Source organism: Amycolatopsis sp. NPDC001319, assembly GCF_042896185.1.
In the GTDB taxonomy this organism is placed as follows: domain Bacteria; phylum Actinomycetota; class Actinomycetes; order Mycobacteriales; family Pseudonocardiaceae; genus Amycolatopsis.
This window is the reverse complement of sequence record NZ_JBIAWY010000003.1, coordinates 787,131-842,593: the sequence shown is the minus strand read 5'-3', so window position 1 is coordinate 842,593 and position 55,463 is coordinate 787,131. Positions and strand designations below refer to the sequence as shown.

General features: G+C 70.8%; 59 protein-coding genes (2 of these 59 cut by a window edge). 22 read left to right on the top strand and 37 right to left on the bottom strand.

The annotated features are described in order from the left end of the window. Both ACFY1H_RS14655 and ACFY1H_RS14650 read right to left on the bottom strand, forming a co-directional pair. On the bottom strand, positions 1-80 hold the start of the coding sequence (locus ACFY1H_RS14655) for an ATP-dependent helicase (protein WP_386946780.1). The gene continues 3,361 nt to the left of window position 1, outside the view; only the first 80 of its 3,441 coding nucleotides appear in the window; the start codon lies at positions 78-80; the stop codon falls past the left edge of the window. Next, positions 77-3,250, bottom strand: a complete 3,174-nt coding sequence (locus ACFY1H_RS14650; RefSeq protein ID WP_386946896.1) for an ATP-dependent helicase — start codon at positions 3,248-3,250, stop codon at positions 77-79. The genes ACFY1H_RS14655 and ACFY1H_RS14650 overlap by 4 nt, the downstream gene beginning before the upstream one ends. Before the next feature lie 139 nt (positions 3,251-3,389). Between ACFY1H_RS14650 and ACFY1H_RS14645 the strand changes: the two genes are divergently transcribed. Both ACFY1H_RS14645 and ACFY1H_RS14640 read left to right on the top strand, forming a co-directional pair. Next, positions 3,390-3,731, top strand: a complete 342-nt coding sequence (locus tag ACFY1H_RS14645; RefSeq protein ID WP_366575129.1) for an MGMT family protein — start codon at positions 3,390-3,392, stop codon at positions 3,729-3,731. A 14-nt stretch (positions 3,732-3,745) separates the two neighbouring features. Continuing rightward, complete coding sequence (locus ACFY1H_RS14640) at positions 3,746-4,567, top strand: siderophore-interacting protein (protein ID WP_386946778.1); 822 nt, start codon at positions 3,746-3,748, stop codon at positions 4,565-4,567. Positions 4,568-4,569: 2 nt separating this feature from the next. On the opposite strand, the gene ACFY1H_RS14635 is transcribed toward ACFY1H_RS14640, so the two are convergent. Genes ACFY1H_RS14635 through ACFY1H_RS14625 form a run of 3 tightly spaced genes read right to left on the bottom strand, consistent with a single transcriptional unit; the run spans position 4,570 to position 6,825 of the window. Next, positions 4,570-5,061: a DinB family protein gene (locus tag ACFY1H_RS14635; RefSeq protein WP_366575133.1), complete on the bottom strand. Its 492-nt coding sequence runs from the start codon at positions 5,059-5,061 to the stop codon at positions 4,570-4,572. Next, the gene (locus ACFY1H_RS14630) at positions 5,061-5,855 is read right to left on the bottom strand and encodes a uroporphyrinogen-III synthase (protein ID WP_366575134.1); all 795 of its coding nucleotides are present in this window, start codon (positions 5,853-5,855) and stop codon (positions 5,061-5,063) included. Before ACFY1H_RS14630 ends, ACFY1H_RS14635 begins: the two co-directional genes overlap by 1 nt. Then, positions 5,848-6,825, bottom strand: coding sequence for a helix-turn-helix transcriptional regulator (locus ACFY1H_RS14625; RefSeq protein ID WP_386946776.1), 978 nt, complete (start codon positions 6,823-6,825; stop codon positions 5,848-5,850). The genes ACFY1H_RS14630 and ACFY1H_RS14625 overlap by 8 nt, the downstream gene beginning before the upstream one ends. Positions 6,826-6,887: 62 nt before the next feature. Between ACFY1H_RS14625 and ACFY1H_RS14620 the strand changes: the two genes are divergently transcribed. Together ACFY1H_RS14620 and ACFY1H_RS14615 are read left to right on the top strand one after the other, a co-directional pair. Beyond that, positions 6,888-7,286: a DUF3224 domain-containing protein gene (locus tag ACFY1H_RS14620; RefSeq protein WP_354871478.1), complete on the top strand. Its 399-nt coding sequence runs from the start codon at positions 6,888-6,890 to the stop codon at positions 7,284-7,286. Positions 7,287-7,297: 11 nt separating this feature from the next. Then, positions 7,298-8,416 carry a DNA glycosylase AlkZ-like family protein gene (locus ACFY1H_RS14615; RefSeq protein WP_386946774.1) on the top strand — a complete coding sequence of 373 codons (1,119 nt, stop codon included), beginning with the start codon at positions 7,298-7,300 and terminating at the stop codon, positions 8,414-8,416. Here the strand turns inward: ACFY1H_RS14615 and ACFY1H_RS14610 are convergent. Then, positions 8,413-8,886, bottom strand: coding sequence for a MarR family transcriptional regulator (locus tag ACFY1H_RS14610; protein ID WP_366575143.1), 474 nt, complete (start codon positions 8,884-8,886; stop codon positions 8,413-8,415). The genes ACFY1H_RS14615 and ACFY1H_RS14610 overlap by 4 nt on opposite strands. Positions 8,887-8,998: 112 nt before the next feature. Here ACFY1H_RS14610 and ACFY1H_RS14605 point away from each other — a divergent pair, with 112 nt between their 5' ends. Continuing rightward, entirely contained in the window at positions 8,999-10,198 is a 1,200-nt protein-coding gene (locus ACFY1H_RS14605) for an FAD-dependent monooxygenase (RefSeq protein ID WP_386946772.1), read from the top strand. A 35-nt stretch (positions 10,199-10,233) separates the two neighbouring features. Here the strand turns inward: ACFY1H_RS14605 and ACFY1H_RS14600 are convergent, their stop codons facing one another. From ACFY1H_RS14600 to ACFY1H_RS14550, 11 genes are all read right to left on the bottom strand, one after another. Then, a complete protein-coding gene (locus ACFY1H_RS14600) occupies positions 10,234-11,070 on the bottom strand; it encodes a DUF3626 domain-containing protein (RefSeq protein ID WP_386946770.1) in 837 nt (278 codons plus the stop codon). A gap of 22 nt (positions 11,071-11,092) precedes the next feature. Next, entirely contained in the window at positions 11,093-12,196 is a 1,104-nt protein-coding gene (locus ACFY1H_RS14595; protein WP_386946768.1) for a uroporphyrinogen-III synthase, read from the bottom strand. Beyond that, positions 12,193-12,531 carry a nitrite reductase small subunit NirD gene (gene nirD / locus ACFY1H_RS14590; protein WP_386946766.1) on the bottom strand — a complete coding sequence of 113 codons (339 nt, stop codon included), beginning with the start codon at positions 12,529-12,531 and terminating at the stop codon, positions 12,193-12,195. The genes ACFY1H_RS14595 and nirD overlap by 4 nt, the downstream gene beginning before the upstream one ends. Continuing rightward, positions 12,528-15,047 (bottom strand): nitrite reductase large subunit NirB, encoded by a 2,520-nt coding sequence (gene nirB, locus ACFY1H_RS14585; RefSeq protein WP_366575152.1) that lies wholly within the window; start codon positions 15,045-15,047, stop codon positions 12,528-12,530. The genes nirD and nirB overlap by 4 nt, the downstream gene beginning before the upstream one ends. After that, positions 15,047-16,384 carry an MFS transporter gene (locus tag ACFY1H_RS14580; RefSeq protein ID WP_386946764.1) on the bottom strand — a complete coding sequence of 446 codons (1,338 nt, stop codon included), beginning with the start codon at positions 16,382-16,384 and terminating at the stop codon, positions 15,047-15,049. The genes nirB and ACFY1H_RS14580 overlap by 1 nt, the downstream gene beginning before the upstream one ends. A 32-nt stretch (positions 16,385-16,416) precedes the next feature. Next, positions 16,417-17,832: an FAD-dependent oxidoreductase gene (locus ACFY1H_RS14575; RefSeq protein ID WP_386946762.1), complete on the bottom strand. Its 1,416-nt coding sequence runs from the start codon at positions 17,830-17,832 to the stop codon at positions 16,417-16,419. Beyond that, entirely contained in the window at positions 17,829-19,883 is a 2,055-nt protein-coding gene (locus tag ACFY1H_RS14570) for a molybdopterin oxidoreductase family protein (RefSeq protein WP_386946760.1), read from the bottom strand. Before ACFY1H_RS14570 ends, ACFY1H_RS14575 begins: the two co-directional genes overlap by 4 nt. A gap of 118 nt (positions 19,884-20,001) precedes the next feature. Next, positions 20,002-20,799, bottom strand: a complete 798-nt coding sequence (locus ACFY1H_RS14565) for a TIGR02569 family protein (protein ID WP_366575160.1) — start codon at positions 20,797-20,799, stop codon at positions 20,002-20,004. Positions 20,800-20,952: 153 nt separating this feature from the next. Continuing rightward, positions 20,953-22,134, bottom strand: coding sequence for an adenylyltransferase/sulfurtransferase MoeZ (gene moeZ, locus ACFY1H_RS14560; RefSeq protein ID WP_386946758.1), 1,182 nt, complete (start codon positions 22,132-22,134; stop codon positions 20,953-20,955). 123 nt (positions 22,135-22,257) lie between these two features. Beyond that, positions 22,258-23,475, bottom strand: coding sequence for a DUF3152 domain-containing protein (locus tag ACFY1H_RS14555; protein ID WP_366575164.1), 1,218 nt, complete (start codon positions 23,473-23,475; stop codon positions 22,258-22,260). A gap of 80 nt (positions 23,476-23,555) precedes the next feature. Continuing rightward, positions 23,556-24,560, bottom strand: coding sequence for an alpha/beta fold hydrolase (locus ACFY1H_RS14550; protein WP_386946756.1), 1,005 nt, complete (start codon positions 24,558-24,560; stop codon positions 23,556-23,558). 105 nt (positions 24,561-24,665) lie between these two features. On the opposite strand from ACFY1H_RS14550, the gene ACFY1H_RS14545 reads away from it, so the two are divergent. Continuing rightward, a complete protein-coding gene (locus ACFY1H_RS14545; RefSeq protein ID WP_364059285.1) occupies positions 24,666-25,292 on the top strand; it encodes a TetR/AcrR family transcriptional regulator in 627 nt (208 codons plus the stop codon). Between the two features lie 5 nt (positions 25,293-25,297). After that, positions 25,298-25,981, top strand: coding sequence for an alpha/beta hydrolase (locus tag ACFY1H_RS14540; RefSeq protein ID WP_366575166.1), 684 nt, complete (start codon positions 25,298-25,300; stop codon positions 25,979-25,981). Here ACFY1H_RS14540 and ACFY1H_RS14535 read toward each other — a convergent pair. Further along, positions 25,962-26,879, bottom strand: a complete 918-nt coding sequence (locus tag ACFY1H_RS14535) for an alpha/beta hydrolase (RefSeq protein ID WP_366575168.1) — start codon at positions 26,877-26,879, stop codon at positions 25,962-25,964. The genes ACFY1H_RS14540 and ACFY1H_RS14535 overlap by 20 nt on opposite strands. Further along, the gene (locus tag ACFY1H_RS14530) at positions 26,876-27,784 is read right to left on the bottom strand and encodes a diiron oxygenase (protein WP_386946754.1); all 909 of its coding nucleotides are present in this window, start codon (positions 27,782-27,784) and stop codon (positions 26,876-26,878) included. The genes ACFY1H_RS14535 and ACFY1H_RS14530 overlap by 4 nt, the downstream gene beginning before the upstream one ends. A gap of 54 nt (positions 27,785-27,838) precedes the next feature. Between ACFY1H_RS14530 and ACFY1H_RS14525 the strand changes: the two genes are divergently transcribed. Beyond that, positions 27,839-28,624 carry a TetR/AcrR family transcriptional regulator gene (locus ACFY1H_RS14525; RefSeq protein WP_366575171.1) on the top strand — a complete coding sequence of 262 codons (786 nt, stop codon included), beginning with the start codon at positions 27,839-27,841 and terminating at the stop codon, positions 28,622-28,624. A gap of 38 nt (positions 28,625-28,662) precedes the next feature. Further along, positions 28,663-28,983, top strand: coding sequence for a DUF4873 domain-containing protein (locus ACFY1H_RS14520; RefSeq protein WP_366575173.1), 321 nt, complete (start codon positions 28,663-28,665; stop codon positions 28,981-28,983). A gap of 134 nt (positions 28,984-29,117) precedes the next feature. On the opposite strand, the gene ACFY1H_RS14515 is transcribed toward ACFY1H_RS14520, so the two are convergent. Further along, positions 29,118-29,348: a DUF3107 domain-containing protein gene (locus tag ACFY1H_RS14515; protein WP_220246448.1), complete on the bottom strand. Its 231-nt coding sequence runs from the start codon at positions 29,346-29,348 to the stop codon at positions 29,118-29,120. A gap of 97 nt (positions 29,349-29,445) precedes the next feature. Further along, complete coding sequence (locus ACFY1H_RS14510) at positions 29,446-30,099, bottom strand: ferritin-like fold-containing protein (RefSeq protein ID WP_366575175.1); 654 nt, start codon at positions 30,097-30,099, stop codon at positions 29,446-29,448. A gap of 292 nt (positions 30,100-30,391) precedes the next feature. On the opposite strand from ACFY1H_RS14510, the gene ACFY1H_RS14505 reads away from it, so the two are divergent. Then, entirely contained in the window at positions 30,392-32,173 is a 1,782-nt protein-coding gene (locus ACFY1H_RS14505) for a DEAD/DEAH box helicase (RefSeq protein WP_386946750.1), read from the top strand. A gap of 35 nt (positions 32,174-32,208) precedes the next feature. Continuing rightward, positions 32,209-33,588: a hypothetical protein gene (locus ACFY1H_RS14500; RefSeq protein ID WP_386946748.1), complete on the top strand. Its 1,380-nt coding sequence runs from the start codon at positions 32,209-32,211 to the stop codon at positions 33,586-33,588. Here ACFY1H_RS14500 and ACFY1H_RS14495 read toward each other — a convergent pair. The 4 genes from ACFY1H_RS14495 to ACFY1H_RS14480 all read right to left on the bottom strand — a co-directional run bounded on the left by ACFY1H_RS14495 (position 33,527) and on the right by ACFY1H_RS14480 (position 36,816). Beyond that, on the bottom strand, positions 33,527-34,312 hold the full coding sequence (locus ACFY1H_RS14495; protein WP_386946746.1) for a class I SAM-dependent methyltransferase: 786 nt from the start codon (positions 34,310-34,312) through the stop codon (positions 33,527-33,529). The two genes, ACFY1H_RS14500 and ACFY1H_RS14495, sit on opposite strands and share 62 nt — an antisense overlap. After that, a complete protein-coding gene (locus ACFY1H_RS14490; RefSeq protein ID WP_386946744.1) occupies positions 34,303-35,004 on the bottom strand; it encodes a hypothetical protein in 702 nt (233 codons plus the stop codon). Before ACFY1H_RS14490 ends, ACFY1H_RS14495 begins: the two co-directional genes overlap by 10 nt. 40 nt (positions 35,005-35,044) lie before the next feature. After that, complete coding sequence (locus tag ACFY1H_RS14485; protein ID WP_386946742.1) at positions 35,045-35,905, bottom strand: RecB family exonuclease; 861 nt, start codon at positions 35,903-35,905, stop codon at positions 35,045-35,047. 71 nt (positions 35,906-35,976) lie between these two features. After that, positions 35,977-36,816, bottom strand: a complete 840-nt coding sequence (locus ACFY1H_RS14480; RefSeq protein ID WP_386946740.1) for an NAD(P)H-binding protein — start codon at positions 36,814-36,816, stop codon at positions 35,977-35,979. 86 nt (positions 36,817-36,902) lie between these two features. Between ACFY1H_RS14480 and ACFY1H_RS14475 the strand changes: the two genes are divergently transcribed. Next, entirely contained in the window at positions 36,903-37,343 is a 441-nt protein-coding gene (locus tag ACFY1H_RS14475; RefSeq protein WP_366575189.1) for a MarR family transcriptional regulator, read from the top strand. Here ACFY1H_RS14475 and ACFY1H_RS14470 read toward each other — a convergent pair whose 3' ends face one another. Genes ACFY1H_RS14470 through ACFY1H_RS14455 form a run of 4 tightly spaced genes read right to left on the bottom strand, consistent with a single transcriptional unit; the run spans position 37,344 to position 39,647 of the window. Continuing rightward, positions 37,344-37,973, bottom strand: a complete 630-nt coding sequence (locus ACFY1H_RS14470; protein ID WP_364059240.1) for a MarC family protein — start codon at positions 37,971-37,973, stop codon at positions 37,344-37,346. 1 nt (position 37,974) lies between these two features. Then, on the bottom strand, positions 37,975-38,847 hold the full coding sequence (locus tag ACFY1H_RS14465) for a PHP domain-containing protein (protein ID WP_386946738.1): 873 nt from the start codon (positions 38,845-38,847) through the stop codon (positions 37,975-37,977). 55 nt (positions 38,848-38,902) lie between these two features. Beyond that, positions 38,903-39,463 (bottom strand): PH domain-containing protein, encoded by a 561-nt coding sequence (locus ACFY1H_RS14460; protein ID WP_220246440.1) that lies wholly within the window; start codon positions 39,461-39,463, stop codon positions 38,903-38,905. A 19-nt stretch (positions 39,464-39,482) separates the two neighbouring features. Continuing rightward, the gene (locus ACFY1H_RS14455) at positions 39,483-39,647 is read right to left on the bottom strand and encodes a hypothetical protein (RefSeq protein WP_285970301.1); all 165 of its coding nucleotides are present in this window, start codon (positions 39,645-39,647) and stop codon (positions 39,483-39,485) included. Between the two features lie 169 nt (positions 39,648-39,816). Between ACFY1H_RS14455 and ACFY1H_RS14450 the strand changes: the two genes are divergently transcribed. Beyond that, a complete protein-coding gene (locus tag ACFY1H_RS14450; protein WP_366575193.1) occupies positions 39,817-40,218 on the top strand; it encodes an NUDIX domain-containing protein in 402 nt (133 codons plus the stop codon). 243 nt (positions 40,219-40,461) lie between these two features. On the opposite strand, the gene ACFY1H_RS14445 is transcribed toward ACFY1H_RS14450, so the two are convergent. Then, a complete protein-coding gene (locus tag ACFY1H_RS14445) occupies positions 40,462-41,577 on the bottom strand; it encodes a DUF2332 domain-containing protein (protein ID WP_386946735.1) in 1,116 nt (371 codons plus the stop codon). A 347-nt stretch (positions 41,578-41,924) separates the two neighbouring features. On the opposite strand from ACFY1H_RS14445, the gene corA reads away from it, so the two are divergent. From corA to ACFY1H_RS14410, 7 genes are all read left to right on the top strand, one after another. Beyond that, on the top strand, positions 41,925-43,013 hold the full coding sequence (gene corA, locus ACFY1H_RS14440) for a magnesium/cobalt transporter CorA (RefSeq protein WP_366575197.1): 1,089 nt from the start codon (positions 41,925-41,927) through the stop codon (positions 43,011-43,013). A gap of 194 nt (positions 43,014-43,207) precedes the next feature. Further along, on the top strand, positions 43,208-43,861 hold the full coding sequence (locus ACFY1H_RS14435) for a metallophosphoesterase (protein ID WP_386946732.1): 654 nt from the start codon (positions 43,208-43,210) through the stop codon (positions 43,859-43,861). Then, entirely contained in the window at positions 43,858-44,700 is an 843-nt protein-coding gene (locus tag ACFY1H_RS14430) for a chromosome partitioning protein ParB (RefSeq protein ID WP_366575201.1), read from the top strand. Before ACFY1H_RS14435 ends, ACFY1H_RS14430 begins: the two co-directional genes overlap by 4 nt. Positions 44,701-44,771: 71 nt before the next feature. Then, positions 44,772-45,122: a ClpX C4-type zinc finger protein gene (locus ACFY1H_RS14425; protein WP_386946730.1), complete on the top strand. Its 351-nt coding sequence runs from the start codon at positions 44,772-44,774 to the stop codon at positions 45,120-45,122. A 110-nt stretch (positions 45,123-45,232) separates the two neighbouring features. Further along, positions 45,233-45,634, top strand: coding sequence for a metalloregulator ArsR/SmtB family transcription factor (locus ACFY1H_RS14420; protein ID WP_366575203.1), 402 nt, complete (start codon positions 45,233-45,235; stop codon positions 45,632-45,634). Next, positions 45,634-46,125 carry an SRPBCC domain-containing protein gene (locus ACFY1H_RS14415; RefSeq protein ID WP_366575205.1) on the top strand — a complete coding sequence of 164 codons (492 nt, stop codon included), beginning with the start codon at positions 45,634-45,636 and terminating at the stop codon, positions 46,123-46,125. The genes ACFY1H_RS14420 and ACFY1H_RS14415 overlap by 1 nt, the downstream gene beginning before the upstream one ends. A 1-nt stretch (position 46,126) precedes the next feature. Next, positions 46,127-46,687, top strand: coding sequence for a dihydrofolate reductase family protein (locus tag ACFY1H_RS14410; protein WP_366575207.1), 561 nt, complete (start codon positions 46,127-46,129; stop codon positions 46,685-46,687). A gap of 37 nt (positions 46,688-46,724) precedes the next feature. On the opposite strand, the gene ACFY1H_RS14405 is transcribed toward ACFY1H_RS14410, so the two are convergent. After that, on the bottom strand, positions 46,725-47,894 hold the full coding sequence (locus ACFY1H_RS14405; protein ID WP_366575209.1) for an alpha/beta fold hydrolase: 1,170 nt from the start codon (positions 47,892-47,894) through the stop codon (positions 46,725-46,727). 103 nt (positions 47,895-47,997) lie between these two features. Then, a complete protein-coding gene (locus ACFY1H_RS14400; protein WP_386946727.1) occupies positions 47,998-49,503 on the bottom strand; it encodes an MFS transporter in 1,506 nt (501 codons plus the stop codon). A gap of 121 nt (positions 49,504-49,624) precedes the next feature. Between ACFY1H_RS14400 and ACFY1H_RS14395 the strand changes: the two genes are divergently transcribed. Beyond that, entirely contained in the window at positions 49,625-50,338 is a 714-nt protein-coding gene (locus tag ACFY1H_RS14395; protein WP_366575213.1) for a TetR/AcrR family transcriptional regulator, read from the top strand. Between the two features lie 86 nt (positions 50,339-50,424). Here ACFY1H_RS14395 and ACFY1H_RS14390 read toward each other — a convergent pair whose 3' ends face one another. Beyond that, positions 50,425-50,619, bottom strand: coding sequence for a PspC domain-containing protein (locus ACFY1H_RS14390; RefSeq protein ID WP_386946725.1), 195 nt, complete (start codon positions 50,617-50,619; stop codon positions 50,425-50,427). 226 nt (positions 50,620-50,845) lie between these two features. Between ACFY1H_RS14390 and ACFY1H_RS14385 the strand changes: the two genes are divergently transcribed. After that, a complete protein-coding gene (locus ACFY1H_RS14385; RefSeq protein ID WP_386946723.1) occupies positions 50,846-51,760 on the top strand; it encodes a hypothetical protein in 915 nt (304 codons plus the stop codon). Between the two features lie 55 nt (positions 51,761-51,815). Here ACFY1H_RS14385 and ACFY1H_RS14380 read toward each other — a convergent pair whose 3' ends face one another. The 4 genes from ACFY1H_RS14380 to ACFY1H_RS14365 form a co-directional block, all read right to left on the bottom strand. Next, the gene (locus tag ACFY1H_RS14380) at positions 51,816-52,997 is read right to left on the bottom strand and encodes a sn-glycerol-3-phosphate ABC transporter ATP-binding protein UgpC (protein WP_366575217.1); all 1,182 of its coding nucleotides are present in this window, start codon (positions 52,995-52,997) and stop codon (positions 51,816-51,818) included. Positions 52,998-53,000: 3 nt separating this feature from the next. Then, positions 53,001-53,843, bottom strand: coding sequence for a carbohydrate ABC transporter permease (locus ACFY1H_RS14375; protein ID WP_366575219.1), 843 nt, complete (start codon positions 53,841-53,843; stop codon positions 53,001-53,003). Beyond that, a complete protein-coding gene (locus ACFY1H_RS14370; protein WP_386946894.1) occupies positions 53,843-54,754 on the bottom strand; it encodes a carbohydrate ABC transporter permease in 912 nt (303 codons plus the stop codon). The genes ACFY1H_RS14375 and ACFY1H_RS14370 overlap by 1 nt, the downstream gene beginning before the upstream one ends. Before the next feature lie 74 nt (positions 54,755-54,828). Then, positions 54,829-55,463, bottom strand: the 3' end of a protein-coding gene (locus tag ACFY1H_RS14365; protein WP_366575222.1) for an ABC transporter substrate-binding protein. It continues 682 nt past the right edge of the window; the window shows 635 of its 1,317 coding nt (coding positions 683-1,317); its start codon lies off the right edge, out of view; the stop codon is at positions 54,829-54,831.

The following is a 55,463-nucleotide window of genomic DNA, read 5'->3' as shown; positions in this document are numbered from 1 at the left end:
TCGGGAGTCGGGCGGTGCAGGCCGAGCGCGTCGGCGATCTCCGCGGGCTCGACCGGGTTGGCGATGAGCCGGAAGCTCACGGGCCGGTCACCTGCCTGCCCTCGGGGCGCAGCGGGCAACACCCACGGGCGGGACAGCGGTCACAGTCGGGGTTCTCGTGGGCCTGGTAGTCGGGCCCGGCCGCGGCGGCCGCCGCCGAGCGGACGAGGTCGAGCCACTGCCGGCCACCGTCGTGGTCGAGCGGCGGCTGGTCGCGTTGCGTGGCACCGGTCTTGTTGTTCGTCTTCGCGACGTACACCAGCCGCGCGCCACCCGGGGTGTTCTTGCCTTCGATCGCGCCGAGCAGCACCGCGAGCTGGTACGCGGCGAGCTGCGGGTGCTGCTCGGCGTCGGCGCTGGACACGGGCACCTTGCCGGTCTTGATGTCCACGATCACCGGCCGGCCGTCCTTGTCCAGCTCCACGCGGTCGACGCGGCCGCGCAGCATCACGCGCACCTCGTCGTCGCCCATCGGCAACTCGACCTCGATGTCCTGCTCGACACCGGCCTCGATCAGCTCCTTGCGGCTGCCCTCCAGCCACGCGACGAAGTTGCGCAGCATCTGCTCCACGCGGTTGCGCTCGCGCCGGGAGAACCACGGGGCGCCGGCGTCCACGCGCACCCACGCGTCGTCGAGCGCGGCCTGGATCTGGTCTTCGGTGCGGCCGCCGGCGACGGCCTGCGCGAGGCCGTGCACCAGCGTTCCCGTGACGGCGGCGAGCTGCGCGGGGTCGCTGCCGCCGTGGCGCTCGACGAGCCAGCGCAGCGGGCACTTGACCAGGATTTCCACTGTGGACGGTGAGATCCGCATGAGGTCGCCGGGTTTGTGCACCGGGTCGTCGGTGGAGGAGGGCAGCAGTCCGTACCACGTGCTGGGGTGCGCGCCGGGCACGCCGGCGTCGGCCAGCCGCGCGAGCTGCTTCGCCGCGCGGGCCCGCCGCTCGGGGTCGGCCTTGTCGTCGCACACGACCTCGCGCAGCTCGCCGACGAGCTCGGCCAGCACCAGCGACCGGCCGGGTGGCTTCATGCGGGAATCGAGCGCACCGTCGTCGGCGCCGTTCTCCTCCAGGTCGTCGAGGAAGCGCGACGGCTGCTCGTCTTCGCCCGCCACCGCGGTGACCAGCAACGTCCGGCGCGCGCGAGCGGCAGCGACGTAGAACAAGCGCCGCTCCTCGGCCAGGATCGGGGCGATGGCCGACACCTTGTCACCATCGTCCACTCCGGACAGCAGGTCGACGAGCCGCTCCACGCCGAGCAGGGAACCGCGCAGCCGCAGGTCCGGCCACGCGCCTTCCTGCACGCCGGCCACGGCCACGACCGTCCACTCGCGACCCGCGGCCGCGTGCGCGGTCAGCAGCGACACGCCCTCGCCCGGGATCGCCGCGGGCGCCAGCGTGTCGCCGGCGATGTTCTGCGACGACAGGTAGTCGGCGAACGACGCGACACTCGCGCGGGGCAGCCGGTCGACATAACGACCGGCGGCGTCGAACAACGCGACCACCGCGTCGAGGTCGCGGTCGGCCTGCGCGCCGAGCGAACCGCCGCGGTCGACGAACCGCAGCAGCCGTTCCTGCAGGCCACTGGCCTCCCACAGCTCCCACAGCACCTGTTCCACGCCTTCGCCGCGCGCGACGGCCTGGTGCGTGACGCTCAGCAGCTTGCCGACGCGCCGCACCGGCGTCGCCTCCGCGTCGGCGAGCCCGACCAGGATGTCGCCGCCGCGCAGGGCTTCCACGAGCAGCTCGTCGCTGGAGCGCTGGCCACCACCGGCCAGCTCCAGCCGGCGCAGACCGCGGCGGACGCGGCGCAACGCGAGCGGGTCGGCACCGCCCAGCGCCGAGGACAGCAGCATTTCGGCGAGGTCGACGTCGAGCAGCTCCGGCTGAGCGGCGATCCGCAGCACGGCCAGCAGCGGCCGGACGGCGGAGTGCTTGGCCAGCGGCAGCTCTTGCGTCGCCGAGCCGATCGGCACCCCCGCCGCGCGCAAAGCTCGTTGCAGGACCAGGAAAGTCCGCGCGGGCGAGCGCACGAGCACCGCCATTTCGGACCACGGCACGCCGTCGACGAGATGGGCGCGGCGCAGCTGGTCGGCGATCCAGCTCGCCTCGGCGGCGGGCGTCGGCATCAGCCGGACGCGGACCTTGCCGCCGCGTTTTCCGGGGGGTGACACGAGTTTCCGATGCTGCGACGCGCCCGGCAGCGTCGCGCCGAGCTTCGTCACGGCTTCGCGCACGGCCGGGGCGAGGCGGTGCGAGGTGGTGAGCGTGACCGTGCGATCGCCCTCGGCGTCCGTGTCGGCGAACAGCCGGGGATCGGCGCCGCGGAAGGAGAACACGGACTGGTCGGGGTCGCCGGCCACCACGAACTCGGCCGCGGTCTGGCCGATCTGGCGGATCAGCTGCACCTGCAGCGGGTCGAGGTGGTGGGCGTCGTCCACGAACAGGTGCCGCACGCGGCCGCGCTCGCGCTCCCGCAGCTCCTCGTCGTCTTCGAGGGCGAGCAGGGCGGAGGTGACCAGCTCGGCGGCGTCGAGCGCGGGCGCGCTGCGGACGCCGAGCGCGTTGCCGCCCGCGCCCTGCAGCTGCGTGACCTCCTCGTACTGCGCCCAGAAGTGCCCGGCCGCGACCCACTCCTCGCGGTCCTTGCGGTGGCCCAGCTCCACGAGGTCCTCGGGGCCGAGCCCACGCTCGGCCGCGCGCATCAGCAGGTCGCGCAGCTCTTCGGCGAAGCCCGGCACGAGCAGCGCCGGCCGCAGCTGGTCGGGCCAGTCGGGTGCGCCGACATCGAGGTCACCCTGCAGCAGCTCGCGCACGACCACGTCCTGCTCCGCGCCGGCCAGCAACCGCGGCGGCGGCAGCTCTTCGGCGCGGGCTTCGAGGCGAAGCAGCGAAAACGCGTACGAGTGCACCGTGCGCACGAGTGGTTCACTCACCGTGCGCGGCAGCACCGACGACTGCTCCGGATCGGACGTGAGGCGGCGCGTGATGTCGGCCCGCAGCGCGTCGGCCGCGCGGCGCGACGAGGTGAGCACGAGCACGCTCTCCGGGTCGGCGCCGTCGGCGATGCGGCGCGCGGCCGCGGTGGCGAGCAAGGTCGTCTTGCCCGTGCCGGGGCCGCCGAGCACGCGGAGGAACCCGGCGGGCGCGGACAGCAGCCGGCGCGCGCCCGCGTCCCAGGTGAACGTGGGTGCGCCGGCGGCGGGCGGGCGCACGAGCCGCGCCTGTCCGTGTGCCGTTCTCCGCCCGTTCACACCAGCGATGGAACCATGCTGACACGCACAGGTGGCGCACCGGCACGCCTTTCCCGGGTCGGGACGTTGAACTGTCGGCGTGGTGCGGCAAAGTGCGGGGATGGACGACGAACTGCACGAACGGATCCGGGCTGTCATCAAGGACGTCCCCGCGGGGACCGTCGCGACTTACGGTGACATCGCCACGCTCAGCGGCGCACCCTCGCCCCGGCTGGTCGGGCGGGTGCTCGCCGAAGACGGGCACGACCTGCCGTGGCAGCGGATCCTGCGCGCCAACGGCACTCCGGCGCCTCACCTGGCCCACCGCCAGCTCGAACTCCTGCGCGCGGAAGGCGTGCTCGCGGACGGCCAGCGCGTGGACTTGCGCAAGTACCGCTGGCAGCCGGACGGGTTGGTGGACGAGGACGCTCCCGTCGGGCTCTTTGAGATCCCCGATATTTAGGTTAGGTTTGCCTAATGGCGCTGCTAGCTTCGTACCGCGGCCGGGTCACCGCGGTCCGGCGGGTCACCCCGCAGATGGTGAGGATCACGTTCGACTGCAGAACACTCGCCGCGACCGAGGGCTTCGGGCCCGACGCGTACGTGAAGGTGTTCTTCCCGCTGCCAGGCCAGGACGAGCCGCAGCTGCCGCCCGCGCCGTCGGGCGGCGACGTGGTGTCCTGGTACAAGACCTACCTCGCGATGCCCGACGGCGTCCGGCCGCCGATGCGCACCTACACCGTGCGCGCGCTGCGGCCCGAGCTCGACGAGGTCGACGTCGACTTCGTCCTGCACGACGACAATCTGGGCCCGGCTTCGGAGTGGGCCGCGCGGGCCTCGGTCGGCGACCTGGTGGCGTTCGTGGGCCCGCACAGTCTGTACGAGGTGCCGCAAGCAGCGGAGTGGCAGCTGCTCGTGGGCGACGAGACCGCACTGCCGGCGATCGGCGCGATCGTGGAGCACCTGCCGCGCTCGGCCCGCGCGTCGATCTACGTCGAGATCCCGGACCGCGCCGAACGCCAGACGTTCGAAACCGCCGGCGCCGTCGAGCTGCACTGGATCGTGCGCGGCAACCGGCCCCACGGCGAGGCGTTGCTCGACGCCGTACGCGCCGCAAGCCTGCCCGGCGGTGCGCCCTACGCCTGGGTTTCGGGCGAGGCCGACATCGTGAAACACGTCCGCCGCCACCTCGTCCGCGACCGCGGCTTCGACAAGGCGGCCATCTGCTTCACCGGCTATTGGCGCCACGGCCTCAGCGAGGACGCGGTCGGGCGCGAGCGCGTGGAAGCGGCGTCCTGACCTCAGGCGGCCAGGACCTGCTCCCGCAGGATGTCGGCGTGGCCGCAGTGGTGGGCCAGCTCGCGCAGCACCTGCAGGTACACCCAGTGAACGGTGCGCGGGCCGGACCGGTGGCCGGTCACGACGGCGTCCAGCGCCAGGTCCGCGACCGCGGTCCGCGCCGTGGCGCAGGCTTCCCGGTAGGCCGCCGTGACCGAGGCGACGGTGTCGTCGTCGGCGAGCCGGAACGACTCGTCCGGGCTCCGCACCAGCCCCAGCTCACCGCGGGACGTGCCGCCGACGCATTCCTCGAACCACACGCGCTGCATCCACGTGACGTGCTTGAGCAGCCCGAGCAGCGTGGTCGCCGACGGCACGAGGCGGCGGCGGGCCTGCTCCTCGGTGAGCCCTCCGAGCGTCTTCTCGAGGCCCACGCGGTATTCCTCGATGAACGCCTCGAGCTGGGTCCGTTCGTCGTCCAGCGGCACCGCGAACGAACCCCTGAACTCACCCATCAAGCCCTCCCCAGTGTCGAGACCACCAGCTTCACCAAAGCGCCGAGCCGTTGCCGGTCGGGTTGAACCGTCGGAATGCCCTGCGCTTCCAGCGGCGCCGCGGTCACCGGGCCCACGCAAAAGGTCTTGATCGCACCACGCCGGAGGACGTCGTGGGCGCCGGTGCCGGCGGTCAGCGTGAGGAAGTTGGTGGCGGCCGGCGCGCTGGTGAAGACGAGGGCTTCGACCTCGGCGGCGAGGATGTCGTGGGCCAGGGAGACGACCGGGGCGGTGTCGGCGGGTGAGTGCCAGCGGTAGGGCTGCACGGCGACGACCTCGGCGCCGACCAGAAGACCGGTGAACTCCGGCAGCGGGGCGCCGTGGAGCTGGACGGCAACGCGGGAACCGACCACTCCCGCGGAGACCAGCTCTCCGAACAGCTCGGCGTTGCTCTCCCCCGGCGCCGAGAACTCCTCGCGCAAGCCCGCGCCCCGCACCGCGCCGACGGCTTTCGGGCCGCGCGCGAAGATGCGGGACGCGCCCAGAGCCGTGAGCAGGTCGGCTTTGAGGCCCCAGCCGTCGGCGGCGGCGAGCCAGCCGCGGAAGCCGGCGCCGGTCGTGACGGCCGTGAACGCTACCGGCGCGGCGAGCACGGCTTCGGTACTGAGCCGCAGCTCGGGATCTTCGGCGAGGGGCACGATGGTGATCGTCGGCGCGTGGCGCACCTGCGCGCCGTAGCGAAGCAGCGCCGAGATGAGGTCGTCGGCGCGGCGTTCGGCCGTGACGCCGATCCGCACCCCGTCCAGCTCACCCATAGGTCGCGCCCATCTCCCTGATCGCCTCCGCGAGCTGCGCCCGCAGGTCCGCCGGCTCGAGCACCTCCAGGTGCGGCCCGAACCGCAGCAGCTCGCCGATCGCGGGCTCCCCCGGCTCGACCGGCAGCTGCATCGTGATCCAGCCTTCCTCATCCGCGACGGCGCCGCCGTCCCGGGCCTCGCGCAGCGCCCGCGCGCCGACGCTGCCCGCGTAGAACGGCAGCAGCCCCTGCGCCCGCGGCGACAGGCGCACGGTCGCGAGCCGCGGGTACATGCGCCGTTCGAACTGCTCCGACCACTCCTGCCAGTAGCGAGGCAGGTCGAAATCCGCCGGTCGCTCGAAGTCCTCGCCGAGGTCCGTGAGCTCCCGGATCCGCGAAATCCGGTACGTGCGATCGGTCCCCTCGCACCGCCCGGCGAGGTACCAGTTGCCCGCCTTGAGAATCAGGCCGAGCGGCTCCAGCACGCGCTCGACCTCGCGTTGGCCCCAGCGTTCGTAGCGGATCCGGACGCGGTGGCTCGTCCACACGGCGTCGGCGACCTCGGACAACACCGGCAGGCTCTCGATCCCGCGGTGCCACCCGGGCACGTCGAGGTAGAACCGCTCGGCGACGCGGCCCGCACGGCTGCGCAGCTCCTTCGGCAACGCGGCGTACAGCTTGAGCTGCGCCGCCGCCAGCACCGTGCCGAGCCCCAGCTCCGCGGCGGCGACGGGCAGCCCGGCCAGCGAAAGCGACTGCGCCTCCTCCTCGGTGAGCCCGGTCAGCCGCGTGCGGTAGCCGTCGACCAGCTGGTAGCCGCCGGTGCGGCCGCGATCGGCGTAGACGGGCACGCCGGAAGCCGACAGCGCGTCGATGTCGCGGTAGACCGTGCGGACCGAGACCTCCAGCTCGGCCGCCAGCTCCTCGGCCGTCATCCGGCCGCGGTTCTGCAGCAGGAGAAGCACCGTGAGCAGCCGGGACGCGCGCATGAATCGAGTATGACCGAAAATCCTGACACAAGCTGACAGGTATGGGCGGTTGAGTGGTCCCCATGAACACGTTCAGCATGAAGAACTGGGACGAACACCTCGCCAGCGGCAGCGAAGGCGGCCCGCGTGTGGCCTACGCGCACGCCACGATGGAGTACAGCGGCGTGATCGAAGGTGAGTCGATCTGCGATTACCTGCTGTACTACGCGGGCGAGGGTTACGACGGCGGCGGCACCACGTCACCGAGCTTCGAGCGGTTCGACGCGACCGTGGACGGCCGCCGCGGCACGTTCGTGGTCCGGCACGAGGGCGGTTTCGACCCGAAGGGCATCTGGTCGAAGTTCGACGTCGTGGCCGGCTCGGCGACGGGCGAGCTCACCGGCCTGACCGGGTCGGGCACGGTGAAGGGCACGATGGGCGAGCCGACGGTGTCGTACACCTTCGACTACGCGCTGAGCTGAAGGAGGCCGCTGTGCTCGAGGTGTCACGCAAGCAGGTGATGGCGTACCGGGTCGCGCGGCACGGGCTGCACCGGGACTTCGCGGACCCGGTGGCGTCGCCGCTGTTCGACCTCGGCCTGCAGGACAGCATGCGTGACACCGCCCTGCTCGCCCTCTCGGCGCGGTCCTCGACGGCGGTGGCGCCGACGTCCCTTGTGGACGATCCACGCGTGGTGCTCGTCTGGTCCCACCGCGGCGCCCCGCACTTCCACCGGCGCGAGGACCTGCGCGAGCTCGTGACCTCGCTGATCCCCCTCGACGACGCCGACGCCCTGGCCCGGATGCTGTGGCAGAAGAAGGAAATCGGCGCGACGGGCGTGCCCGCGTCGGAGGTGCTCTTCACCGCCGCTCGGGCCATCCGCAAGGTCGTGACGCAGCCGATGTCGAAGGGCGCCGCGAGCGCCGCCGCCACGCGTGAGCTGCCGGATTCGTATTCGCGCTGGTGCCGGCCCTGCAACGCCACGCACATCCAGGAGCAGCTCATGCGCCTGGCCACCCTCCACGGCGGCGTGCGCCTGGAAGCCGACCAGTCCCCGGCGACGCTCGCGCCGCTGGAAAACCGCGGCCGCATGCGGACTTCACCCGACGCGGCCGCCGTATCACGCGTGGTGCGCGGCTACCTGGTCGCCAACGGCCCCGCCACGCAGGGCGACGCGGCGGGTTTCGTGGGCACGGCGAAGACGGCCCTGTCGGCTGCCTGGCCTGACGATCTGGCCGAGGTCAAAGTGGACGGTCGCCGGGCCTTCCTGCCCGCCGACCAGGTGACCGCGCTGGAGAACCCGCCGACCCCGTCGGTGGTCCGGCTGCTGCCGCCGCTGGACCCGTTCACTCAGGCCCGCGACAAAACCGTGCTCGTGCCGGACAAGGCCCGCGCGAAGGAAGTGTGGAAGATCCTCGGCAGCCCCGGCGCCCTACTGGTGGACGGCGAACTGATGGGCGTCTGGCGCACCCGCGGCTCGGGCAAACGCCTGGCCTTCACCGTGACCGCCTTCGACCCACTCCGCGCGGCGGATCGGGATGCGGCTGAGGAAGAAGCCTCCCGGGCCGCCGCAGCGCGGGGGTACGCGGACTTCTCGGTCACCTGGGCTTAGTCCACTTCGGACACCCGAGCCGTCAGGTCGTCGACGAAGCGGTTGAGCAGCGTGCCGAACGTTCGCTGGTCCTCGATGGACCAGTCGGCCACCGCCTCGGTGAACCAGCTCAGGACGGTCTGCAGGTAGCGCCCGGCCGCGGCGGCGCCGTCCGGGGTGAGTTCGATGAGGCGGGCGCGCTGGTCGTCGGGGTCGGCGACGCGGCGGACGAGACCGCGCTTCTCCAGGGCGTTCAGGTGGCGCGTGACGTGCGGGCCGACGACCTGCATGCGCGTGGCGATCTCGCCGACGCGAAGCGGCTTGCCCGCCATCTGGAGGGTGATGATCACGGTGAGCGCCGGCCGGTCGAGGGTGAGGCCGGCCTGCTCCATGGCGCGCTCGGCGATATGGCTGCGGTTGAGCACCGTGCTCAGCTGCATCAGGCGCGGCAGCACCGTCATCGGGTCGAGCCGGTCTTCTGTGTCGCTCATCACACCTCTTACATACCTAAGTTAGCTATATAGTTGCCTCAAAGCGCAAGGCCGAACCAGGGACCCTTGCGCTCGCGAGAAGCATACCTAACTTAGCTATCGAGGAGTCACCATGACCACCGTCCTGATCTCCGGCGCCAGCATCGCCGGCCCCGCGCTGGCCTACTGGCTGCGTGAATACGGCTTCGCCGTCACCGTCGTCGAGAAGGCCGCGGCCCTGCGCGGCGGCGGTTACCCCATTGACATCCGCGGCACCGCCCTCGGCGTGGTCGAGCAGATGGGCCTGATGCCGCGGCTGCGTGAGGCCGACGTCAACACGCGGCAGCTCACCTTCCTCGGCGCCGACGGCAGCACAATCGCCTCGCTGCGCCCGGACGCCATCACCGGCGGCATCGAGGGCCGCGACCTGGAAGTGCGCCGCGGCGACCTCGCCGAAGCGCTCTACAGCACCATCCGCGAAGGCGTCGAGTTCCTCTTCAACGACAGCGTCGCGGCCCTCGACGACCACGACGACGGAGTCGACGTGACCTTCCGCAGCGGCCGGCGCCGCACGTTCGACCTGGTCATCGGCGCTGACGGCCTGCACTCGGGTGTCCGCGCCCTGAAGTTCGGTCCCGAAGAGCAGTTCCACACCTACCTCGGCTACTGCTTCGCCGGCTTCACGGTGCCCAACACCTTCGGCCTGCACCGCGAGGGCGTCCTCTGGAGCTTGCCCGGCCGCGGCGCCGCGCTCTACGCGGCGGGCGAGAGCGAGCAGATCCACGGCTTCCTCACCTTCGCGCGCCCCGAGCCGCCCTTCGCGGCGTTCCGCAACCCGGACGCGCAGCGCGAGCTCGTCGCCGAGGTCTTCGCGGGCGACGGTTGGCAGATCCCCCGCCTGGTCGAGGGGATGCGCACGGCCGACGACCTGTTCTTCGACGTCGTCAGCCAGATCCACCTGCCGCGCTGGTCCGCGGGGCGCGTCGCGCTCGTCGGCGACGCCGCGTTCGCGCCGTCGTTCCTCACGGGCCAGGGCTCCAGCACCGCGCTGGTCGGTGCGTACGTGCTTGCGGGTGAGCTGGCCACCCGCGCCGACCACACGACGGCGTTCGAGGCCTACGAACAGACCGCGCGTCCGTTCGTCGAGGCCAACCAGGCCCTGGTCTCCGAAGGCAACGCCACGATGTTCCCCGCCACGGCCGAAGCGCTGGCCGAGCGCAACGCCTACCTGCGCGAACTCACGACGTTGCCCGGCGGCCCGGGCCGCCCGGAGCACAGTGCACTGGAGCTGCCGGACTTCAGCGGCCGACGGCCGGCCAGGAGCCGCGCGTGACCGGTTGCGTCCTTTTCGGACTGTCCGGTGCAGGCTCAGTCTCGAAGCTCGGCGGAGCCGAACCTCGCCACGCAGTGCCACACCCGCTTGAGCGCCTGCTCGTCGTGACGGCCGGTGCGCGACGCGTCGCCGAGCACACGGGGATCGAGACGTCCGTCGCGAGCCAGCGATTCCCCGAGCCGCACGAACTCCGGGCCGCGGTACTCCGGGTGCCGGCGCAGTTCACTCGTGGTCAGGACGAAGCCGCCGTGCCATTCGACGGCACACGGCAACCGGGCGGCGGCGGCCTCGATCGGAGAGCCGCGGTAGCAGGGATCCAGCACCACGGCTTCGACGTCGGCGCGAAGATCGAGCACGCCGTGGACGTGCGCTTCGACGTAGTCGTCGAGCGGATCCGGATCGTCGCTCAGGGCTGCGGTGATCAACGCGGACAGGCTTGCCGCGACGCCGAACCGCCGGGGTTGGAAGAAGCTGTCGGGGTAGCAGAACGTGGTGCGGGCCAGAACCGGCGCGGCGAGGCGCAGGTGGGCCGACCCGAACCGCGGTGAGCCGCCGATCCGGCGGCGGCGGAAGTTCAGCGAACCGTACTTCGGCCGCTGCGCCGGCGGTGCGTCGTCGTAGGCGCCGCCGAAGATCCGGCTCTCCCAGCGCCAGCGGTCGCCGCCGGGATGCGCGGTGAGGCCCCCGTTGCCCGTGCCGGTCTCGAACTGCGACCGGTACACGCCGTCACGAGCCATCAGGTCCAGAATCGGGGCCCCGGCGACGAGCCGGTCCGGGTGGAAGTGCAGGGTCACTCGCCACGACGGGTCCGCAGGCGCACCGGCCGCGCGTGCTGCCACGTGGGTGATCGCGGCCTCGTGCGGGTGCGGCATGGCTCCAGTATCCGCGCCGATCTCACCGATCCACCGCAAGCCGGTAGCCGCGTTTGACCACGGTCTGGATGACGGCCGGCCCGCCGAGGGCGGTGCGCAGGCGGCCGATGGCGGTCTCGACCGCGTGTTCCTCGCCGCCACCGGGGAGGGACGTGGTGAGTTCACGGCGGGAGACGACCCGGCCGGGCGAGTGGGCCAGGGCGCGGAGCAGGGCCATGGGGGCCGGGGCGATGTCGTGCCAGTCGCCGTCGAGGAGGACGGCGTGGCCGCGCAGTTCGAGGGCGTGGCCGGCGACGGTGAGGCACGGGGTGCGGGCCAGGAGCGCATCGGCGACGGTGCGGGCGAGGGCGCCGAGGCGGGAGCGCGCGGGCTGGACGGTGGGGATGCCCAGCGCGGCAAGGGGTGCGGCTGTGATGGGGCCGACGCAGGCGACGACCACGCGCGACGTCAGGGCGTCGACCAAGCCGGGCAGGCGGCCGGTGCGGCGGGCCAGGGCGAGCGTCGACGCGGCGGCCGGCGCGGAGGTGAAGGGCAGGGCGTCGACGGTGCCGTCGAGCACGGCGTCCAGCAGGCGGTCGAGCGGGCCGGGGTCGGCCGGGCCGACCCAGCGGTAGACAGGGATCTCGATCACGGCCGCGCCCGCCGCGCGCAGGGCCTCGGTGAAGAACGGCAGAGGTTCGCCATGCAGTTGCACGGCGATCGTCAAGCCGTCCACACCGGACTCCAGGAGGTACTGCAGCACGCCGGCATTGCTTTCCGACGGCGGGGAGTAGTCCTCCGACAAGCCCGCGGCCCGCAAGGCGCCCGTGGCTTTCGGGCCGCGCGCGACGAGGCGGGCGCGGGCGAGGTGGGTCAGCAACGCGTCGCCGAGGTCCCAGCCCTCGGCGGCCTCCACCCAGCCCCGGAAGCCGATGCCGGTGGTCGCGACCACCACGTCCACTGTGGACTCCAGCAAGCGCACGGTGGCGGCGTGCAGTTCGGTGTCGTCGGCGAGCGGGACGATGCGGATGGCCGGCCCGTACCGCACGCCAGCTCCCTTGCGCACGAGCAGCGCGCCGAGCTCGTCGGCCCGGCGCGCCGCCGTGATGCCGGCGACGAAACCCGCCAGGGGGAGCACGTCCGTCACGGGGAGCCCACCTCGACGATTCCTTCCCGCACCCGCACGCGGTAGACAGGCACGGAAACGCCCGGCGAGTCGAGGCACTGTCCAGTGCGGAGCGAGAACCGTTCCTTGTAGACCGGCGACGCGACCACGGGCTCACCCCCGGCGTCACCCACGATCCCGCGCGACAGCACCGCCGCGCCGCTGCACGGGTCCCAGTTGGACAGCGCGAGCCACTCCGAGCCGACGTGGAACACGGCCACCTGCTCGCCTTCGACCAGCGCCGCCACGCCGGAGCAGTCGCCCACTCGCGTGGCCGCGCACACGGCCGTCCAGGTCCGTTCGATCGACGTTGTCATCGCCGCACCTCCGATTTCCCGAGCTGCGGTACGCCCAGCAGCACCGGAACCCGTTGCGAGCGTTCCGGCCGGAACGAGATCGACGGGTCCGGCGTGCCCGGCGCGTTCACGAACGAGCTGAACCGCGCCAGCTTCTCCGGATCCTCCAGCACACCGCGCCACTCGTCCTCGTAGTCCGTGACGTGCTTGGCCATCGCGGCGTCGAGGTCCTCGCAGATGCCGAGGCTGTCGTCGACGATCACCGCGCGCAGGTGCTCCAGGCCGCCGTCGAGCTCCTCCAGCCACGGCGCCGTGCGCTGCAGCCGGTCGGCGGTGCGGATGTAGAACATGAGGAACCGGTCGATCGTGCGGATCAGCGTCTCGGTGTCCACATCGGACAGGAACAGCTGCGCGTGCCGCGGGGTGGCGCCGCCGTTGCCCCCGAGGTAGAGGTTCCAGCCGTGCTCGGTCGCGATCACGCCGAAGTCCTTGCCGCGCGCCTCGGCGCATTCCCGCGCACAGCCGGAGACGCCCGACTTGATCTTGTGCGGCGAACGCAGCCCGCGATACCGCAATTCCAGCTCGATCGCGAGGCCGACGCTGTCCTGCACGCCGTAGCGGCACCACGTCGAGCCGACACACGATTTCACCGTCCGCAGCGCCTTGCCGTACGCGTGCCCGGACTCGAACCCCGCGTCCACGAGCCGCCGCCAGATTTCCGGCAGTTGGTCCACCGTGGCACCCAGCAGGTCGATCCGCTGGCCGCCGGTGATCTTCGTGTACAGCCCGAAGTCCTTCGCGACCTGAGCGATCACCATCAGCTTCTCCGGCGTGATCTCACCGCCGGGGATGCGCGGGACCACGGAGTAGCTGCCGTTGCGCTGCAGGTTGGCGAGGAACTTGTCGTTCGTGTCCTGAAGCGTCGCTTGTTCACCGCCGAGGATGTGGCCGTTGCCGAGCGTCGCCAGGATCGACGCGACGGCCGGCTTGCACACCGCGCAGCCCGAGCCCGTGCCGTAGCGGCTGACCAGCTCGCTGAACGTGGTGATGCGCGTGGCCCGCACGATCTCGAACAGCTCCGCCCGCGACTGGCTGAAGTGTTCGCAAAGCGCCGTCGACTGTTCGACTCCGCACGCGTTGAGCAACTTCCCCAACATCGGCACACACGAGCCGCACGACGTGCCCGCTCGCGTGCACGCCTTGAGCTTGCCGACCGAGTCACAGCCGTCCTCGTGGATCGCCCGCGTCAGCGCACCCTTGGAAACGCCGTTGCACGAACAGATCTGCGCCTCGTCCGGCAACGCCTCGACCCCGACCGCCGCGCCGCCGCCGGCCGGGGCGAGCAGCGCACCCGGCTCCGCGGGCAGCGGACGGCCGACCAGCGCCCGCAGCGTGTGGTACTCGGCCGCGTCGCCCACGAGCACGCCGCCGAGCAGCGTCCGGCCGTCGTCGGTGACCACGAGCTTCTTGTACGTGCCGGCCACGGCGTCGTTCACCGCGACTTCGAGCGCGCCCTCGGTCGCCGCGTGCGCGTCGCCGAAGCTGGCGACATCCACTCCCATCAGCTTCAGCTTGGTGGCCGTGTCCGGCTCCGGGAACGACGCCGCTCCCCCGGTGAGCCGCGCCGCGACGACCTCCGCCATCGCGTACCCCGGCGCGACGATCCCGTACACCCGCCCCTCGACGGCCGCGCACTCGCCGATCGCGAACACCGCCGGATCGCTGGTGCGGCACTCGGCGTCCACGAGCACCCCACCACGTTCGCCCACGGCCAGGCCGCACTCCCGCGCCAGATCGTCGCGCGGCCGGACCCCCGCGGAGAACACCACGAGGTCGACGTCCAGCTCGGTGCCGTTGCCGAGCTTGGCCAGCAGCCGGGACCCGTCGGCTTCGAGAGAGTCCGTCGACGTTCCCGTGTGGACGGTCACGTCGAGCTGCTGGATGAGCCGCCGCAGCAGCGCGCCACCGCCCTCGTCGACCTGCAACGGCATCAGCCGCGGCGCCATCTCCACCACGTGCGGGGACAAGCCCAGATCCCGCAACGCCTTCGCGGCCTCCAGCCCGAGCAGCCCGCCCCCGATCACCACCGCGGACCGGCGCCCACGGCCCGGCTTCGAGGCGGCCACCCGGATGGCATCGAGGTCTTCGATCGTCCGGTACACGAACACACCCGGCAGGTCGCGACCCGGCACCGGCGGCACGAACGGCCGCGACCCCGTGGCCAGCACCAGAGCGTCGTACTCTTGCACGCGGCCGGACGCGGTGGTCACCGTGCGAGCTCCGCGGTCCACCGCTGCCACAGCGTCACCCAGCCGGAGCTCCACGAGGGGATCTTCCGCATAGTCCGAGCCGGGCAGGGCCAAGGCCGCCGGGTCCCAGGTGTCCACATAAGACGTCAGCGCCACCCGGTCGTACGCCGGCCGGTTCTCCTCGGCCAGTACAACGACGCGCCACTCGCCGGCCCGATCCGCCGCGCGCAGCGCCTCCACGAGCCGGTGCGCGACCATGCCGTGCCCGGCCACCACGAGTGTCCTCATCAGACCTCCGCCCCGGCCAGCGCCACCTGCGCCCGCACCGCGGGTTTGCGCAGGTACACCAGCCACGTCACGCCCACGCACACCGCGTAGAAGACCAGAAACCCGATGAACGCGGGGATCCCGCTGTGCGCGTCGGCGAACGACTGCCGGAAGGCGAGGTTGATGAACAACCCGCCCAACGCGCCGATCGCCCCCGCCAGCCCGATCAACGCGCCGGACAGGCGGCGGGCCTTGAGCAGTTCCGCGGCCTCGTCACCGCCGAGGTCGATGGCCGCGCGCGCTTTCACCTGGAAGATCGCCGGGATCATCTTGTACGTCGAGCCGTTGCCGACGCCCGTCAGGACGAAGAGGACGATGAACGCGATCGTGAACAACACCAGCGAGTTCGCCGACGACGCCAGCACCAGCACCACCGTGGCCAGTGCCATCAGGCCGAACGTGGCGAACGTGACCCGGCCGCCGCCGAGCCGGTCGGACAGCCGGCCACCCAGCGGCCGCGCCAGTGAGCCGAGCAGCGGCCCCAGGAACGTCACCGCGGCGGCCTGCAACGGCGTGCGGCCGAACTGGTTCTGCAGCACCAGCCCGAACGCGAAGCTGTAGCCGATGAACGAGCCGAACGTGCCGACGTACAGCAGCGACATCACCCACGTGTGTCCATATCGGACGACCTCACGCATGGCCTTCGTGTCACCGCGGACGGTGGCGAGGTTGTCCATGAACAGCGCGGCGCACAGGGCCGCGATCACGATCAGCGGCAGGTAGATGAACAGCACCAGCCGCGGCGCGGTCGCCCCGGCCGTGCCGATCACCAGCAGCCCGACCAGCTGGATCACGGCGACACCCAGGTTGCCGCCGCCCGCGTTGAGGCCGAGCGCCCAGCCCTTGTACCGCTCGGGATAGAACGTGTTGATGTTCGTCATCGACGACGCGAAGTTCCCGCCGCCGACGCCGCCCAGCGCGGCCATGAGCACGAAGGTGCCCAACGACGTTCCCGGGTGCAGCACGATCGCCGTCAGTACCGTTGGCACCAGCAGCAGCGCCGCGCTGAAGATCGTCCAATTGCGACCACCGAACTTCGCCACCGCGAACGTGTAGGGCAGCCGCATGATCGCGCCCACAAGCGTCGGTGTGGACACCAGCAGGAACTTGTCCGCCGCCGAGAACCCGTAGGCGGGCCCCATGAACAGCACGATGACCGACCACAGTGTCCAGATCGAGAAGCCGATGTGCTCGGCGAACACGGAGAACCACAGGTTGCGGCGGGCGATCCGCTTTCCGGTCGTCTCCCAGAAGGTCTCGTCCTCGGGTGCCCAGTGCTCGATCCAGCGGTTCTTCACGGCGTCCTCCTTGGCAAGAGAGAGTCGGATGGTCACTGCGCGGCCAGCCAGCCCGCCACGGCCGACACGGTGTCGTGGCAGCCGCCGCAGCCGGTGGTGGCGCGGGTGGTACGGGCGAGCGCGGCGACGTCGGTGGCGCCGCCGCGCCACGCGTCGACGAGCCGGCCCTTGGTCACGGCGTTGCACCGGCAGATCAACGCCGACGCCGGCAGGTCGGCCGGACTCGCGGCGGCCGGCGTGCCCGCGGGCAGCGCGCGGCCGAGCAGCACGGCGAGCCGGTCTTCGGGCAGCGGGATGCCGCGGTCGTGGAACTGCGTGACGGTCGCGGCGGCGTCGGGCAAGCCCAGCAGGATCGCGCCGGTCACGCGGTTGTCGCGGACCACGAGCTTGCCGTAGCGGCCGCCGGACGGGTCGTCGATCGTGAGCACGTCGGCGTCGTCGCTCGCGTGCGTCTCGCCGAGCGCGGTCAGGTCGACACCGCGAGCCTTCAGCCGCGTGACGACGGTCGTGCCGCGGTAGCGCGCTGCGGTGTCGGTGCCCGTGAGGAGATCCGCGAGGACCGCCGCCTGCTCCCACGCGGGTTGCACGAGCCCGGCCGGCGCGTTCGCGTGGCGCGCGCAGTCGCCGAGGGCGTGGACGCGGCCGTCGCTCGTGCGGAGCAGGTCGTCGACGAGCACGCCGCGGTCCACTTCGAGCCCCGCTGCCTCGGCGAGCGCGGTCTCCGGCCGGACGCCTACGGCGACCACGACCAGATCAGCCGGGACGAAGCTGCCGTCGTCGAGCTTCACGCCGTCGCCGGGCAGGTGGCGCGCGGCCGTCGCGTCGAAGCGGAAGGTCACGCCCAGCTCGGCGAGCCGCCGAGCGAGCACGCGGCCGGCACCGGCGTCGAGCTGGCGTTCCATCGGGTGGCCGTGCGGGTGCACCACGGTCACGTTCGCGCCGCGCCCGGCCAGGCCGCGCGCGGCTTCGAGGCCGAGCAGCCCACCACCGAGCACCACGACGGGTGCGCCGGGCCGGGCGGCGTCGAGGATGCGGGTGCAGTCGTCGAGGGTCCGGAACGTCGCGACGCCCGGCCCCGGCTCGAGCCCTTCCACCGGCGGCAGCCACGGCGTGGCGCCGGTCGCGAGCACGAGCGCGTCGTAGTCCAGCGGTCCGTCGGTGGTCTCCACGCGGCGGTTCGCGCGGTCGAGACCCGTGACGGACGTCCCCAGCCGCAGGTCGACGTGCGCGCGAGCCGCCCAGTCCTCGTCGTGCAGCCGCACCGTCCCCGCGCTCAGCCCGCCGGCGAGCACGGAGGACAGCAGCACCCGGTTGTACGCGGGATGCGGCTCGGCTCCGACGATCGTCAACCGCGCCCGCTCCGCCGACGGGTCCCGGCGGCGGATCTCGTCGGCCAGCCGCGCCCCGGCCATGCCGTAGCCGGCCACGACCACGTGCCGGGCGCTCATGCGTCCACTCCAGCATCCACTCTGGACAGTGCGACCGCGCACACCTTGAACTCCGGCATACGGCTCACCGGGTCCAGCGCCGGGTTCGTCAGCAGGTTCGCGCGCCCCTCACCGGGAAAGTGGAACGGCAGGAACACCAGGTCGGGCCGCAGCGAGGCGACGCACCGCACCCGCGCGACCGTCGCGCCGCGCCGCGAACGGACCAGCGCCCGTTCCCCCTCGGCGAGACCGGCGCGGCCGGCGGTGTCGGGGTGGACCTCCACGAACATCTCGGGCACGACGTCCACCAGCTCCGGGATCCGGCGTGTCTGGGCACCGGACTGGTAATGCTGCAAGACGCGGCCCGTGGTGGCCTGCAAGGGAAACTCTGCGTCGGGCAGCTCAGCGGGCCCGGTGTGGTCGACGGCGACGAACCTCGCCCGGCCGTCCGGGTGGGCGAAGCGGTCGAGGAACATCCGCGGGGTTCCGGGATGCTCTGCGGAAGGCACCGGCCAGTGCAGCGCGTCACCGGCGCGCAGCCGGTCGTAGGTGACGCCCGAGTAGTCGGCCGTGCCACCCTTCGACGCCGCGCGCAGCTCCTCGAAGACGGTTTCCGCGTGGACCGGGAACCGCTCGGCCGGCTGGCCGAGCCGGATCGCGAGCTCCCGCAGCACGTCGAGGTCGGACCGGACGCCCGCCGGCGCGTCGACGGCCTTGCGGCGCAGCAGGATCCGGCCTTCGAGATTGGTGAGCGTGCCGTCTTCCTCGGCCCACTGCGTCACGGGCAGCACGACGTCGGCGCGCTCGGCCGTCTCCGACCGCACGAAGTCGGCGACCACGAGGAAGTCCAAAGCGGACAGTCGATCTTGGACCCGCCGCGAGCGCGGCGCCGACACCACGACGTTGCTGCCGAACACCAGCAAGGCCTTCGGCCCGCCCTCCTGCCCCAGCGCGTCGAGCAGCTCCGTCGCCGAACGCCCCGGCCCCGGCAGGCTCTCCGGCGCGACGCCCCAGACTCCGGCGACGTGCTCGCGCGCGGCCGGGTCGTCGATCTTCCGGTATCCCGGTAGCTGGTCGGCCTTCTGCCCGTGCTCGCGCCCGCCCTGGCCGTTGCCCTGACCGGTGAGACAGCCGAACCCGGAGCCGACACGACCGGGCAGCCCCAATGCGAGCGCCAGGTTGATCCACCCGCTGACGTTCGCCGTCCCCGTCGCATGCTGCTCGGTCCCCCGCGCAGTGAGGACATACGCGTTGTGCGCCTCACCCAACATCGCGGCGGCCCGTCGTTGGTCCGCCGCGGCAACACCCGTCACGCGCTCGGCCCGCTCCGGCCACCACGCAGCGGCCAGGCGCCACGCTTCGTCGAACCCGGCCGTCCGGAGATCCACATAGGACTTTTCGAGATGTCCCTCGGCGACCACCGCGTGCAGGATTCCCAACGCCAGAGCCAGGTCCGTCCCCGGCGCCGGCGCGAGGTGCAGGCTCGCGAGCTCGGCGGTCGGCGTGCGCCGCGGGTCGATGACGATCAGCTCGGCACCTCGCAGGTGCTGCACGAACGGCGGCATCGTCTCCGCCGGGTTCGCCCCGGCGAGCAGCACGACGTCCGCCTCCGCGAGATCCGTGACGGGGAACGGCAGTCCGCGATCCGCGCCGAACGCCTTCAGCCCCGCCGCCGCGGCCGACGACATGCAGAACCGGCCGTTGTAGTCGATCTGCGAGGTCCCGAGCGCGACCCGCGCGAACTTCCCCAGCAGGTAAGCCTTTTCGTTGGTCAGCCCGCCGCCGCCGAACACCGCGACGGAGTCGGGCCCGTGCGACGAACGCAGCTCACGCAGCTTCGCCGCCACGAGATCCAGCGCCTCGGCCCAGCTCGCCGGCTGCAGCTCACCGTCGCGCCGGATCAGCGGCGTGGTCAGCCGATCGCCGGACCGCAGGAGCTCCCCGGACGTCCAGCCCTTCTGGCACAGACCGCCAGCGTTGACCGGGAAGTCGCGCGGCGTGACGCGCGTGCCGGCCAAGCGCATCCCGCATTGCAACGCGCAGTAGGGGCAATGCGTGTCGACGTGCGGCACGGGCGCTCCTCGGGGTCGGCGATGGCCCCGACGCTAAGCACGCCGTGTTACCTGAAGATGCCTGATTGTTTCAGGCAGTTGACATCACTCGCCACTTCCCGCGCGCCCGCGGTGAGAACTACAGGATCGCGCTGACCTCGCGCGCCGCGGCGCGCAGACCGTCGAGCGCCGCGCCCGTCGAGCGCGGGTTCAACGCGTTGGCCGCCAAGCGGAACAGCACTGCGCGCAGCAGCAGCTGCGGCCATTCCGGCAGGTGCGCCCAGCGGTCGAGCAGCTCGCCGGTGGCACCGCCCCACGCCAGGGCGTCGACGGCCACGATCGCCGCGCCCCACTCGCCCGGCCGGTAGTACGGCACGAAGTCGACGATGCCGGGCGCCGCGTCGCCGTCGAAGAGCACGCCCGCGAGCAGCTCACCGTGCGCGACCTGCAACGGCAGCTTGATCGGCCGGCGCGAAGGCGCGAGCACCTCGAACCAGCGGCCGCCCTTGGCCTCGTCGAGCGGGCGGTCGAGCTCTTCCCACGCGATGCGGTCGGCCACCGCGTCGAGGTCGTCGCGTGCGGACAGGAAATCGGGCCGCGGCAGGTCGGCCGTGGCGCGGTGCAGCTTCACCGCGGCGAGCATGGCGCCGTCGACGTGGTTCTCGGCCGTGCCCGAGACGTAGCGCCAGGCCGACCAGTCACCGACGATCCAGCGGCCGTCGCTCGCGCGCACCGGTTTCGCGATCCGCAGGCCCGGATCCTCGGCGTGCTCCAGCGCGCGGGCGGTCCACAGCGTGCGCGACCGGTCCGAAACCGGCTTCAGCACGAGGTCGCCGCAGCGCCAGGCCGTCGAATCCGGCAACGCCGAAACGAGGCCGATGTCGCCGCCGAAGGCCGCGCACACCCGCTCGGGTGGCCGTTCGAGAGTGGACCGCACGAGAACCGAAGGTACCCGCCTGTGCGCCCCACGAACGAGAAGACGCGCTGGTCACGGACCGCTTTCATATTTCAGACACAGCCGCCGCCACCGGCCCAAAACGCCAGGAAGGCCTCCCCGGCGAACCGGGAAGGCCTTCCTGGGCGGAAACCGTCAGTAGGTGGGCAGGCTCGGGTCGATCTGCTTGGCCCAGGACAGGATGCCGCCACCGAGGTGCGTGGCGTCCTTGAACCCGGCCGCGTGCAGCGCGGCCAGCGCCTCCGCCGAACGCGCACCCGACTTGCAGTGCAGCACGATCGGCTTGTCCTGCGGCAGCTCGGCCAGCGCCTCGCCCGAGAGGATGCGGTCCTTCGGGATCAGCGTGGCGCCCTTGATGTTCACGATCTCGTACTCGCCGGGCTCGCGGACGTCGATGAGGGCGAAGTCGTCGCCGTTGTCGAACTTGGCCTTGAGCTCCGCCGGCGTGATCGTGCTGCCCGAAGCGGCCTGCGCGGCCTCGTCGGACACGACACCGCAGAAGGCTTCGTAGTCGATCAGCTCGGTGATCTTCGGGGTCTCCGGGTCCTTGCGGATCTTGACCTCGCGGTACTTCATCTCCAGCGCGTCGTAGCTGATGAGCCGCCCGAGCAGGGGCTCACCGATGCCGGTGATGAGCTTGATCGCCTCGGTCACCATGATCGAGCCGATGGACGCGCACAGCACGCCCAGCACGCCACCCTCGGCGCACGAGGGGACCATGCCGGGAGGCGGCGGCTCCGGGTAGAGGTCGCGGTAGTTCAGGCCCTTGCCGTTGGGCGCGTCTTCCCAGAAGACGCTGACCTGGCCTTCGAAGCGGAAGATCGAGCCCCACACGTACGGCTTGCCCAGCAGCACGGCGGCGTCGTTCACCAGGTAACGCGTGGCGAAGTTGTCGGTGCCGTCGAGGATCAGGTCGTACTGGCTGAAGATCTCCAGCGCGTTCGACGACTCCAGCCGCTCCACGTGCAGGTGCACCTTGACGAGGGGGTTGATCTCGGCGATCGACTCCTGCGCCGACGCGGCCTTGAGCTTGCCGACGTCGGACACGCCGTGGATGACCTGGCGCTGCAGGTTGGACTCGTCGACCACGTCGAAGTCGATGATGCCGAGCGTGCCGACCCCCGCCGCGGCGAGGTACAGCAGCGCGGGGCTGCCGAGGCCGCCGGCACCGATGACCAGGACCTTCGCGTTCTTCAGCCGCTTCTGCCCGGTCACCCCGACGTCCGGGATGATGAGGTGGCGGCTGTACCGGGCCACCTCTTCCTTCGTGAGCTCCGCAGCCGGCTCAACGAGCGGCGGCAGTGCCGTGTCTGACATCGGGTCCTCCATACTCGCGTGGATCGCGTAGTCAATCCCAGTATCCACAACGCTCGCAGGCAAGGTGGGCTTCCCGGCGTCCGGATCGTGGGACGAGGGTTGCTTTGTACGGCGAGACCGTGATTACGCCTGCGGCGTCGGGTTCGGCCAGGCGTTGGGCACGCAGACGTGGTGGTCGGCCGCGACCTTGCCCTTGTCGCCGCCGGGGATGTTGTTGAGCATCGCCACGTAGTCGTCGGCCACACCGAACGACTGCTGCATCATCACGGGCGCCGGATCGCCGTTGGCGGGGCAGCCCACGTGGTTGTTGCCGAGCGCGTGGCCCACCTCGTGGTTGATGGCGTACTGCCGGTAGCCGGTCATGTCGGCGCCGTAGGCCTTCGCGCCGCGCACCCAGCGGGCGAGGTTGATGAGCACGCGGCCCATGCTGCGGCGGTAGCAGGAGGCTTCGAACTTGATCTGGAACCCGCACGCGTCGGCGCGGTGCGTCGTGTTCGGCGTGGTGAGACTCACGCGGAAGCTCGGGTCGGGGTAGCTCGCGTCCACGCGCTGCAGCCGGATCTTGCCGTTCCACGTCCAGCTACGCGGGTCGGACAGGATGCCCTGCACGGCCGTGGCGAAGCTGTCGTCGCCGGCGTAGCTCGACGGGTCGATACCGTCTTCGACCTCGACGGTGTAGGTGTACAGCTTGCCGCTCTTGCCGACCGTGGGGCCCGAGCCCGGCACGACGTGCCAGGTGCCCTTGCCGCTCTCGGTGTAGTTGCCGCCCGTGGGCAGCTCGGCCGTCGGCACGTTCACGTCCGCCGGTTTGGCGGGGTTCTCGGGGATGGCCTGGCCGCCGTCGATCGCGCCGGCCGCCGCGTCGCCCACCGCCGACTCGCCGGTGCCCGCGGTGGTGGTCGACCCGGGCTCGGCCGGGCTCGTGGCCGTGTTCACCACGACGAGCGCGGTGATGACGACCAGGATCGGCAACGCGTACACGCGCCAGCCGTAGGTCTTCACGAACCCGCCGACACCGCGCTTCTTCGCGGCCGGCCTGCGGGCGGCGGGCTTCTCCTCGTCGCCCTTCGGCTGCCACGACGCCTTCAGCGGCTCCGCGCTGGTGCGCCGGGAGCCGGGGCGGTAGCGGTCTTCGCCGACGCGCTGGGCGGGCGGCTTCGACGGCCGGAACTGGCCGACGCGCGGCGAGCCCGTGTCCGTGAGGGGTGAGTTGCGAGAGCTCCTCGAGCTGGTCGACGAACTGCTCGACGAATTCTTTGCCGAGGCCGACGTCGCACGCCTGGCTGAACCGGCGTACGAGGCTCGCCGGTCGTCTCCTCGTGCGTCCTTGGGCCGGTCCACCGCCCCAGGGTGCCATATCCGAACCGTGATGCTCTCGGCGACCGGCTGATGACCGAGAGATGATCTGTCACCCGTTCGGACTACCAGGTGCCCTTCTCGGCGGCCTCCCACAGCCCCAGGACGGCCCGCGCTACGACATTCGGGCGTTCCATCTGAGCCACGTGCCCGGTTCGGGGAAGGACCAGCAGCCGGGCGTGTCGGAGCAGCCGGGCGGTGCGCGGGGCGCGTCGCACGGAGATCACCCGGTCGTGAAGACCCCAGACGACGAGTGTGGGGATGCTCACCCGCGCCGCCACGGACCACAGCGACGCGTCGCCGACCGCGGTCCACCGCCGGAAGATGCCGAACGTGCTGCGCGCCATGGCGGGCGCGGCCCAGGCCAGCGCGGCGCGGGCGCCGTGTTCCTCGGTCAGCTCGTCGAGCCGCTGCTCGGGGAACTTCGCCAGGTCGTAGAAGCACAGCTTGATGACCTGGGCCGCGCGTTCGCGGGCCGTCGCCGAAGCCAGCCGGCGGCGCACGCGCGCGCCGATCACCGGCAGGTACGCCAGCGCCATCATCGGGTCCGACAGCCGCCGCGGGTCCGGGCGGCGGTCGGGCATCGCCGGCGAGATCAGCGTGAGCGTGCAGACCAGCTCGGGGCGCGCGGCGGCCACGAGCAGCACGATCGCGCCGCCCATGGAGTTGCCGACCAGGTGCACCGGCCCCGCGTCGAGGCCCTCGATGTAGCGCGCGACGACCTCGGCGTGCTCGTCGAGGCTGAAATCGAAGCCAGGGGCCGGCTCGGAAAAGCCGAAGCCCGGCAGGTCGATCGCGCGGCCGCTCGCGGTGGGTGCGAGCAGCGCGGCGAGGTCGGTCCAATTGCTGGACGACCCGCCGAGCCCGTGGACGTAGACGGCGACGGTACCGTCGGGTCCGGGGGTGCGGCGTACGTTCAGGGAAACTCCGCCCACGTCCTCGACGACACCGGGCCACGGCGGCAGCACCGGCTCGAGCGCGGGCAACGGCGCCGTGGACAGCGGCACGTGGGTCACGGCCGGGCGCACCGCCGTCGCGGTCGCCGGGCGCGTCGTGGATGTGGTCACCACCCCAGGATGCCCGACACTTGGCGTTTCAGGCGTACCCGCGAGTAATCTCAAACCCGCTTCACGCGGTGGTGCTACTGCCCGGCGAAGCCGTGGACGGGAGGAAGAATGACGGAAATGGCGCGACTGCAGCAACGAGGCGTCCGGCTGCCCAGGACCGAACGCCGCGCCCAGCTGCTGACGGCCGCGCAACGCGTCTTCGCCGAAAACGGCTACCACGCCGCGGCCATGGACGAGATCGCCGAGGAGGCGGGCGTCAGCAAGCCCGTGCTGTACCAGCACTTCCCCGGCAAGCTCGACCTCTACATCGCGCTGCTCGAAAGCCACGTCGACGACCTGGTGAGCCGCGTGAAGGGGGCGCTCGACTCGACGAGCGACAACCGCCAGCGCGTGCCGGCCACGGTCGGCGCCTTCTTCGACTTCGTGAGTGAAGACGCCGGCGCGTTCCGGATGGTCTTCGAAAGCGACCTGCGCGGCGAGCCGGCCGTGCAGGAGGCGGTGGACCGCGCGACTTCGGCCAGCGTCGAGGCCATCACCGAGACCATCACCGCGGACGCCGGGCTCGACGACCACAAGGCCCGGCTGCTGGCCGTCGGCCTCGTGGGCATGTCGCAGGTCTCGGCGCGCTACTGGCTGCAGCACAACCAGGCGATGTCGCAGGAGGAAGCCGTGGCGCTCACGGCCAACCTCGCGTGGCGCGGCATCGGCGGTGGCTTCCCGCTCAAGGACGGCTGACGCGCTTGACCCCGCTCGTGGTGGCCGTCCCCGGCACGCTCTGCAGCCCGGCGGTCTTCGGTCCGCTCGCGCGGGCGTGGCCGGGCGTGGTGCACGCCGTGGACTGGATGACGGCGCCCGGGCCGTGGCGGATCGACGACGTGGCCTCGCGGATCGCGGCCCGGATCGACCGGCCGGTGCTGCTCGTGGGGCATTCGACGGGTGGCTGCATCGCGTTGCGGCTGGCAGCTGATCACCCTGAGCTGGTGGCCGGGCTGCTGCTCGCGAACACCGGCGCACACATGCGGGGCCACGGTGACGTCGACGGGATCCTGACGACGATTTCGCAGGCCTGGGGGCCGGAGCTGCACGCGGCGGTGCTGGACCGGTCGTTCGCTTCACCGTTGCCGGTGGAGCTGCGGAACGACCTGCTCGCCTACGCCGCGCGCGTGCCGCAGGAGGCCGCGCTGGAGGTGCTGACGAGCCAGCGCGATCTCGATCTGACGCCGGAGCTCGCGTCGATCCGGTGTCCGGTCGAGGTGTTGCACGGCGTCCGCGACCGGGCCCGGTCCGTGGCGGACGCGCGGTACCTGGTCGAACACCTGCCCGCGGCGGAACTGACCACAGTGGACACTGGACACACGCCGGTGTTCGAGGATGTGCCCGCGACCGTTGCCGCGTTGAAGTCTCTTATGGGGCAAGGGTCCTAGCGGCGTTCAGCAGGGTCTTGACGCGCGTGGCGACTTCGGCCGCGCGTTCCTGCGGCAGCATGTGCCCGGCGCCCGGGTAGCGGACGAACTCGGCGTCGGGCAGCTCGTCGGCGATCACCTTCGCGTGCGGCAGCGGGCACAGCCGGTCCTTCTCCCCCGCCAGCACCACCGCCGGCACGGTCCGCAGCGCGCGCAACGCCACGCGGCAGTCGTGCACGGAGATCGCGTCCTGGAATTCCCCCAATGACGCTGGATGCGCGCACAGCAGCTGGTCGACGACGCTGTCCACGTCGCCGCGCTTCGGCTTGTCGCCGAACACCAGGAACCGCGCGCCGGACCGCACCATCGCCGGGCTCAGCGGCAGCCGGTCGCCCTTGCGGTGGGCCAGCGCCTTGGCCAGCCGGCGCTCGAACCGCGCCGATATCGACCCGGCCGGCCCCGGCAGCCCGAGCGTGATGCGGTCCATCTGGCCCGACGACGTGGCCACGAACGCCACGCCGGCGACGCGCGCCTTCACCAGGTCCGGATGACGTTCGGCGAGCGCCATGATCGTCATGCCGCCCATGGAATGGCCGGCGAGCACGAGCGGGCCGTTCGGGACGCGTTCGGCGATCAGCTCGGCGAGGTCGTCCGCGAGTCGTGGGATCGTCGCCGCCCCCCGTCGAGCCGACGACGATCCCCCGTGGCCACGCAGGTCGTAGCGCACCACCCGCGTGGCCGGTCCGAGGTGCCCGACGACGCCGTCCCACGTGCGGTGGTCCTGCGTCCAGCCGTGCACCAGCACGAGCGTGACCGGCGCGTCGGCGGGACCGGAGGTTTCTACGTGCAGCGCGGCCCCGTCACCGGTCACGAACCGGTGCTCCCGCGAAGGGTTGCGGAGCCGTTCGAGGGTGGTCACTTGCCCTCCGGCAGCAGGAAGGACTTCTTCCAGAAGTAGCGCCCCGGCAAGCCGACCAGGCCCGACTCCTGCAGGAACGGCATGATCTTCTCCCCGGCCCACGCGATCGTCCCGCGCCAGTGCGGGTTGTTCAGCGCCGCTTCGACGCCGTCGCGCGGGCGGATGCCGACGGCCTTGTAGACGTTGGGGTTGATGAACGCGCGCGTGACGAAGTACGAGATCAACGCGATGATGAACTGCTGGTAGGCGATCTCGTGCTTGCCCAGCTTCGCCATCCCGCGCGTGACCTCTTCGCGCGCGAAGGTCACGTGGCGCGCTTCTTCGAGCACGTGGATGCGGTTGACCATGCGCACCAGCGGCTGCACGTCCTCGTTCACCATCTGCTCGCGCTGCAGGCGGTCGAGCACCTCTTCGGCCACGAGGATGGCGCCGTAGCGGGCGGGGCCGTAGGAGATCGTGGGCATCAGCTTCGCGAACTGGCGCAGCGCCGGCACCGGGCCGTAGGCGGGGCAGCCGATGCGCGCGGCCATGCGGGCGAACATCGTGGAGTGGCGGCACTCGTCGGCGATCTCGGTGAGGGCGAACTGCGCGTGGGAACTCGTGGGGTCCTCGTCGTAGACCTCCTTGAGCAGCATCTGCATCAGGAGGATCTCGAACCACAGGCCGGTGGTGGCGACGCTCGCGACCTCGTGCTTGCCGAGCTCGATGCGCTGCTCGGGGGTGAGGGTGTCCCACAGTTTCGTGCCGTAGAGCGACGAGCGCTCGGGGAGGATGTAGTTCTTGCCGTCGACGAGCGGTGCGTCCCAGTCGATGTCGACGTCGGGGTCGTAGAACTTGTTCGCCGAAGACTTCAGCAGCCGGTCGGCGGTCTTCTCCCGGTCGGTCTCCTTGAGCGTCCGCGTCATCGCTCGCCCTCTCTCTTGTAGCTGTAACTTGAGGTAACAGTTACCTCTGGTAGCATGACCCGGGTGATCGAACGTGTCAAGCGCGCCAGCAAGCAGTCCGGCAAGCACCCGGCTCCGGGGGAGGCCGCGACCGGCGACGCCCGGCGGGACCGGTGGCGCAAGCACCGCATCGCGCGACGGGCGGAGTTCGTGGAGGCCGCGCTGCGAGCGCTCGACAGCCACGGTCCGGACCTCGGAATGGAGGACGTCGCAGCCGAGGCCGGCGTCACGAAGCCCGTGCTGTACCGGCATTTCGAGGACAAGGCCGACCTGTACGTGGCCCTCGGGCAGCGCGGCACGGAGATCTTGTTCGAGCGCCTGATCCCGGCGATCAACGCGGAGCTCGCGCCCGTGCCACGCATCCGCATGGCGCTGGACGCGTTCTTCTCCGTGATCGAGGAGCACCCGAACCTCTACCGCCTCCTGGCCCGCGGCGGCCTGCAGGAGAAAACGGTGACCGACGCCGACGTCGTCGCGGAGGACAAGGAGGTCATCGCCACCGCCCTGACCGCCCTGCTCGGCGACTACATGCGCATGTTCTCCATGGACTCCGGCGCGGCCGAACCGTGGGCGCACGGCATCGTCGGCATGGTCCAGAGCACGGGCGAATGGTGGCTCGACCGCCGCTCCATGAGCCGCGACTCCGTGGTCGAATACCTCACGCAGATCATCTGGGCGGCCATCGACGGACTCACCCGCCAGCACGGCGTGGTGATCGACCCGAACCTGCCGCTGGAGGAGAACAAGGTCGTCCAGCTCGGCCGCAAAACCGAGTCCCCCGCGGACAGCGACGCGGGCTGAGCCGCTTTCTCTCGGTTTCTCTCGTTGGGAGGCTTTTTATGAGCGACGAAGACGGTTACGCCGGCACTGCGACCCTTGTTGTCGACGGCGTGGAAATGGCTGTGCAGATCGACCTGCGCGGCTATTTCCAGCCGATCGACGGGTATTACCACTGGTACGGACGGGTTTCCACCTCCCCCGAGCTCTCCGCTGCGGTGGGCGGCCGGAAGACGGCTTGCACGGTGGTGGTGGGTGATCGTTCGGCTGCCGGCGAGCTTTCGGACCCGGACCCGTGGGGCCGCTACCGGATCATGGGGACGTCCACTCCGCCGTTCTCGGTGCCGACGAGCCTGGAAGAAGTGGAAGCGGCGACCGCCTAGGTCCAGCTGGCAACCGCCGGACCTTCAGAGCACGACCGCCCAGGCCCGACCAAGGGCAAGAAAAAGCCGCCCCAGGCCAAAGCCCAGGGCGGCTTTCCGGTAAAGCCTCAAGAACCGCCAGAACCGGCGAGACCTCAGTCGCCGACGCCGAAGCCGACCTTGCGGACGTCCGAGGGGGCGATCTCGACGTACGCGATGCGGTCGGACGGGACGATGTACTTGCGGCCCTTCTCGTCGTTGAGGCGGAAGAGCCCGTCACCGGCCGTCAGGGCCTCGGCGACCAGCTTCTCCACCTCGTCGGCGGTCTGGCCACTGGACACCACCAGCTCGCGCGGCGTGTCCTTGATGCCGATCTTGACCTCCACGTGGGACCTCCGCTGGAAATTCGTTGTCGTTACGCCTGGCAAGGCTAGCCCAACCGCAGCGCTGCGGTGTCGCGCCACCGCGTGGTGAACCGGCACTTCAGCCCAGACCGAGCGCCTGCATGCGCTTCGTGTGCCCCTGCTGCAACCGCCGGAACAACCCGGCGATTCCCGACAGGTCGCCGGAGCCGGAGACGATGAGTTCGGCCAGGCCATCGCGTTCGGCGACCACGTACTGGGCCTGTGTGAGAGCCTCGCCCAGCAGCCGCCGACCCCACAGCGCGAGCTTGTCGCGCGCCTTCGGGTCGGCCTTGATGCCGGCGGCGACTTCGCGCTCGGCGAACGCGGAATGCCCCGTGTCGGCGAGGACGGTGAGCACCAGGTCCTTCGTCTCCGGGTCGAGCCAGCTGGCGATCTCGCGATACAAGTCCGCCGCGAGGCCGTCGCCGACGTAGGCCTTGACCAGCGATTCCAGCCACGACTTGGGCCGCGTCGAGGCGTGCCAGGCGTCGACCTGGGCCACGAAGGGGCGCATGGCGTCGTCGACGGACACGCCGTGGGCGGCGAGGTGGGCCGAAAGCATGTCGAAGTGACCGATCTCGGCCGCGGCCATGGAGGCGAGCGCGGCGCGGCCGGCGAGCGTCGGCGCGGTGCGGGCGTCCTCGGCCATCCGGTCGAACGCGGACAGCTCGAGATAGGCGATCACGCCGAGCAGGTCGACGACGCCTTCGCTGATCTCTTTCGGGTCGGTCACGGCGACGAGGGTATCGCCGAACCCGTGGTCGACGCCGTGAAGAGACCGATCCCACGCCGCGCCGTCGCGCCCGGTACTGTTGAAAAACTCCTGACCAGGTACACTGCGGAAAGATAAACAAGGCTTCCGCACGTCTCATGGCTGCGGGAAACAGGCGGGCGACCGGCGCCACCAGGGCTGCCGGGGTTCGCCGAAATTTGTGCGTGCACGCCTCCAGCGGCATTCCCGGGAGGGCGGCTGCGGCGCCGAGCGTAACTCTCCGGTGCCCGTCAGACCCCCGGTCGAGTGTCGAGTGACAACCGGCCTGTGCGCGCTGGTCACGAGAGAGGCGATCACCCTGACCGCAGAACAGTCCACAACCGAAGAAACCACCACCCCCGCGGTCGCGCTGGAACACAGCGAGTCCGGCCCGGCCGCGCTCGACACCTCACACCCGCTGCAAGCGGGCGTCGAGGTCGAGCCCGAGGCGCCCACGTTCGCTTCGTTCGGCGTGAAGCCGGAGATCGTGAAGGCGCTGAGCGAGGCCGGCATCGAGCGTACGTTCGCCATCCAGGCGCTCACGCTCCCGCTGGCCATGGCGGGCGACGACCTCATCGGCCAGGCCCGCACCGGCATGGGCAAGACGCTGGGCTTCGGCGTCCCGCTGCTGCACCGCGTGCAGGTCCCCGGCGACGGCACCCCGCAGGTGCTCGTCGTGGTCCCGACCCGCGAGCTGTGCATCCAGGTCGCCAACGACCTCAAGGGCGCCGGCAAGCACCTCGGCATCCGCACGCTGGCCATCTACGGCGGCCGTCCGTACGAGCCGCAGATCGAGGCCCTGCGCAAGGGCGTCGACGTCGTGATCGGCACCCCGGGCCGCCTGCTCGACCTGGCCGAGCAGCAGCACCTGGTGCTGGGCAAGGTCCGCGGGCTCGTGCTCGACGAGGCCGACGAGATGCTCGACCTGGGCTTCCTGCCCGACATCGAGCGCATCCTGCGCATGGTGCCGGACGAGCGGCAGACGATGCTGTTCTCCGCCACGATGCCGGGCCCGATCATCACGCTGGCGCGCACGTTCCTGCGCCAGCCCACGCACATCCGCGCCGAAGAGAACGACGCGAGCGCGATCCACGAGCGCACCACCCAGCTCGTCTACCGGGCGCACTCGATGGACAAGCCCGAGGTCATCGCGCGCATCCTGCAGGCCGAGGGCCGCGGGCTCACCATGATCTTCAGCCGCACCAAGCGCACCGCGCAGAAGGTGGCCGACGACCTGGTGGAGCGCGGGTTCGCCGCGGCCGCCGTCCACGGCGACCTGGGCCAGGGCGCCCGCGAGCAGGCGCTGCGCGCGTTCCGCTCGGGCAAGGTCGACGTGCTGGTGGCCACCGACGTCGCCGCGCGCGGCATCGACATCGACGACGTCACCCACGTCATCAACTACCAGTGCCCCGAGGACGAGAAGACCTACGTCCACCGCATCGGCCGCACCGGCCGCGCGGGGCGCACGGGTGTCGCGGTCACGCTCGTCGACTGGGACGAGATCCCCCGCTGGAAGCTGATCTCCGACACGCTGGGTCTGGACAAGCCGGAGCCGGTGGAGACGTACTCGTCGTCGCCGCACCTGTTCAGCGACCTCGGCATCCCGGAGGGCACCACCGGCCGGCTCCCGCTCGCGAAGCGGACCCGCGCCGGGCTGGCCGCCGAGGAGGAAGAGGACCTGGGCGGCAAGCGCCGCGGCCGTGGTGGCCGGGGCGCCGGTGCCGGCTCGGAAGACGCGCCGCGCAAGCGCACGCGGGCGCCGCGCAAGCGCACCCGTGGTGGCGCGAAGGCCGCTGAGGCGGTCGAGAAGGCGGACGCCGCTGCTGCTTCGTCCTCCGAGGCCGCTGCGACGGGCTCGGCCTCGGGTGAGGAGCGCACGCGCTCGCGTCGCCGTACCCGCAGCGGCGGCGGTGGTGAGTCGACCGGTCCCGCCGGTGCGGCCACCGCGTCGGCCTCGGTCTCGGGAGAAACCGGAGAAACGGGTGAGCGTCCGGCACGTCGGCGCCGTCGTCGCCGCCCCTCCGCGACGTCTGATACACCTGCGTCGGCAGACTGAGGGGAACAGCGGAGCCGACGGCGGGAGTCAGGTACGTGAGCGACCACGAGGACGGCGCACCGGACCAGTCTGAACCGGACGTTCCGGCTTTTGTCCCGCCTTCGGACTCCGGGGTGGTTTCGCACCGCCCGCTCGGCACCGAAGATGTTCTGCCCCCGTCGCAGGGCTTTCCGAGCCCGGTGACGGGGCCTCCCGTCCGCGTGCGGCGTTCGCCGTGGAACCGCGGGCGGGATCGGGTGATCGCGGCGTTGATCGCCGTGGTCGTGGTGGTCGTGGCGCTGGTTGTCGCATTGAACAGCGACAACCTGCACACCAGCCGCGCGCTCGCTTCGACGCCGCCGACCTTGCCGCCGGCGCCCGCGGCCGTGCCGGGTTCGATGGCTCAGCTGTGGCGGGCGCCCAGCTCGGCCACGCCCGTGCCGATCGGCGAGGGCGACACCGTGACCACCGCCGACGGCGGCGAGGTCGCGGGCCGCGACCCGCTCACCGGCAAGATCCGCTGGCACTACACGCGCGAGAACCTGCAACTGTGCACTGTGGACACTGCGTGGGGCCGCGTGAACGCGGTGTACCACAAGGCAATGGGCTGCAGCGAGGTCACGCAGCTCGACCCCACCACGGGCCAGATCACGGCCCAGCGCAACGGTGACGCGGAGCTCGGCACCCAGCTCGTCAGCGACGGCAGCCACGTGACCACCACCGGCAAGCACCTGCTCGACACCTGGCGCGACGACCTCGTGAAGAGCATGGAGTACGGCCAGGTCCCGTTCCTGGTCAACCCGAACAAGCAGCCGCGCACGGGCTGCACGTACGGCACGGTCGCCGCGGCCGCCGACAAGGTCGGCGTGATCGAGCGTTGCCCCGGCGACCCCCACGACCGCCTCACCGTCTACAAGGCGACGGCCGAACACGAGGACGAGCCGCAGGTCGTCTTCAGCTCCGTCCTGGCCGGCTCGCGCGCCCGCGTGATCGCCATGTCGGGCGACTTCACGGCCGTGCTGCTGCCCGACCAGAAGCTGCTGGTCATCTACGGCCCGGACGGCAACGAGCGCTCCGCCTACCCCATGGACCTCCCTGCGAGTGATCTCGCGGGCGACCCCGCGGGCGGCGTCGAACAGACCACCCGCACCGACAGCGGCGTGTACTGGTTCACGGGCACCAAAACCGTCGCCCTGTCCCGCGACGACCTCACCCCGCGCTGGACCCTCGACAGCACCCGCGGCCCCGGCATCACCTTCGCGCGCCAGCTCGTCGTGCCCATCAACGGCGGCCTGGCCGTGCTCAACGAATCCAACGGCTCCACCATCCGCACGGTCGGCGTCGACCGCGGCGGCTACAACGGCGTCGTCCGGCTCACGGCTTTGGGCCCGGTGCTGCTTGAGCAGCGCGGCCCTGTGGTTGCCGCACTGCGCTAGCGATCGTGACGATCTCGCGGCTCTGCTCGGTCAGGGGGCCGCGCTCCCAGTCGCCGAACCGCTCCTCGACGGCGAATCCGGCTGCCGCGACGAACGCGTCCAGCTCTTCGGGGCCGAGGAACCTCAGCGCCGCGCGGTCGACGCGCAGCACGGCGCCTTCGGGGTCGGCCGACGTCTCGGTGAACGTGACGACGTCGCCGACGACGGACTCGACCTCGTGCCACAGGCGGAGCGGGCGCGGCCGCGAGACCGTGACCTGGTTCGCGGGAGTCCAGTCCTCCCAGGCCTTTGCCTGCGGATGGCGCGTCTCGAACGCGAATTCCCCGCCGGGCCGTAGTGCGCGGCCGATGGCGCTGAGGGAGCAGCGCAGGTCTTCGTCGGTGGTCAGGCACTGGAACGCGTGGCCGGTCATCGTGACGAGGTCGAACTCGGCCTCCGACCTGAGTGCGGCGGCCGTTCCTTCCCACCACTCGACGTCCGTGCGCCGCCTCGCGCGGGCGAGCGCCGCACGATCGGGGTCGAGGCCGACCAGTCGACCTCGGTGGCCACGTTCGCGGGCGTGGTGCAACATGCCGCCGGTGCCGCAGCCGACGTCGAGGACGTCCTGCGCGCTCTCGACGAGGCCGTCGTAGAAGCGGTCCGCGGGGAAGTCGCCCCAGGTGTTGAGGACGTCGTACAGCTCGGCGGCTTCGTCGTCGGAGAGCGCCCGGGGCGTCAGGCCCACCAGAACACCGTGAGCGCCACGAAAGCGACCACCAGCACGCCGAGGCCCGCCAGGCCGGCCGCGCGGCCGTAGCGCCGGTCCGCGACCCGCTGCAGCACCAACGCGGCCACCGCGGCGACGGGGTGGCCCACCAGCAACAGCACGCTCGGTCCCGGCGCCCCGGTGGCGAGGCAGACCGCGCCGACGCCCAGCACGCCCACCGCCAGCACGGCCAGCCCCGCGGCGATCGACCCGGTGAAACCGCGCCACCAACGCCCACGCGGCTTTCCCGTACTGACGGCCTCGATCCGCTGCGGCGGCGCGACAGGCACGTACTCAGCCGCCGCCTCGCCGGTCTGGGCCGCGGAGGCGGGGACGTACTCAGCTGCGGCCTCGCCGGTCTGGGCCGCGGAGGCAGGGGCGTCCTCAGCTACCTCGCCACGCTCCGAGGCGGCGGCAGCTCCGGAATCGGTTCGGGGCATCTCGTTGGCGGGCGGCGGGGCGTCCACGGGTTGTGGCAAGACGCTGCTGCCCTGCGAGGCGTCGGTCGTGGTCTGCGCCGGGGCGGCAGAAGCGCGCTCAGCCGGTGCGACGGCCTCGGCCGAAGGCGCCGTCGCGTTGTCCGACACGTCGGCGCCGCCCGCCGCAGGAGCGGCCACGTCCGCCGCGGCCAAGGGGGCGGCGGTCAGTTCCTCGGTGTCGGGTGAGGCCACGGTGGGGGTCCGTCCAATCATCGACTCGGAGGGAGGGTGGTCAGGGCGCCAGGAGGTCCCAGGGCTGGGACGCGGGGCCCGCCTGCTGGCCTTCCGCGCAGCTCGGGCGGAAGTCGCACCAGGAGCAGCGGCGGTCGGGGCGGGCGGGGAAGAGGGCGTCGCCGTCGGCGCCTGCGTCGAGGGTATCGGTGGCCAACCGCAAGTCGCCCGCGGTTTCTTCGGCGCGTTGGAGGTGGCGGTTCAGCGACTCGGGCGTGTGTTCGGCCGCGGCGATCGTGCCGGTGGGCAGGTGGTGGAGCTCGACTTTGGTGCAGGGCAAGCGAAGCGTGCGCGACGAAGCCACCGCGTACATGGCCAACGCCTGCGAAGCGCGGGCCTCGTACTCGTCGGGAGCGCGGCGACCGGTCTTGTAGTCCACGATCACCAGCTCGCCGCCGCGCTGGTCGATGCGGTCGGCGCGGCCCTCGATGATCATCGTGGGCCGTCCGCCAGTGGTGCTCACCGGCGCGGACACCCAGCGCTCGAGGCCGATCGGATCCTCGGTGACGTCGTGGTCCTCCACGTACTCCCCGACCCAGCCCTTGGCCCGCGCCCGGTAACGCGCGGCCTGCTCGGCGTCCTCGAACCCCGCGTCTTTCCAGTACTCGCCGACCAGCGCCATCGCGCGCTGCGCCGTGCGCTTGGCGACGGGCAGGTCGAACAACGCCCGCAACGCGTTGTGCACCACCGCACCCAGCGTGCTGTGCGCCCACGGGCCGGTGCGTTGCGGCGTGGGGCGCTCCAGGTAGCTCAGGCGGTAGCGGCGCGGGCAGTCCTCGAACGTGCTCAACCGCGCCGGCGACACCTTCGTGAGCCGCTGCGGCTGCTCGACGCCGAAATCGAACCCCAGCTGTTCCTTCACTCGACCCCCGTTCGGTTCCGGCGCCCACGCTACGCACCACCACCGACACTTTCCGGCGCGGGGGCGGCCTCTCAACCGAACGCCGCCGCATTGCGCTCACACCACGCGGCGAACGTCCGCGGCTCACGCCCCAGCAGCCGCGAAACCGTGTCGGTGCGCGAACCTTCGACGTCGGCGCGCATCAGCGCGGCGGTCTCCAGCAAGGCCTCGGCGAGTGCCGGCGGCGCCCCCGCCGGGAAGCGCGACCGCACGATCTCGTCGGGCGAGCTCGGCTCCCGCACCTCGATCTCCCGCCCCAACACGGCGGACAGGATCGCCACCTGGTCCGCGACCGTCAGCAGTTCGCCTCCGTCCAGCACGTACTCCGCGCCCTCGTGCCCGTCCGACGTCAGCACCAACGCCGCGACGGCCGCGATGTCGGCGGTGTCGATCGGCGCCTGCCGGCCGGGTCCGAGGGCGTCCAGCACGTACCCGGCCCGCACGGATTCTCGCCACTCCAACGCATTCAGCATGAAACCGCCCGGCCGCAGGATCGTGAACGGGATTCCCGACGCCCGCACGAGCTCCTCGCGCTCGTGGTGCCAGCGGCCCATCATCGGCATCGGGTCGCCGAGCACGTTGCTGGACGACAGGTGCACGACGTGACGCACGCCGGCTTCGCGTGCCGCCACAACGGCGTTGGCCACGCCGGTGGTGCCCAGCCCCGGTGTCAGCAGGAAAAACCGCTCCACCCCCGCGAACGCCGCCGGCAGCGTCGACGGCTCCTCCACATCGCCGACAACGACCTGCGCGGGCAGGTCCGCCGCGCGGGCGGGATCGCGGGTCAGCACGCGGACGTCCGCACCCACGTCCGCCAGCTCGCGGACGAGATCACGGCCGATGTTCCCGGTGGCTCCGATGACCAGTAGCATGAACTCCCCAGATCGTTTGCCGTCTATTGACTTCAAGAAAACGTTAGCCGGGAAATGATTAGCCGTCAATCGATTGGGGAGGCGTGGTGCCCGAGTTCCTCGACCTGTTCAGCAAGACGCACAAGGCGGTCCGCGCGCTCTCCGATTCGGCGATGCGCGACCACGGCCTGCACGAGGGCCAGAACGTGCTCCTCGCCGCGCTCTGGGCCACCGACGGAGCCACCCCCGGCGAGATCGCCGCCCAGGTGCACGTCACCACGCCCACCGTGGTCAAGATGGCCACCCGCATGACCGCCGCAGGCCTGCTCACGCGCCGCCGCGACGACAAGGACAACCGCCTCGTCCGACTGTGGCTCACCGACGCCGGGCGCGCACTCCAGGAGCCGGTGGAGGCCGAGCGGCGCGAGCTGGAAGCCAAGCTCACGGCGAACCTCACCGAACCCGAGCGAGACCGACTTCTGGGCCTCCTGGCCCAGGTGCACACTTCGGCGAGTGAACTGCTGACGGAGCCCAGGAAGCTCCGCTGATCAGAAGTTCCCGGCGATGAAGCCCTTCACCGAGTTCGCCACCAGCTCCACGGCGATCGCCGCCAGCAGCAGACCCGCGATCTTCGCGACGAGCGTGATGCCGCTTTCCTTGATCAGCCGGATGACCACACCCGAGAAGCGCATGCACGTGTAGATCACGAAGTGCACGGCGACGATCGCGCAGCCCAGCGCGATGTACGCGCCGAGGTGACCGTCGGCCTGGCGCACGAACACGATCGTCGCCGCGATGGCGCCCGGGCCGGCGAGCAGCGGCGTGCCGAGGGGCACGAGGGCGACGTTGACGTCGTCGGCCGCCTCGGGTTCGGTGCCGCCCTTGCCCGTGAGCAGCTGCAGCGCGATGAGCAGGAGCAGCAGGCCGCCGGCGCCCTGCAGCGCGGGGATCCCGATGCCGAGGTACGCGAGGATCGCCTGCCCGGCCACCGCGAACAGCGTGATGACCAGCAGCGACACCAGCACGGCCTGGCGCGCCGCCTTCACGCGCGTGGCCATCGGCTTGCGGCCGACCAGGCTCAGGAACACCGGCACGGTGCCCGGCGGGTCCATGATCACGATGAGCGTGATGGTGGCGCTGATGAACAGCTTCGCGTCGAAGAACTGCGCGACGCCCATCTCAGCCCTTCACGATCTGCGACCCGGTGGCGCGCGCGACGAGCTGCTCGAACTGACCGGGGTCGGTCGTCTCCTGGCCGAGGCCGATCGTCTTGTTCGTGCCGTGGTAGTCGCTCGACCCGGTGCGGATGAGCCCCAGCTCGTCGGCGAGTTCACGCGTGCGGACGCGCGTGGCCGGCTCGTGGTTGGGGTGGTCGACCTCGACGCCGGTCAGGCCGCGACGGGCCAGATCACGCAGGGTGTCCTCGCTGATCGTCGCGCCGCGGCTGTACGCGAACGGGTGCGCGATCACCGTGACGCCGCCCGCGGCGACGATCATGTCGATCGCCTCCTCGACGGGGGTGTCGTGGCGCGGCACGTAGTAACCGCGGCGGCTGCCGAGGTACTCCGCGAAGGCCTCGTCGACGCTCGACACCAGCCCGGCGCGCACGAGCGCCTGCGCGAGGTGCGGGCGACCCGCCGGCGAGTCGGCGGGCAGCAGGCCCATGATCTCGTCGGCGTCGATCGGGAGCCCGTCGGCGGCCATGCGGTCCGCCATCGCGCGCAGCCGCGTGCGGCGTTCGGCCCGCAGGCGCGTCTGCTCGGCGACGAGCGCGGGCGCGGTCGGGTCGAAGAGGTACGCGAGCAGGTGCACGCTGATCCGCCAGCCCGTCTCCGGGTCGACGGACACGGTGGACAGCTCGGCGCCGGGAACGAGAGTCAGCCCGGGCGGGACGGCCTCCGCCGCCGGCGCCCAGCCGGCGGTCGTGTCGTGGTCGGTGATCGCGACCACGTCGAGGCCGACCCGGACGGCAGTTTCGACGAGCCCGGAAGGGCTGTCGGTGCCGTCTGAGGCCGTGGAGTGGGCGTGCAGGTCGATGCGCATCGTGACCATTCTCGACGATGCGCTGCGTCACAGCGACGCCGGTACCTGGGACAACGCCCGCAGGTCAGCCGACGGGCTTCTTGCCCCTCGCGGCACGCTGCGCCTTGATCATGGAGAAGCGCTCAGCTTGCTTCTGCTTGTCGCCGAACACGAGCTCCGAGATCGTGTCGTAGAACTCCTCGGGCCGCGGCAGGTAGTCGATGCGGTTCAGCGCCTGGATCTGACCGGCGGACTCGACGACCATCGTCCCGTACCCGAGCACCCGGCCCCAGCCGGGCCGCTCGTAGGTGAGGTCGGTGACCTTCGTGATGGGCATCATCAGCACCTTCGTGGTGATGACGCCCTTGGTCAGCACGAACCGCTTGTCCGTGACGACGAGGCGCTCCACCCACCACTGGACCACCGCGTAGGCGAACCGCAGCACGACCAGCAGCGCGACGTACCAGAGGATGTTCTGCACCACCCACAACGACGGTGGCAGCAGGTACGAGACCAGCACGCAGACGGCGAGCAGGGCCGCCGCCTCGAACGTGTCCCAGAGCAGCACTGCCCAGTGGCGGCGGATGCGGATGACCCGCCGCTCGGTGTCGAGCAGGTACTCGTCGGGGTCGCGTGGCGCGAACATGTCTCGAGGTTATCCCCCGTCAGCCGTTGAAGACGTTGCTGACGAACGAGACCACCGATTCGGCCGAGCTACGGAGGAAGTCGACGATGTTGCCGACGAGACCTGCCGCCTGGTTCGGCTGAGCGATCACGAAGAACAGCACCAACGCGATACCCACGAGACCCGCAAGCTTCTTCGCGTTCACAGCGATCAATCCCGTCTCTAAACGTGGCACCGGAAAACTGACTTTCTACGTTGTACCGCACCAACCACCCACGCGGCAGGAAAGTCCCGCGCATGGGTCAGCAGGCCGTCCGAAGTGTACCGTATGGCTACTCTCCGTGTACAGCGTGACGAATCTATGGTTGACACCCATGGACACCCGAGTGCCCTGCGTGGGCGGCATCGTGTTCGACGACCAGGGCAGACTGCTGCTCATCCAGCGTGGCCACGATCCGGGCAAAGGCCTCTGGTCACTGCCCGGCGGCCGCGTGGAACAGGGCGAAACGGACGCCGAAGCCGTCGTCCGCGAGCTGCGCGAAGAGACCGGACTCGACGTGAGCCCGCACACATTCGTGGGCATGGTCGCCCGGGGCCCCTACGACATCCGGGACTACGAGTGCGTCGTCACGGCCGGAACCCTCACCGCCGGCGACGACGCCGACGATGCCCGCTGGGTCGACTCGGCCGAACTGGTGGATTTGGACACGTCGGGCCGGCTCGTGGACTTGCTTTTCATCACGCTGCGTGACTGGGGTGCGTTGCCGCGAGCCTGATTCCATCGGTGTAATTGCGCGACACGGCGATTGCTTGCGCGAATGTTCGTGGTTTTCGCACGCCGGTGAATGGTGTTATCTCCGCACAGACCGCCGGATGAGCACGGGAAATGCGGAGTTGAGCAATTCCGTATCAATGCCCGTGCATATGAAGACGCAAGCGCGCACGGTCCACGGGTGTGACTGATGGGGTGAATGTGACACAGGTGACACAGCGTGCAGCCGGTGCACCTGCGCCGGCGGTCAGGCCGGCAGCCAGGTCATGCGCTGGCCGTGCGGCGACGTCCGGGCCAACGTGCGGACGACCGGCTTCCCGTCCGACCACGTGACCAGGCCGAGTACGCCGGCGTCCGACGGGTCCGGTGCCAGGGCGTCCAGGTCGGTGCGGTCGGGCAGCAGCAGCTTGAGGCCCGCTTCGTAGAAGCCCTGCGTGACCCACCACAGGGGGCGCGTGGCCGCGAGCGCGGCCAGCTCGGCCACGAAGTCGGCCCGGCGGTCACCGAAATAGGCCAGCGCGTGGCTGGTCAGGACCACCAAGGGCAGCTCGGCCGGCAGCGTCGCCGCGGCCGCGGCCAGGTCGTCCACGCCGTCGCCGGCGATCAGGGGCGGCACGTGCTTGCGCTGTTCCGCGGCCGCCGTGCGCAGCAGGCGGATGCGGTCCGGCTGGTCGGCCCAGACGCAGGCCTCCAGCCAGGCCAGCTCTTCCTCGTCGGCGAGGTCGACCGGGGCGCGGTCCAGACCGGCGCGCGCGGCGACGGCGATCTTCTTCGGCAGCTTCGGCAGCACGGCGCCGGGCGCGAGGTCCAGTGCGCAGTGCAGGCCGACGGCGGCCTTGGCGGGGCCGGCGACGAGCTGTTCGCCGCCGTCGCACTGGTAGCGGTAGGAGAAGCGGTCGAGGCCGAGCAGCAGGCCCGCGCTGCAGCCGACCTCGAGCAGGGCGATCTTGCCGCCCGCTTCCTTGGCCGCCGCCGCGACCGCGGGGTAGACGAGCGACGCGCGGCGGACCTCGTTGGTCTGGGTGTAGCGCGTCGAAATCAGTTCGCGGGCCTTGTCCGCGCGCTCCAGCAGGAAGGTGCGGAACAGCGGCCACGTCTCGTTGTCCACGCCGTCGAACCCGCCCAGTGACGGGTAGTAGCGCGACAGCGGGTGGATCGGGTCGGCCTGGATGAGGCGGTGGGCGGCGGCCAGCAGCAGGGTGCCGCGAGCCTCGCCGCCGCGGGCGTCGGTGAGCAGGCCGGCGACGTCGTCGTCCTCGGCCGCCTGCGTGGCGAGGTGGTCGTACAGCGGCGAAACGCCGCGCGCCTCGACCTCGGCGAACGTTCGCAACCGCCGCTTGATCTCTTCCAGGGCGATGGCCACCCGCGCTCCTCCTCGAACAGCTCCGTACCGGGGTAACGCCGCCTGAGCCACTTGCGACACTCACCGGTGGTGAGGAGTACCCTCAACCATTGGTGTTCGTGCGTCAACGCGAGCCCCACCACTCTCCGCGTCTCACGATCGCGCCGGCCCGAAGGAGGTGAGGAACGCCCCATGAGTAGTGGCGATAGTCCGCTCCCTAGTAGTCCCAGCGTTCCCGCCCAGCCGGCCGGCCGATTTTTCTCCTGGTAGGTCCGGCGAACAGGGAACGCCGGTGATGCCGGACGGACGCTGAAGTCCGCCTGGCCGTCGTCTTCGGGTTCCACCACGACGCCAGCCCAGGAGATCCCATGCCTGCCATCCCCTCCCTCGGAGGCCTTCGCGGCCGCGGCGGCAGCCGCACCAAGCCGATGCTCGAGCGGCCCATCCCCGTGCCCTTGTCGGCGTACGTCGTCGACTGCGCGGTGTACGTCGACGGCGCTCGGTTGCCCGGCCGCTGGACGCATTCCGAGGCCATCAAAGAGGTGCGCAAGCGGCACGCGGGGTTCGTCTGGATCGGACTGCACGAACCGGACGGAGAGCAGATCCAGGGCATCGCCGACACGTTCGGGCTCCACGAGCTGGCCGTCGAAGACGCGCTCGAAGCCCACCAGCGCCCGAAGCTCGAGCGCTACGACGACACGCTCTTCCTGGTGCTCAAGACCGTCCGCTACGTGGAGCACGAGTCGCCGACCACGGCCAACGAGATCGTCGAGACCGGCGAGCTCATGGTGTTCCTCGGCCGCGACTTCGTGATCACCGTGCGCCACGGCAACCACTCCGGTCTCGCCCGGCTGCGCCGCGACATGGACGACGACCACGAGCGCCTGAGCCTCGGCCCGGCCGCGGTGGTCCACGCCATCGCCGACCACGTGGTCGACCACTACCTCGAGGTCTCCAGCCGCATCGAGTCCGACATCGACGAGATCGAGGCGCAGGTCTTCGCGCCGCGTTCACTGGTGAGCGCCGAGCAGATCTACCTGATGAAGCGGGAAGTGCTGGAGCTGCGCCGCGCCGTGCTGCCGCTCGCCACGCCCGTCTCGCGTCTGGCCGAGGGCTACACGCGGCTGGTGCCCGACGAGGTGCGTTCGTACTTCCGCGACGTCGCTGACCACCTCGTGACGGTGTCCGAGCGCGTGGCCGCGTTCGACGAGCTGCTGAGCACCCTGGTCGACGCCACCGTCGCGAAGATCTCGCTGCAGCAGAACACCGACATGCGCAAGATCACCGCGTGGGCGGCGATCATCACCGTGCCCACGATGGGCGCGGGGATCTACGGCATGAACTTCGACTACATGCCCGAGCTGCACTGGAAGTTCGGCTACCCGATCGCGGTCACGGTGATCTTCGCGATCTGCTTGCTCCTGTACCGAATATTCCGGAAGAACGGCTGGCTCTAGGCCGCCACGCGGTCCCCGTTCCTTCACCCGGTAGCGCTACAGGAGCACCCCCATGCCTCGTTTGCTGACCAACCTCAAGTTCTGGGCCCTGGCCCTCGGGATCGTCTGGATCCTCGGCATCGTCACCGTGATCAGCCTCAACCCGGGGTTCTCGCACGGCATGAAGTGACGCCACCAGGCCTTACCCTGGGCGCATGCCCAAGGCACTGGTGGTGGCCGACGAGGTCGACGAGCGGTTGTGGACCGGTGCGGTCCGCTCGCTCGACGTCGACCTCGTCGTCGCCGCCGGTGACCTGCCCTACGACTACCTCGAATTCCTCGCCGGCGCGCTCGACGTGCCGTGCGTGTTCGTGCCGGGCAACCACGATCCCGACCTGAGCGGCTACACCCGGTACGGCGGACTGTCCATGAAGGACGGTTTCCCGACCGAGTGGCCCGGCCCCGCGGGCGGGATCAACGCCGACGGACGCGTGGTCGACGTCGCCGGCCTCCGGTTCGCCGGGCTCGGCGGCTCGATCCGCTACAACGACGGCCCGAACCAGTGGACGCAGCGCCAGCAGTCGCGCCGGGCCCGCGGGCTGGAGCGGCGCGCGAAGTGGCGGCGCCGCCGTGACGGGCGCGAGGTCGACGTGGTGCTCACCCACTCCCCTCCGCTGCACCTCGGGGACCGCGAAGACTCACCACACCGCGGTTTCGCCTGCCTGCACCGCACGATCGCCACGCTGCGGCCGAGCTGGCTGCTGCACGGCCACATCCACCCGCACGGCGAACCGGTGCCCGACCGCGTGGTCGGCACCACCCGCGTGCGCAACGTGGTGGGCCACCGGATCATGGAGTTCCCGCGATGACCAGACCCACGGGTTTCCCTCGCGCCGACGCCGAACACGACTTCCTGCGTGCCCGTCGCGGCCAGGTCCTTTCGCGACTGTCCACCTGGCTGCGCCGCGAGCCCGACGACGTGAACATCATGCTGCCGTTCCACGAAGTCGTCGACGCGCTGGGTTACGCGGGCGAGTCGCGCATCGGGCTGCGAGTGATCACTTTGGATTCGATCGTGGGCACGGTGGACCGCAGCCGCGACTTCGACCGCCGCTTCCGCCCGACGTCCGGGCGCGTGCGCGAACGCTGGGAACGGCTCGCGCTCGCAGCCCGCCGCGGGGAGGCGATCCCGCCGATCGAGGTGTATCGCGTGGGCGAGCTGCACTTCATCATCGACGGCCACCATCGCGTGTCCGTCGCCCACGCGCAGGGTGTGTCCACAATAGAGGCCCAGGTCACGGTGGTGCGCACGAAGCTCAACCCCACCGGCATCCGCTACCGCGGCGACCTGATCGTGAAGGACTACCGGCGGCTGTTCCTCGAACGCGTGCCGCTGACCGGCCACGCGCGGGCGTCGGTGATCATGTCGGACCCGTGGGACTACGCGCAGCTCGGCGAGCACGTGGAAGCCTGGGGCTTCCGGCTCATGCAGGACGAGGGCCGCTTCACCGACCGCGCCAAGCTCGCGCAGCGCTGGTTCGACGAGGAGTTCACGCCCGTCACCGGCATGCTGCGCCAGGCCGACCTGGTCGGCGACCGCACCGACGCCGAGGCCTACCTGTGGGTCGCCGCCGAGCGGTACCGGCTCATCCGCACCCACCGCTGGGACGACGACGTGATCGAGGCACTGCGCTCGCGTCGCCACTGAGCTCTTGTCAGGATCGCCCTGACGTCGCTAGCGTCAGGGCAGTCCTGACACGCTCCTGGGGAGGTCCCGCGATGACCGACGACAGCTACTGCTCCTTCTGCCTCAAGCCCGCCAACGAGGTCGGCAAACTCATCTCCGGCTCCGGTGTGTACATCTGCGACGGCTGCGTGGGCCTGTGCGGCGAGATCCTCGCCGGGCAGCACGAGCCGGCCACACCGGAAGTCACGCTGTGGGAACGGAAGTCCGACGACGAGATCCTGCAGAGCATCCCGCGCATGGCCATGGTGAGCGCCCAGGCCGACGCACGCATCCAGGCGCAGGTGGATCTGCTGCGTTCGCGCGGCGTCGCCTGGGCGCGCATCGGTGAAGCACTGGGCGTGACGCGGCAGTCGGCGTGGGAACGGTTCTCAGCCGACAAGTGAGCCATGGGTCGATCGTCGGCCTCAGGCCCATCGGCGCACGCAGCTGCCTTGACGGACCTCGCTCCCCTCCCATACGTTTAACGTGTTGGTTAAATGTATGGGAGGCGGGAGTGGCCGGCACCGATCAGCTCAGCGCCGTCTTCTCGGCACTCGCGGACCCGACTCGGCGGGCGATCCTCGCCGAACTGGCCGAGCGCGATGCCACGGTCACCGAGCTCACCGCGCCTCTCGCCATCTCGATGCCGGCGGTATCGCGACATCTGAAGGTGCTCGAACGCGCCACGCTCATCTCGCGGACGCGTTCCGGCAAGTGGCGCGCGAGCCACCTCGAAGCTGCCCCGCTGCGCGAGGCGGCCGACTGGATCGAGCGCTACCGGAAGTTCTGGGACACGTCGCTCACCCGCCTCGACGCGCACCTCGCCGCCGTGCAGGCCGCTGAACGCGCAACGGACTCGACGGAGGGCGACCCCACAACGCCCACCGACACGGCCTCGGACCACAAGGAGCCCTGATGCAGGCAGAACCCCCGCAGATCGACATCTCGCGCGTGCTCGACGCGCCGCGGGAGCTCGTCTACCGAGCCTTCACCGAGCCGGACCACTTCGTGGCCTGGTGGGGCCCGATCGGCAATTCGTTGCCGCGCAAGGAGATCGACTTCGACGTGCGCCCGGGCGGCCACCAGCGATGGACGGAGGTCTCCCCAGCCGATCCCGGCATTCGGGTCCACGTCTACGTCGAGCTCACAGACGTCACCGACGGCGAGCTCCTCGACGGCCGCATGCACGTCACCGGTCAGCTCCCGGACGGCATCGAGCCGTTCGAGACGAGACTCCGGGTCGAGTTCTCCGACGAGGCCGACGGGCGGACGCGACTCGAGATCCGCCAGTGGCTCCCCCGGCACCAGACCGGCAATGCCGAGCAGGGTTGGCGCGAAGCGTTGACCAAGCTGGACGCCGCTCTGATCGGTACCCGCACCTCGCCGTCGAGCGTCGAGGTGTTGTGACATGGCCAAGCTGATCTACGTGACGAACATGTCTCTCGACGGGTACATCGAGGACAAACACGGCGCCTTCAACCTGTACCCGCACAACGACGACGTGTTCGCGGCCACCACCGACCTCATCCGTGCCGTGGGCACGTTCCTCTATGGACGCCGGCTGTACGAAACGATGGCCCCTTGGGAAACCGACGCCGCCCTCGCCGCGCAGTCCGGCCTCACCGCCGACTTCGCGACCGCCTGGCAAGCGGCGGACAAAGTCGTCTACTCCACGACACTGGCCGCGGCGTCAACCGCCAAGACCCGGCTCGAAAAACGCTTCGATGCTGATTCGGTGCGCGCGATGAAGGCCTCAGCCACCAGCGATCTCACCGTGGGGGGCGCACACCTGGCGGCGCAGGCGTTCACGGCCGGGTTGGTCGACGAGTGCCGGCTGTTCGTCTGGCCCAGCATCATCGGCGGCGGAAAGCCGGCGATGCCCAGTGACGTTCGCGCCGATCTGGAACTCCTCGATGAGCGCCGATTCGACAACGGCGTCGTGCATCTCCGGTATCGCGTCGCGACCTGAGCCTCCAGGACATGGCCGGACCCGTCCAATGGCTCGATCAAGCGGCCAGCGTCTTTCGCAGCCACGGGTAGACGGTGCCCGTCCACACCTGCTGGCCGAGGCCGGCGCAGTGGCCGTCGGCGCCTTCGGCCGCGGTGAGCTGCACGACCTGGGCATTTGTGGTCAACGCGTCGCGCAGCTGCGGTCCGCCGCCGGCCGTGAAGTCGTGTTCCGACTCCACGAGCAGGGCCGGGCAGGTGATGTTCGCCGCGTCGGCCAGCATCGTGAAGCGGCGCAGCTCGGCGAAGTACTCGCGGACGGAGTCGAGGCCGTGCGCCGCCATCCGGGCGCGGAAGAACTCCGCGCGGTCGGCGTTGCGGCGCATCTGCACGCGCACCACGGGTGCGGCCGCCAGCGCCGCGGCACCGGACGGCACCCGCGCGCCCAGGTCCGGCTGCGCCGGGTCGCACACGAGAGCGGCGATCCGGTGCTCGGCGGTCGCGGCGCGCGGGGCCAGGTAGCCGGCGAACGACCGGCCCACGAGCACCACCTTCGCCGGGTCGGCCTCGGGCCGGTCGAGCAGCCAGTCGAGGACGGGGGTGAGCACGTGTTCGAAGTCGTGGCGCAGGTACCGGTGCTGGACGTAGAGCGTCTCGCCTTGCCCGGGGCCGTCGAAGACGAGCACGTTGTAACCGCGGTCGACGGCGGCGGGCACGTCGAGCCAGCCGGACTCGGCCGTGGAGTCGTATCCGCACGGCAGCACGACGGTGGGCCGCGGTGTATCGGAGGCGTGCGGCGCGAAGAAGTAGCCGTGCAGAGTCGTGTCCTCGTACGGGATCCGCACCGCCTCGGCGGGGTGTTCGAGGAGCTTCACGGCGTCGGCGAACGCCTCGACGTGACCACGGTAGGCCGTTTGCAGCCGCGGATCGTCCACATCGGACCGGATGAAGAAGTACGCCTGGCGGAAGTACTCGCTCGCGCGCAGGAACGCGTGCCGCGCGCTCACGCGGTCACCCGCCGCCAGCGCCGAGTCCGCCGCCACCCGGGCCCGATCCGCCGGGGCCGACCACGCGTCGTACCAGCCGCCGCCGGAAAGCTTGCCGACGCCGCGCGCCGTCGCGAACGCCTCGCCGAGGTCGGCCGCGTGCACCACCGCGGCGTTGAGCGTGCGCGTGAACTGGCCGTCGTAGCCGGGATCACTGAAGAACACCTTCGCCGGATCCGTCATGCCCGGTCAGTCGGGCACGCCACGACACGGGTTACCGGCATTGAAAAACGAACGGTCCCTCCCCGGCCGAGCCGGGAAGGGACCGTTCACCCCCGATCAGTGATCACACGTGAACCGCCGGCACCACGGCCGCGCCGCGAGGCGCGCCTGGGCGCAGCAGCAGGCCGGTGATCACGGCGCCGGCCGCGAAGATGACCGCGGCCCAGGTGAACGCCGTGGTGTAGCTGTGCACGGCGGCCGCCGCGGCGAGCTGGGGGGTGGGCGTGCGCCCGGCCAGGAAGGACGTCGCCGCGTTGCCCGCGAGGGTGCTCAGCAGCGCGGTGCCGATCGAGCCGCCGACCTGCTGCATCGTGTTGACCGTGGCCGACGCGACGCCCGCGTCGTGCAGCTCGACCCCGAACGTCGCGACGCTCATCGCCGGCGCCATCGACAGCCCGATGCCCACACCGAGCACCATGAGCGGCCCCAGCACTCCCCCGACGTACGTGCTGTCGACGTCGATCGCGCTCAGCCACAGCAGGCCGCCGGCGGCGATCAGCATGCCCGTGGGCACCAGCGGTTTGGGCCCGAAGCGCGGCAGCAGCACGCTCGTCGCGGTGGTCGCGGCCGCCATCAGCGTGGCAACCATCGGCAGGAAGCCGAAGCCGCTCTCGATGGGCGTGAACTTCAGGTTCTGCTGCACGTAGAACGTGAGGAACAGGAAGATCGAGAACATCCCGATGGCGATGAGGAACATCGCGATGTACGAGCCGCCGCGGTCGCGGTCGAGCAGGACGCGCATCGGCAGCAACGGGTGCTTCACGCGCTGCTGCAGCACGACGAACGTCGCCAGCAGCGCCAGCCCCGCCGCGAGGAAGCCCCACACGGAGACCGAGCCCCACGAGTCGTGCTCGGCGTTGGAGAAGCCGTAGACGAGGGCGAACAGACCGGCCGACGCGCTGATCGTGCCCGGCAGGTCGAGCTTCGGGCGCGGGCCGTCGGACTCCTGGCGGCGCAGCAGCAGGGCGCCGCCGATGAAGGCGATGACCGCGAACACGATGTTCACGAACATGCACCAGCGCCAGTCGAGGTACTCGGTGAGCAGACCGCCGAGCAGCAGGCCGACGGCGGCACCGCCACCGCCGATCGCGCCGAACACGCCGAAGGCGCGGCCGCGTTCCTTCGGGTCGGTGAACGTGGTGGTGAGCAAGGAAAGCGCGGCCGGCGCGAGCAGCGCGCCGAACACCCCCTGCGCCGCGCGGGCGATGAGCAGCATCTCAATGCTGCTCGCCGCGCCGCCGATCGCGGACACCGCGGCGAAGCCGGCGAGGCCCACGAGCAACGCGTTCTTGCGGCCGAACAGGTCCGCGAGCCGGCCGCCGAGCAGCAGCAGGCTGCCGAACGCGAGCGCGTACGCGGTGACGACCCACTGGCGGGCGTCGTTGGAGAAGCCGAGGTCGACCTGCGCCGAAGGCAGCGCGATGTTCACGACGGTGGCGTCGAGCACCACCATCAGCTGGGCCAGGCCGATCACCACGAGGATGGCCCAGCGTCTGGAATGGTGCGGGTTCTGGGCGTGGCTCGGCGCGTCCTCCCCCGGACGCTCGAGCGTGGCCGTCGAGTCAGGCATGCGGATTTCCCTCACGGATAGTGATCACAGCGCTATGTGGAGTAGGTACCTCCCCTTACTCGACCCAAGGTACACAAAAACCGGAGACAGTGTCTCGACTTCTTTTGGTAACCTGGGCGTCATGACACGGGACGCTGCTCCCGCCGCACCGGCGCGGCCGCTGCGGCGTGACGCCGAGCTCAACCGCAGGCGCATCCTCGAAGCCGCTCGCGCCGTCTTCGGCAAGCGCGGGCTGGAGGCGACGCTCGACGACGTCGCACACCACGCCGGTCTGGGCGTCGGCACCGTCTACCGGCGATTCCCCAGCAAGGAACACCTGGTCGAGGCGATGTTCGTCGAGCGGCTGCAGGAAATCGCCGACCTCGCGGAGCAGGCGCTGGGCGCCGAAGACCCGTGGGACGGCTTCGTCGACTTCGTGTGGCGCACGGTCGAGCTGCACTCCGCGGACCGCGGGCTGCGGGAGATCATGCTGTCCAAGGCGTTCGGCCACGAGCACGTGGCCGAGGTGAAGGCGCACATGGTGCCGCTCATCACGCGGGTGATGGAGCGCGCGCAGGAGTCCGGCCAGCTGCGGGCGGACCTCGTGCCCACCGACCTGCCGCTCATCCACCAGATGGTCGGCGCGGCGATCGAGTACACCAGCGCCGTCGAGCCGCACCTGTGGCGCCGCTGCCTCGCCCTGATCCTCGACGGCCTGCGCGCCGAGCCGGGCCGCGCGACGGCGCTGCCGCACCCCGGGCTCGACCAGGATGAGATCGACCAGGCGATGTGCGCGTGGCGCCAGCCCCGCCACCCCCACCCGGCGACGCCGCCCATCCCTCGCCCGAAGCAGTAAGTCCCGCTCGCGGCACCGAACGCCCCAACGCGGCGTTCGGTGCGCTCAACGCACCGAACGCCGCATTGGGGCGCGCAAAGGCAGGGTCACTCGCTGGGCATGATGGCCCACAGAATCAGGTACGCGACGAACTGCGGGCCGGGCAGCAGGCAGGACAGCAGCGCGAGCACGCGGACCTTGCCCGGCGTGGTGCCGAAGCGGCGGGCGAGCCCGGCGCACACGCCGCCGATCGTGCGGTCGTTGCGCGGGCGGCTCAGCCTCTGCGTGACAGGTGCGGTCATCGTGGTCCCCTCCCGTTGGGTCAGTGACTCCAGGACACCAGGACCGCGCCGCGGGCACATCGCTCCCCGGGACGATTCGGACCCCTAAGGGCCCGGGCCCGTCTTCTCGCCGCGCTCGGACCGGCGTTCGATTTCACGACGCTGACCTGCGCGAACACCACCGCGCGGTGTGGGATTTCCCTGTCAGGGCTGATTTTTCGCGCGATTCGTGGTGATACTGCACCCCGTGCGCTCCCCCTTCGGACCCATTGTCGTCGCGCTCGGTGGCGCGCTGCTGCTCGCCGGCTGTTCCTCGGCGGCCGCCCCCGCGCCCGTTTCGCAAGCCCCCTCGCCGATGACGGCCGTGGCGGCGCTCGGCGACTTCACCACGCTCGACTACTGCAGCCTGCTCGACGTCTCCCGCCTGCGCGGCGCGACGGCCGACGACCCCGACTCGTCGTTCACCGACTGCCGCACCGATTACGTGCGCAGCGGGCGCCAGCACACGGTGAGCGTGGGCCCCCTGGCGGCCGACGCCGACCCGAACGTGAAGCCGTACGAGTACTCGGGCCCGCTCCCCGACGGCGTCGCCGTGCAGCAGGCCGGTTTCACGCCCGACAAGACGTGCTCGCGCGTGGTGACGTTCGCCGACGGCATCCGCCTCAACGTCGCCGTGACCGACGGCGAAGGCGCCGGTGCGTCGGCCGACCGCTGTTCCGACGCCGACGCCGTGGTGGGCGGGGTCCTCGCCGCCGCGAGCGGCGGCAAGGTGCGCCACCACCAGTTCCCCGACCGTTCGTGGGGCCGCGTGGACCCGTGCGCGCTGCTCAACGTCCACGAGCTCGACGCGATCGCCGGCGCCGGAACACAGCCGTCGGCCGGGTTGTCGGGTCACTCCTGCATCCGCGGCACGGTGAGCGTCGCGTTCTCCGTGCAGAAACAAGCCCCCACCGGCGCGACCGAAACCCTCGGCGGCCGCACGGCGCGCCAGAGCACCGACGGCGCGTTCTGCCACCTGACGACCACGCAGCCGTCGCCGGACACCCCGGGGCGCGGCGAGCAGGCGGTGGTGAGCGCGGTGGACACGAGCGGTTCGAGCGGCGCGGCCGCGTGCCCCACCGCGAGCCAGGTCGCGGCGCTGGTGTTCGCGAAGATCCCCTGAGCACGACGAAGGCCCCTTCCCGCGCTGAGCGTGAAGGGGCCTCCGGGTCGGGAACCTAGTCCTGGTAGGTCAGGTTCCGGCCGTTGCTCGGGTCGAACAGCTTGACCTTGTCCGCGTCGAACCAGATCTCCAGGTCCGCGTTCTCCGCGGCCTGCGACTCGGCCGACAGCCGGGCCACGATGAGCGACGCGGCGCCCGGCACGTCGGCGGAACCACTATCGGCGGCCAGCTCGGCGAGCTCGGCCGACGTGGCTACCTCGCCTTCCACCGTGAAGTGCGCGAACTTCTCCGAGCCCATCGACTCCAGCACGTCGATGTGCGCGGTGAACGTGGAACCCGCACCGCGCTGGGCGGCGTCGACGAGCGACGCGTCCTCGAAGTTCTCCGGCCGGATGCCGGCGATCACCTCGCGCGGGGCGTTGGCGGCCTCGGCCATGCGGCGGACGCGGTCGGTGAGCGGCGTGGTGCCCAGCGGGCTGTGCAGCTCGCCGTTCTCCAGCGTCGCCGGGACGAAGTTCATCGACGGCGAGCCGATGAAGCCGGCCACGAACAGGTTCGCCGGGTTGTCGTAGAGGAACTGCGGCGAGCCGATCTGCTGCACGTACCCGGCCCGCAGCACCACCACGCGGTCGCCCAGCGTCATGGCCTCGGTCTGGTCGTGGGTCACGTACAGCGTGGTCGTGCCCAGCTGCTTCTGGATCTTCGACACCGACGTGCGCATCTGCCCGCGCAGCTTGGCGTCCAGGTTGGACAGTGGTTCGTCCATCAGGAACGCCTTGGGGTTGCGCACGATCGCGCGCCCCATCGCCACGCGCTGGCGCTGGCCACCGGAGAGGTTCGACGGCTTGCGGTCCAGGTGCGCGGTGAGGTCGAGGATCTTCGCCGCCTCCTCCACCTTCGCGCGCACCGTCGCGTCGTCCACTTTGGCCAGTCGCAGCGGGAACGCCATGTTCTCGCGCACGCTCATGTGCGGGTAGAGCGCGTAGGACTGGAACACCATCGCGATGTCACGGTCCTTCGGCGCCCGCTCGTTCACGCGCTTGCCGTCGATGCGCAGCTCGCCGGACGAGATGTCCTCCAGCCCGGCCACCATGTTGAGCGTGGTGGACTTCCCGCAGCCGGACGGGCCGACGAGGATGATGAACTCGCCGTCCGCGATCGTGATGTCCACTTCGGACACCGCGAGCGCACCGTCGGGGTAACGCTTCGAAACTTTGTCGAGGACGATTTCAGCCATGGCTCAGCCCTTCACCGCACCGGACGTCAGCCCCGCCACGATGCGACGCTGGAAGAACAACACGAACAGGATGATCGGGATGGTGATCACGACCGCGGCCGCACTCACCTGACCCGTCGGGTCCTCGAACTGCGAAGACCCGGTGAAGAACGACAACGCGGCCGGCACCGTGCGCGACGCCGTGGTGGACGTCAGCGAGATGGCGAACAGGAAGTCGTTCCAGCAGAAGATGAACACCAGGATCGCCGTGGTGAACACGCCCGGCGCGGCCAGCGGCGCGATCACCTTCCGGAAGGCCTGGGCCGGCGTCGCGCCGTCCATCTTCGCCGCCTTTTCGAGCTCCCACGGGATCTCCCGGAAGAACGCCGAGAGCGTGTAGATCGAAAGCGGCAGGGCGAACGTGATGTAGGGCAGGATCAGCCCCATCCACGTGTCGAACAGGCCCAGGTTGCGCTCGATGTTGAACAGCGGCGTGACGAGCGAGACCTGCGGGAACATCGCGATCAGCAGGGAAAGCCCCACGAGCAGCTGCTTTCCGGGGAACTCGAGGCGCGCGATGGCGTAGGCCGCCATCGTGCCCAGCACCACCGCGATCACCGTGGAGATCACCGCGATGCCGATCGAGTTCACCAAGGCCCGCAGGAACTCCGACGTCTGGAAGATGTCGGCGTAGTTCTTCAGCGTCCACTGCTGGGGCCAGAAGCTGCCGTCGTTGAGCGTGTCCTTCGTCTTGAAGGACAGGGAGATGATCCACAGCACGGGGATCAGCGCGAAGGCCACGACGAGGATGTCGACGAGGCCCCACCTCACTTTGCGGCCGGTCGTGACCGCACCACCGATGGCCATCAGCGTTTACCCCCGTCGTCCGTGCCGGGTGCGGCGGTGCCGAACACCTTGATGAAGAGGAACGCGATGATCGCCACCGTGATGAAGATCAGCACGGCCATCGTGGACCCGATGCCGAGGTTGAGACCCTTGACCAGGTTGTCGTAGGTCATCATCGACACCGACCCCGTATCCTGCGCTCCGTTCGTGAGCACGTAGATGTTGTCGAAGATGCGGAACGCGTCGAGCGTGCGGAACAGCAGCGCCACGAGGATCGCGGGCTTCATCACCGGCAGCATCACCTTGGTGAACCGCTGCCACGCGCTCGCGCCGTCCATCGCCGCGGCCTTGAGCAGGTCCTCCGGCACCAGCGCGAGGCCGGCCATCAGCAGCAGCGCCATGAACGGCGTGGTCTTCCACACCTCGGCGAGGATGATGATGAACAGCGACGGCCACTGCTCGGTGAGCGGCGCCGCGCCTTCACCGAGGGCGTTCGCGAGGTAACCGGTCTCCGGCGTCCACGCGAAGTACCACGAGAACGCCGCCACGACCGTGACGATGCCGTACGGGATCAAGGCGACGGTGCGCACGAGCCCGCGGCCCACGAGCGTGCGGTGCATGATCAGCGCGAGCGCCATGCCGAGCGCGAACTCGATCGCCACCGACACCACGGTCAGGAACATCGTGGTGCCGAACGCCGTCCACCAGTAGGAGCTGGTGAGCACGGCGCCGTAGTTCGCGAACCCGATGAACTCCTGCTGCGCCGGGAACCTCAGGTCGTAGCGCTGCAGCGAAAGCCAGATCGAGTAGACGATCGGGTAGCCCGTCACCGCGATCATCACGAGGAACGCCGGCGCGCAGAGCCACAGGCCCAGCCGTCGTTCGGCCTTCTTCCCCTCGCTGAGAACGGGTTTTCCCTTGCGGTGGCTCACGGCCTCGTGCGCGGCCGGTGGTGCGCCGGTGGGTTCGGCGGGGTCGGCGGTGCCGGTTGAGGGGTCCTGGACGGTCACGGGATCACTCCCTTCGACTGGAGCGCGTCACTGAGTTGTTCCCGCAGCTGCTGCGCCGTCACGGGCGGGTCGATCTCCGAAGGCGGCGACAGGATCTTCGACATGACCGTGGACGCGTTCTGGTACGCCGGGGAAAGCGGGCGCACCGCGGCGGTCTTCAACGCGTCGAGGATGGTGTCGCGCATCGGGTACTTGATGGCCATGTTGGGGTTGTCGTTCGACGCCGGCTTCGACGGGTCGAGCGGAACGTCGTTGTGGTACACCGATTCGATGGTCGGCGGCACACCGTCGTTGATGGCCGAGAACTTCTGGTTCTCCGCGCTGCGCAAGCACAACGCGGCTTCGAACGCCTCGGGCTTGTGCTGCGAATACGTGCTCACCGCGAGGTCGTAACCACCGATGGTCGTCTTCGCCGGCATGCCGGCCTTCGCCTCCGGGTAGACCGCCCACTTGAAGTGCGACAGGTCCTGCGGCTTCTCCTCCGCGTACGAGGCGTAGACGAACGGCCAGTTCAGCTCGAACGCGGCGTTGCCGCGCTGGAACGTCTGGCGGACGTCGTCCTCCTTCTGGTTGGTCAGCGACGGGTCCGTGATGCCCGACGACGTGACCTGCTTGAGCAGCGCCAGCGCGT

Coding starts and splice junctions, on each gene's coding strand:
- ACFY1H_RS14645 (WP_366575129.1), top strand. CDS start 3,390: ATGGACGACGAACTGCACGAACGGATCCGGGCTGTCATCAAGGACGTC.
- ACFY1H_RS14640 (WP_386946778.1), top strand. CDS start 3,746: ATGGCGCTGCTAGCTTCGTACCGCGGCCGGGTCACCGCGGTCCGGCGG.
- ACFY1H_RS14635 (WP_366575133.1), bottom strand. CDS start 5,061: ATGGGTGAGTTCAGGGGTTCGTTCGCGGTGCCGCTGGACGACGAACGG.
- ACFY1H_RS14630 (WP_366575134.1), bottom strand. CDS start 5,855: ATGGGTGAGCTGGACGGGGTGCGGATCGGCGTCACGGCCGAACGCCGC.
- ACFY1H_RS14625 (WP_386946776.1), bottom strand. CDS start 6,825: ATGCGCGCGTCCCGGCTGCTCACGGTGCTTCTCCTGCTGCAGAACCGC.
- ACFY1H_RS14620 (WP_354871478.1), top strand. CDS start 6,888: ATGAACACGTTCAGCATGAAGAACTGGGACGAACACCTCGCCAGCGGC.
- ACFY1H_RS14610 (WP_366575143.1), bottom strand. CDS start 8,886: ATGAGCGACACAGAAGACCGGCTCGACCCGATGACGGTGCTGCCGCGC.
- ACFY1H_RS14605 (WP_386946772.1), top strand. CDS start 8,999: ATGACCACCGTCCTGATCTCCGGCGCCAGCATCGCCGGCCCCGCGCTG.
- ACFY1H_RS14600 (WP_386946770.1), bottom strand. CDS start 11,070: ATGCCGCACCCGCACGAGGCCGCGATCACCCACGTGGCAGCACGCGCG.
- nirD (WP_386946766.1), bottom strand. CDS start 12,531: ATGACAACGTCGATCGAACGGACCTGGACGGCCGTGTGCGCGGCCACG.
- nirB (WP_366575152.1), bottom strand. CDS start 15,047: ATGAGGACACTCGTGGTGGCCGGGCACGGCATGGTCGCGCACCGGCTC.
- ACFY1H_RS14575 (WP_386946762.1), bottom strand. CDS start 17,832: ATGAGCGCCCGGCACGTGGTCGTGGCCGGCTACGGCATGGCCGGGGCG.
- moeZ (WP_386946758.1), bottom strand. CDS start 22,134: ATGTCAGACACGGCACTGCCGCCGCTCGTTGAGCCGGCTGCGGAGCTC.
- ACFY1H_RS14545 (WP_364059285.1), top strand. CDS start 24,666: ATGACGGAAATGGCGCGACTGCAGCAACGAGGCGTCCGGCTGCCCAGG.
- ACFY1H_RS14530 (WP_386946754.1), bottom strand. CDS start 27,784: ATGACGCGGACGCTCAAGGAGACCGACCGGGAGAAGACCGCCGACCGG.
- ACFY1H_RS14525 (WP_366575171.1), top strand. CDS start 27,839: ATGACCCGGGTGATCGAACGTGTCAAGCGCGCCAGCAAGCAGTCCGGC.
- ACFY1H_RS14520 (WP_366575173.1), top strand. CDS start 28,663: ATGAGCGACGAAGACGGTTACGCCGGCACTGCGACCCTTGTTGTCGAC.
- ACFY1H_RS14480 (WP_386946740.1), bottom strand. CDS start 36,816: ATGCTACTGGTCATCGGAGCCACCGGGAACATCGGCCGTGATCTCGTC.
- ACFY1H_RS14470 (WP_364059240.1), bottom strand. CDS start 37,973: ATGGGCGTCGCGCAGTTCTTCGACGCGAAGCTGTTCATCAGCGCCACC.
- ACFY1H_RS14465 (WP_386946738.1), bottom strand. CDS start 38,847: ATGGTCACGATGCGCATCGACCTGCACGCCCACTCCACGGCCTCAGAC.
- ACFY1H_RS14460 (WP_220246440.1), bottom strand. CDS start 39,463: ATGTTCGCGCCACGCGACCCCGACGAGTACCTGCTCGACACCGAGCGG.
- ACFY1H_RS14450 (WP_366575193.1), top strand. CDS start 39,817: ATGGACACCCGAGTGCCCTGCGTGGGCGGCATCGTGTTCGACGACCAG.
- corA (WP_366575197.1), top strand. CDS start 41,925: ATGCCTGCCATCCCCTCCCTCGGAGGCCTTCGCGGCCGCGGCGGCAGC.
- ACFY1H_RS14435 (WP_386946732.1), top strand. CDS start 43,208: ATGCCCAAGGCACTGGTGGTGGCCGACGAGGTCGACGAGCGGTTGTGG.
- ACFY1H_RS14430 (WP_366575201.1), top strand. CDS start 43,858: ATGACCAGACCCACGGGTTTCCCTCGCGCCGACGCCGAACACGACTTC.
- ACFY1H_RS14425 (WP_386946730.1), top strand. CDS start 44,772: ATGACCGACGACAGCTACTGCTCCTTCTGCCTCAAGCCCGCCAACGAG.
- ACFY1H_RS14415 (WP_366575205.1), top strand. CDS start 45,634: ATGCAGGCAGAACCCCCGCAGATCGACATCTCGCGCGTGCTCGACGCG.
- ACFY1H_RS14410 (WP_366575207.1), top strand. CDS start 46,127: ATGGCCAAGCTGATCTACGTGACGAACATGTCTCTCGACGGGTACATC.
- ACFY1H_RS14405 (WP_366575209.1), bottom strand. CDS start 47,894: ATGACGGATCCGGCGAAGGTGTTCTTCAGTGATCCCGGCTACGACGGC.
- ACFY1H_RS14400 (WP_386946727.1), bottom strand. CDS start 49,503: ATGCCTGACTCGACGGCCACGCTCGAGCGTCCGGGGGAGGACGCGCCG.
- ACFY1H_RS14395 (WP_366575213.1), top strand. CDS start 49,625: ATGACACGGGACGCTGCTCCCGCCGCACCGGCGCGGCCGCTGCGGCGT.
- ACFY1H_RS14390 (WP_386946725.1), bottom strand. CDS start 50,619: ATGACCGCACCTGTCACGCAGAGGCTGAGCCGCCCGCGCAACGACCGC.
- ACFY1H_RS14380 (WP_366575217.1), bottom strand. CDS start 52,997: ATGGCTGAAATCGTCCTCGACAAAGTTTCGAAGCGTTACCCCGACGGT.
- ACFY1H_RS14375 (WP_366575219.1), bottom strand. CDS start 53,843: ATGGCCATCGGTGGTGCGGTCACGACCGGCCGCAAAGTGAGGTGGGGC.